The organism is Microbulbifer agarilyticus S89, assembly GCF_000220505.1.
Lineage (GTDB): Bacteria > Pseudomonadota > Gammaproteobacteria > Pseudomonadales > Cellvibrionaceae > Microbulbifer > Microbulbifer agarilyticus_B.
In genome coordinates this window covers 1-45,342 of the sequence record NZ_AFPJ01000045.1, presented here as the reverse complement: position 1 = coordinate 45,342, position 45,342 = coordinate 1, and the positions used below count along the sequence as shown (strand labels likewise).

The following is a 45,342-nucleotide window of genomic DNA, read 5'->3' as shown; positions in this document are numbered from 1 at the left end:
AACGCCCAGCGCAGGCGCAGCCAGCGCGGAGCACCTTTTGTGTTAATGTTTGAGCGACAGCGAGTAACACAAAAGGTGCGTAGCGTTGGCTGTCGCTCTGCCGCTGATTGTTAAGCTATGCCCAGGTACAACGATCTTCCTGAACCGTGGAATGTGTAGACCAGCCTAAAATTTTCCACTTCCCGCCTAGCTTTGCTAAGGAAAAAATATTGCACGCAGCTTTCTGATACTTATGGTTGGATTTTGATCTCTTGAAGATGACCGCTGCGGTTGCAGAGCCATCCTTCGACACTTTGGCGAATTCAATTTCCACGCCAGTATATGGGAATTCTTTTATAGCCATGCTATCCCGAAGTAATTCAACCATTCTAGGTGCAAAGTCTTGACTCTTTGAGACTGCCGGCTGCTCGCCAAGAAAAAACACTGGAGAGTCTGCAAAAAAGGCCGCAATACTTTTTGGATCAGACGTACGATTGAATTCCATATAAAAGGATTCTATGAAATTGAAAACTTCACCCTTTTCATCTGCTTGAGCGAACACCGAAAAAAAGCATAAAATTGCTGAAAAGAATACTCTCATGGTCAATGCTCTCCTTAGCTTAACGCCGCCGGCAGGGGCAGCTTACCTTGTGCGCATTTTGCGCAAAAATGGGAGCACAGCGACCTGCGCAAAAGGTGCACAAGGTAAGCTGTCCCGCGGAGGGCCGAAGGCCCGGAGCCTAGTTGCCCGGCTTTGTTATAAGTTTTCAGCGGTACCGGCAGAACACATAAACCACGCGACCACCTTCGTAAATATCTAATGCATCACTACGATAGACTTGCTTGGCCTTATCAACTAGGCATGGTCCACCACCAAAGGAACCTAAATATACTACCTGCTTACTAGCTAACTGCCTATTTAATAGGCTTATCGCCTGATCAAATCTTTCCTGGGTTAGAAATCTTGCATACTTGCTATATCGCTCTGCATCGTACGACAAATGCAGCGTGGAGACATCTACCCCACCTCCTTCTACATACTTGAGTACATAAGTATTCTCGGCAGTTTGAAAGAGAGATTTCAGACTTACCTCCCTACTATCGCCACCTGCCAGTACTAACGAAGGAACTAAAAGTAGAGATACGATAATCCTGGTTTTCATGACTTATAACAGTTTATTCATAAGCCTAAGGCTTTATATATTTTTGGCAGCTATTTCTAGAGCCAGAGATTCGCTCCCTATGAAAATTCATTTCAAATCAATGGGAAAGCTGCCGATGGCACGAAATTCATCTGAAATATAAAGACTCTGGCTTCGGTCGGCTAATTCATCCGTAGGCTATTGAGCATATTTCAACAGCCTTAAAAGTCAATGACTTACAGGTTTGATTCTGGAAATAGGAGACTTCGCTTCATATTTCGGCTATTGACTACGGGACTCACCATAACTACTGTATATAAAAACAGTTATGTAGGGGTTGGCCATGGATGACATCCGACACACTATTGAGAAATCCTCCTCAAGGTTTGTAACCTCTTTAAGGCGGCATATTCGTGAGGCTGGGCTCGCCTATCGTACGGAGCAGACGTACGTGCATTGGATAAAGCGATTTATCCACTTTCACAAACTTCGCCACCCAAAAGAGCTTGGTGTCGTTGAAGTAGAGGAATTTCTCAGTAATTTATCAGTGGATAAATTTTGCTCGGTAAATACACAAAAGATTGCGCTAAATGCGCTCGTCTATTTGTACAAACGCTATTTTGGCGTAAGCCTTGAGGGCTTGAACTTCAAACCCGCAAGGCAGTATCGCCGCCTGCCAATTGTGTATAGCCGCACTGAAATACAGGCTATTTTGTCACAGCTAGAGCGCACGCCGCGGCTTATGGTCGAATTAATGTACGGTACGGGTCTACGAAGCGCAGAGCTCCTTGCACTTCGGGTGAAAGACATCGATTTTGGTAGTAATAACATTTTGGTGCGCAGCGGCAAAGGCAACAAAGATCGTACAACTATGTTGCCGCAAGCACTTATTCCATTATTGGAGCGCCAAATCGAGCGTGTGAAGCTGCTCCACGCAGAGGATATCGCTGCGGGTTATGGGGACGTCTATTTGCCTGACGCTCTCGCCCGGAAATACCCCAACGCAGCCAGAGATACAGGTTGGCAGTTCTTGTTCCCATCATCCCGTATTGGTCCCTGCCCTCGAAGTGGCGAACTGCGTCGTCATCATTTGCATGCTACAGCGCTTTCTAAACATATCCGCAAGGCTGTTAGGGCGGCGGGTGTTAACAAACCGGCACGGGCTCACGCATTCCGACATAGTTTTGCAACGCACCTTTTGGAAGCGGGTTACGATTTACGCACGATTCAAGAGTTACTCGGCCATTCGGATATCGCTACAACAGAGATTTATACACATGTTGTCAATAGAGGGGGGAAAGGCGTATTGAGCCCTGTCGATCGACTATCACCCAATCGAGGTATCGAAGAGAATCGCTCCGTATACTCTATTGCCAGCTGAAGAGTTTTTACCCATAAAAAAAGCCCCGCAAATGCGGGGCTTTTTTCGATAGACCGGTAAGGCTGGCTTACATCATGCCGCCCATGCCGCCCATACCGCCCATGCCACCCATGTCAGGTGCACCGGCAGCCGGCTTGTCTTCCGGCAGTTCAGCAACCATAGCTTCGGTGGTGATCATCAGGCCAGCGATGGAGGCAGCCGCCTGCAGTGCGGAGCGGGTTACCTTGGCTGGGTCCAGGATACCCATTTCCAGCATGTCGCCGTACTCGCCGGTACCTGCGTTGTAGCCGAAGTTACCTTCGCCCTGCTTCACCTTGTCGACAACAACAGAGGCTTCGTCGCCAGCGTTGCTCACGATCTGACGCAGAGGCATTTCCATGGCGCGCAGGGCTGCTGCGATACCGTGGTTCTGGTCTTCGTTGTCGCCAACTACAGAGATTACCTGAGTTGCGCGAACCAGTGCGGTACCACCGCCAGGTACTACGCCCTCTTCTACCGCAGCGCGGGTAGCGTGCAGCGCGTCTTCAACGCGGGCTTTCTTCTCTTTCATTTCAACTTCGGTGGCTGCGCCAACCTTGATCACCGCAACACCGCCAGCCAGCTTGGCTACGCGCTCTTGCAGTTTCTCTTTGTCGTAGTCAGAAGAAGACTCTTCGATCTGGGCACGGATTTGCTTAACACGCGCTTCGATGTCGGCTACGTCGCCAGCACCGTCAACAATTACGGTGTTTTCCTTGGACAGGGTTACGCGCTTGGCGGTACCCAGGTGCTCCAGGGTGGTCGCTTCCAGTTCCAGGCCAACTTCTTCAGAGATCACGGTACCACCGGTCAGGATCGCGATGTCCTGCAGCATGGCTTTACGACGGTCGCCGAAGCCAGGTGCTTTAACCGCAGCCACCTTCACGATACCGCGCATGCTGTTTACAACCAGGGTCGCCAGCGCTTCGCCTTCTACGTCTTCGGCGATGATCAGCAGCGGCTTGGACGCCTTGGCTACTTGCTCCAGCAGCGGCAGCAGATCGCGGATGTTGGAGATTTTTTTGTCGACCAGCAGGATGAACGGGCTTTCCAGCTCAGCGGTCATGTTTTCCTGGTTGGTGATGAAGTAAGGAGACAGGTAGCCGCGGTCAAATTGCATACCTTCAACCACGTCCAGCTCGTTTTCGAGGCCGGAACCTTCTTCAACGGTGATAACGCCTTCTTTACCAACCTTTTCCATCGCTTCAGCGATTATGGTACCAACGCTCTCGTCGCTGTTGGCAGAGATGGTGCCAACCTGGGCGATGGACTTGCTGTCTTCACACGGAGTGGACAGGCTTGCCAGGTGATCAACGGCTGCAGCAACGGCTTTGTCGATACCGCGCTTCAGATCCATCGGGTTGAAACCAGCAGCTACGGACTTCAGGCCTTCAACAACGATCGCCTGCGCCAGAACGGTCGCGGTGGTGGTGCCGTCGCCGGCAGCGTCATTGGCTTTAGAAGCAACTTCTTTCACCATCTGCGCGCCCATGTTTTCGAACTTGTCTTTCAGCTCGATTTCTTTGGCGACAGATACACCGTCTTTGGTTACGGTCGGCGCGCCGAAGGCTTTGTCCAGAACCACGTTACGGCCTTTGGGGCCCAGAGTGGTTTTTACTGCGTCGGCCAGGATGTTTACGCCGTTCAGCATTTTTTGGCGAGCGTCGTCACCAAATTTTACGTCTTTTGCTGCCATGATCTTAATTCCTCAATTCTGTTCGTGGTTGCCTAACACTGGAGCTAGTGAGAACTAGTCAGAGTTAGCTGAAGCTAAACTCGGGGCTTAGCCTTCCAGTACGCCGTAGATGTCGCCTTCGCTCATGATGATCAGCTCTTCGCCGTCCACCTTGAGGGTGTTGCTGTCGGCGTAGCGGCCGAATACAACGGTGTCACCCACTTTTACGGACAGTGCACGAACGTCACCGTTGTCCAGCTGCTTGCCTTCGCCCACGGCAACCACTTCGCCCTGGTTTGGTTTTTCTTTCGCTGCGCCAGGCAGAACGATGCCACCGGCAGTTTTCTGTTCTTCTTCCTTACGGCGTACGACTACACGGTCGTGTAAAGGACGAATTTTCATGGATTGCTCTCCAATGAGTCGTTTTAGGGTTGCATTTACATTTGGGCCTGCCCCATAGGTGAGGCGGGCTCCGTTCCTGCGCGCGAGCTTCGGGCGCAGGGAAAATCTAGGTGGAAGGTATATGTGGGAGGGAAAGTGGGATTTCAACGGCGGCGGCGAAAAAAACCCGTAGAAATTTTCAGGATTGCAGCAGCGTGGGCCCGACGGCAACAAAACTGCTCAAAAAACCAGCATTAACGAGGGGTTTTGTCGTCGTCTTCGCGCTTGAAATCACCCTCGATAACATCGTGGGGGCGGTTTTTCCCCGGCTGGGCTTGGGAGCCGGGTGCATGGTCGCCGCCCGGCGGGTGACCGGGGCCACGCACCACCACGACATGGCTGAGCAGCTTACCCAGAAACAAGTGGCGAATCCCCGGGATCAGGCAGGCAAAGCCAATGGCGTCGGTAATAAACCCGGGGGTAAGCAGCAATGCGCCACCGACGGCGAGGAATATGCCCTCGGCCATTTCCTGCGCGGGCAGCTCACCCACGGCCATCTTTTGCTGGGCCCGCAAGATGGTGGACAGCCCCTGCCGTTTCAGCAGCGCCAACCCGACCACGGCGGTCAGCAGCACCAGGCCAATGGTCGGTAGTGCACCGATTTCCTCACCCACACGGATCAGTACCCACATCTCCAGGATGGGCATGATGATAAACAGCAGCAGGAATGGGCGCATGGCGAGAGTCTCTGAAGAAGCGCTTGCTAACAATATTGCGAACTGCGATTACAAGCGCCTGGGAATGGTTACAGGAGGTAATTAGATGCGGGCGCCGCCATCAATTTCAATTACCCGGCCAGAGAGATAGTCGTTCTCGATGATAAACGCCACGGTGCTGGCCACTTCGTCCGGTTCGCCGATACGGCGCAGGGGGACCTGCTTGATCAGGCCGTCGAGGATTTCCGGGCGCATCTGCGCCACCATCTCGGTACCAATAAACCCGGGAGCGATGGCCGCAACACGCACCCCGTAGCGCCCCAGCTCGCGGGCCCAGGTCACGCTCATGGTCGCAACCCCCGCTTTGGACGCAGAGTAGTTGGTCTGCCCCATGTTGCCGGCACGGGAGACGCTGGAGATATTGATGATGACACCGCCGTTGCCCCGCTCGGCCATGATGCCGGCGGCGGCGCGGCCACACAGGAACACCCCGGTGAGATTGACGTCGATGACCGATTGCCACTGTGACAGCGACATACGATCGGTCACCTTGCCGTCTTTCACCTTTAGCAGCATACCGTCGCGCATGATACCGGCGTTGTTCACCAGCACATCGAGGGCACCAAAGTCCGCGGTGATTGCCGCAAAACACTGGTCGACTGCCTCTTCACTGGTGACATCCACCTGGTAGCTGCGGGCCTCTGCGCCCAGGGCCTCGCAGGCAGCGACGCTCTGGTCCAGCGCTTCCTGATTCACGTCCAGCAAGGCAAGGCGTGCACCCTGTTTGGCAAGGTGTTCGGCCATGGCACGCCCCAAACCCTGACCACCACCGGTAATCACCACAACGCTATTTTCAATCTTCATAAACTCTCAGCACTCATGTCGATGGCTCGGTATATCGAGCCTGTTATTCTTATGCGAACGGTTTTACCAGGAATCGGTTTACCAGGAATAGCCCACTCCAACCGTCACTTTTGTATCCTGCTTTTCGCTGTCGATGGAAGGCGTATTGTCATACTGCCAGGCATATTTGACCTCCATCAAAATGCCCTTCACCAGCGGCGTGCGCACGCCAATTTCCGCAGTGCTCTGGTAGTCGTCACTGCTTTCAAACGACTGCAGAACCTCCTGGTTGTAATACACCTCGGGGCCCAAATCGAACTTGTAGCGGAAATCCCACGCGGATCGGCCCGCAGCGTAACGCTTGCCCGAGTCTTCACTGAGGCTCGGGTCAATGTACTCATCCTGCAGGCTACTCACACCACCCTGGATGGAGAGCGCGGCTTTGTCCGTGTCGAAAAACAGGTAACCCAGGCCGAGACCCAGTGTGGTGCTGAGGTCCAGGTTGCGCGCTTCCTCATGTAGCAACGCGCTGTTGCCGGCGGCGAACCATTTCTCGGCAAAGATCCAGCGCAGGTCGTAGCTCAGCCGGTACTTTTCCAGATCATCAATTTCGGGGTTTTTCTGGTTCTGGTACTGGGTGCCAATCAGGTGATGAAAATCACCGTGGCGCACATCAAAGTTCACGTTGACGTCCCAGTCCTGCCGGTCGCGGTTGCCGTCCTCGAACACCCCTGCCGCGGATACATTGCCGTGGAAGACGATTGGGTTACCGACAAAATTCACGTAGGGCTCGGCGCGATCGATGGCGGGGAAATCCATCACCCAACCAGCGCCTTCATCGCAGTACAGTTCCCACTGCTGGCGACGGTGACCAGCAAGCGCGCAGGGTTCATCGCGCCCAGCAATCTTCAGGTCCTTATCGGTTTCCAGCGACAGAATCTTGGCTTTCTCCACCGTAATATCGCCAAAGGTTTCCGAACGCCAGATCACATGGTCCTTCTCCACGATCACCAGCTCGCCATAAATGCGGTCGCCATTGGCCAGGCTCAGCACACCTGCGTGTGCGGCGGGCACGACAAGGAAACCAGCGACGAGGAAAGCGGCAACAAGGAACTCAGGCGCAACTTTCAGCCAACTTATTGCAAAAAAAGAGAAAAAATTCGCGGAAAAAACGGGAAAACGGGGCACAACAGACAGCACGAAACGACCTTCCAATAGCTTGACATTATTAATTGCGAGAAACTAATAATTCAGGGGTTCGGCGAAAAGAAAAACAGTTTCCAAACATTCAGTACAACCGGATGCAGAAACCAATGTCAGCAAACAATGATGCCACAACTCGCATCTGCCTTACACTCGCCCAGGTCCCAGAGGGCCGCGTGGTGACTTACGGGGGATTGGCGGAGATGGCCGGCTTGCCGAGGGCGGCCAGACTGGTGGGACAGACGCTGCGTAAGCTGCCGCGCGACACCACCCTGCCCTGGCACCGGGTTCTCAACGCGCAGGGAAAGATTTCTCTCCCGGAACCGGGATATCAGCGGCAGAAGAGCAGGCTGGAGGCCGAGGGCATCTCGCTGGTACGCGGCAAAGTCGACCTGGAACAATTTCTCTGGCGGCCATGACGGACGCAGCATTGCTAACTGGTTGTCGGGTCACCCTCTGCCGCCTTGTGGTTGTCCCGCCACCAGACATAAATCGCCAACAGGATCGCTGGTATCCCGAGAATCGCGGCATAAGTGAAAAACAGGGAGTACCCCTGGGTGTCCACCACAATTCCGGAGAAACCGCTGATGAATTTGCCCGGCAGGGTCATTAGCGAGCTGAACAGGGCGTATTGGGTAGCCGTGTATTCCTGATTCACCAGGCTGGACAGGTAGGCAATAAACACCGTATTGGAAATACCCGCGCTGACATTGTCCGCACTGATCAGGATCGCCAGCCAATTCTTGTCCGGGCCAATCTGGGCCATGTGGGCAAACAGCAGATTGGTCGCGGCCACCATCACCGCCCCCAGGATCAATGGGCGCATAATGCCGTAGTGCACGACCAGCAAGCCGCCGAGGTAGGCACCAAGAATGGAAAAGAAGAAACCAAAGACCTTCACGATCTGGAAAATGTCTGATTTCGAAAAGCCCAGATCCAGATAAAACGGGTTAGCCATAACGCCCATGGCGAGGTCGCTAACGCGATAAACACCGATCAACAGCAAAAGGATCAGGGCAAAGCGCCCGTTGCGCTTGAAGAAATCAATAACCGGGCAGATAACCGCTTTTACAAACCACTCTTTCAGGCCACTGTGCTCGCCTGAACCCCAGATGCGCTCAATCCACGCGCGCTCAAACGGCTTCGCCAATTCCGCCGCCTTGGTATGATCCGGTTCGGCAACTAGGAGTGTGGTGATGATGCCCACCCCCATCAGCGCCGCCATGCTGAGATAGGAAGTTGACCAGTCGGCTATATCGGCAATGTACAATGCACCCCCGCCGGCGACCAGTAACGCCACTCGATAGCCGAACACATAATTGGCCGCCATGGCGCCCTGCAGTTCTTCACTGGCGGATTCAATACGAAATGCGTCAATTACGACGTCCTGAGATGCGGCACAAAAGGCAACAGCCACGGCGATCAGTGCAATTTTCGTCAGGGCAAGCTGCGGATTGAGATTGGCGAGAAAAAACAGACACAGGGCAATTCCTAGTTGCGATAACAGCAACCAGCTGCGGCGTTTTCCCAACATGCCGTTAAAGAAAGGGATACGCAGATGATCGATCACCGGCGCCCACGCAAACTTGACGGAATAAGTAAGGCCGACTAGGCCAAAGAAACCGATGGTGGTTCGGCTCACTCCATAATCTGTGAGCCACGCCGCCAAGGTAGAAAACACCAGCAGGAATGGCAGCCCGGCAGAAAAGCCGAGGAAAAACATGGCCAGCACTTTGGGTTTGAGATAAACCCGCATTGCCTGTCCCCAGGTTATTTTTGTGTCTTGCATGGGCAGGCTCTTCTTCCTTTTATCCGCTTGCCTGGAGGTTGTGCACTAATAGAGGTCGCGATAAAACGCCACCCTCAGCGTCCAATTTTTACTTCTAATTGTGCTTCGGCCAACGAGTTGGCCTCAATCTGGGCGACCACTTCGGCAGCGGGGGCTTCAGTACCCAGCGCCAGTTGCTCGACCTTGAGCGCGTACACGCGAAATTGATATCGATGCGCGCCCTGCCCCTGCGGCGGACAAGCGCCCGCATAACCGGGATCACCGAAGCTCGCGCGACTTTGCACCGCCTCCGGTATCAGGCCGGCTTTCGGGTCGCCACTGCCCGTCGGCAACTCTGTCGCCTCGGCGGGAATGTTGAATATCACCCAGTGCCAGGCATCGATTGCCGCAGGCGCGTCAACATCCCGCATCACCACGGCAAAACTGCGTGTGCCCGCGGGCGCACCGGACCACGCCAGGTGCGGCGAGGTATTCTCACCGTTGCAGCCCATCCCGTAGTAAAGCTGGGCGGCGCGCAAGGTATCGCCCTCGGTGTAGTCCGTGGACGTCAATACAAAGGCCTCAGCGTGCACCACGAGAGCCAGGGCTATACCCGCCAGGGCGGTCATTGCGCGCAAAAGCATTGTTACAGGCGCCATGGAATTTCGCCCTCCCAGTGTAGCAGCCCACCGTTGTTAATCCGCGCACGCCTGCACGTCCTGAACGCCCAGCCATTGCCACGAAGCATCGCGCGCGCAAAACTTTTCAGCGATTGCTGATACGCAGGAATCATGGTGATTCCGATAACAGGGTAGCAATGGCTGCCAAGTCCATATTGCCCCCCGTAAGTACTACCACAACTTTTTTACCGCGGAAGCGCGCACGGTGCTCCAGCAATGCGGCCATGCCCGTCGCGGCGGATGGCTCTACCAGTTGCTTGGTGCGGGTCCACAATAAATCCAGCGCCTGCCGGATCCCCGGCTCGGTAACGGTCACGATGTCGTTGACGGTTTCCCGAATCACCGCGAAGTTACGCACCCCGAGGGTGGTACGCAGCCCATCGGCAATGGTGTCGGCCACCTGCTCGGTAATCCGCACGCCACCGCGCAGCGAGCGCTGAGCATCATCCGCCCCCTGAGGCTCCGCCCCCAATACTTTTATCTGGGGTGCCAGCGCCGATACCGCCAACCCAATACCGGCCAGCAAACCACCGCCACCGACCGGCGCGACTAGCAGATCGGGCTCAAAACCGAGCGCACGACACTGGCCCAGTACTTCCTGCGCCACAGTGCCCTGGCCGGCAATAATGCGCGCATCGTCAAACGGTGGCACCACGTGCGCACCGGTTTCGGCGACCACTTGCGCCAGGGTAGCCTCCCGTGCAGCCAGGGTCGGGGCGCACTGCACGATATTTGCCCCGTAGGCAGCAACCGCCGTTCTTTTGGCCGCAGGGGCATTTTCCGGCATCACCACGGTACACTGGATACCGCGCTGCGACGCCGCCCAGGCAAGTGCCGCACCGTGATTACCAGAGGAGTGGGTTGCCACCATGGCAGTATCCGCAGGCAATTCAAACAGGGCATTTGCCGCACCGCGCGCCTTGAAGGCACCAACCTTCTGCAAGTGCTCACACTTGAAGTGCACCTCAGCGCCCAGCATGTCATTCAGTGCTGAGGACCTGATCAGGGGTGTCCGGTGCACCAGGCCACAGAGGCGCTCGGCAGCGGTAAAGATATCCGCGGCCTCAGGCAAATCGATGGATTCCACAGAGAGATCAGACACAAGGTTACCCATCAAAAAACCGCCCTAAGAAGGGCGGTACAGAAATAAGAATTTGACTAACGCGACACTGGGTAGCGCATTCGCATCATCCCCAGAGCACATACAATGCCATCAGGGTTATCCACATCAGCAGGGCGCGGGATAGCAAACTCTGCATCGCCTCGACTTCGGCGCCGCACAGGCGCTGCCCTTCATTCACCGCCACACCGGCACTGCACTCGCTGCTGTCAATACCGCCAAGGGCCCCTTCCATGTAGCGCTCAAGTACATCCGCCGTGGTGGTTTCCTTACAGGTCAGGCGCTCGCGCCAGGCCCGGTAGCACCCGGCAAAGTTACCCACAATCGCCAATGAGAAGCCGAGGGCGCGCACCGGCAACCACTCGATAAGCCACAACCAGCGTGCCGCCAGCGCTACTTCTTCAACCTGTGGGTTTTCCACAGGGGCATCAGCGCCAGCCTCTTCCGCAGCAACGTCGTTGTCGTTTTGCGCGGCGTCGCGGGCAAAAGCCGACAGGGCCATCTGGCTCATGCGATACAGCAAAGCACCGGGCACACCCAGCAACAAAAACCAGAAGAGCACCGCGAACAGCCGCTCGAACGCGCGGTAAACCGCGGAGTGAAACACCAGCCGGTGCAGGGACTGCGCGTCGGAGACTTGCGCCACCTCCCGCTCGGCATCCGCACCCAGTAGCGGCGATGCGGCGGCCTTGGCGGCCTCCAGGTCACCCTGATACCAGGCACGCAAGTAGCTGGCGAGCGCATCGTTGAAGTTGCCGCGCCCGAAACAGTAGAGCAGTGCCGGCACGCTCACCAGCAATACCCCCAGCCAACCCAGCATGGAATCGGCAAGCGCCAACAGCAAGGCGACCGCCATCACGGGCGCCAGCACCAGAATGCCAAACCCGAGGCTGTAGCGCTGTTTGAGCGCCGGCCGCTGCAACACAAAATCTTTCCAGCGGCCGAACCAGGCATCTCGATGCAGTGGGCCACCAGAACCCCAAATCTGAACCAGCGCCAGTGCCAGCAGCACAATCAAAAGTGCCATAACTCCCCCGTTATCCTCTGTGGCGCCGCCCGGCACTAAGCTTGGGGCAGATCACCTTTGTTATTTCCAGAAAGCGCATCCAGCTCGTCGAAATATTGACGCCAATGAAACCCCGGCCCCGGATCCAGCTTCCTGCCCGGTGCAATATCCGAGTGCCCGGTTATCCTCGAGCGATCTATACCCGGGTACTCCTGCATAATCGCCGCAGTCACTTCTGCCAGAGCGACGTATTGCTCTGCAGTAAAGGTATCGGTATCCAGCCCCTCGAGCTCGATCCCAATGGAAAAGTCGTTGCAGTTATCCCGCCCACAAAAAGTGGACTGCCCCGCATGCCAGGCGCGTGCGGTAAAGGGCACGTACTGGGTGACCCGCCCATTGCGGTCGATCAGCAAGTGCGCAGACACACGCAAGGTCGCGATTTCGGCAAAATAAGGGTGGGCATCTATATCCAGATGGCCGAGGAAGAACTCGTCGATAAACGCGCCACCGTACTGACCCGGCGGGAGGCTGATACTGTGAATGACGAGCAGATCCACATCCGTATCCTCAGGACGCGCATTGCAGTGCGGACTCGCAACCCGGCGCACGCCGGAAAGCCATCCTGACTGGATCTGATATTTCAAAACACCACTCCGCAAAAACTGGGCACCCAGTTATTCTATGGAAGCGAAGAAGAGTCTGCCAATAGCCGTCGCTGCGAGTTATCGGAGGAATAGCAACTTTTTACGAAAATAGAGTATTTTCTGCACAAAAAAGCCGCTTTTAGAGGGCAGAGCGCGCGCAGACCCACAGGTCGAATGGGCCACGCGCGCCCGCCGAATTCGGAATGAGGGTCAAACGCTGATTGCGATTTTACTTTCACCACAATTGCCGACGACATACTCCAGTGCCCGCTCGAACAGCGGCCCCTGCTCCAGCGGCAACAACTCCTCATCGCGCAATGCGTGGGCAAGCTCCAGACGGGAATAGACACCCACCTTGGCGCCCTGGCGGTTTACAAACATAAACTGGTCCAGGTCGCTGATGATGGCAGCCAGACGGCACCGCACTGGCAGTTTTTCCGCCCGGCGCAACAAGAACCAGCTGTCTTTAAGGTGGTAAGTCTGCTGCCAGTGATTGTCATCTTTCGGCAGTGGCTTGAGGTCTTCCGCATTCGCTGACGCCGCTTTGGTGACGACTTGCTGAATCTCCTCCACCGCGGGCAGTGCCTTCTGCTCTGCCGGCAGCTCGCGGGACTCATTCAGCACCTGCGTTTCCGGCACCGGCTCCTCAACCACCGCAGTAGCGGTCAACTCCGATGCGGGTATGGACACCACACTGTCGGCCTCGCGGCGCAGTTCTTGCACCAGGCGCTCACGTGTACGTCGCTCACGCTCTGACTCTACCCGCTCACCCAACTTCTGGCGCTCACGGTAGAGTATGTCCAGGCCACCCATCAGGCGCTGGCGATCGCCCGCACTCAAGGAAAGCGATTGCGCACCGGCTTCCAGGCGCTTCTTCAGCACCGGCAGCAAGCGACGCATCTTCACACTGCTTTCCGGCATGGGCGCGACCACACTCCAGATCAGGTCGCGCGCAGTGAGCACGTGCTGACGCCAGGCGGTGCTGTCCGTGCCTTCTTTCAGGCAGGCGCGGAAGAGCACACTGCTCCAAACCCGATTCAGCCACTCGTGCACGATCTTCGGCAGCTTGCGCTCGGCAGTGAGCGCGTCGAATACCGCAGCAACGCGCGCCTTGGAGGCCTCCACCCGCGCGGTGCCCTGGGCCTCGTCGACTGTACGGCGCTCCATCACTTCCGCGCGCTTGCGTTCACGCGCAGAGAACTGCCGGAAAGACTCCAGCAGGCGCACAAAAATTTTCTCGTCCCGATCGTACTCCGCCAGCACCGCCTCAACGATGGTGCAGACCTCACGGTACAGCGGGTCGTTCAGGTAATTCTCACCCGGCTGCCAGCCAATGGCGGCATCGGCGAGTTCGTTCAGCAGGCGGCGCGCTGGGTGGCCACCCTTGCTGAAAAAAGCTTTGTCGGCAACGGCCAGCTTCAGCATTGGCAGCTGCATGCGAATCAGCTGTACCTTGATTGGCTCCGCCAGGTTGCGGTCCTCAAGCATGAACGAGAACAGCATATCCACCAGGCGGATGACTTCACTATCCAGTTCGTGCAGCGACGCACTCTGCTTGGATTGCACCAGGCTTTGCTGCAATAACTCGGTAACGTTTACCAGCTGACCGGTAGCACCGGTGTGCGCGGGCATGGACATCTGGAACTGCCCGAGCTGCTGCAGCAGTGTCGGTGTCGCCATCGCCGGGACACCTGCGCCAGCTGGCGCCAGGCCCGGACCGCCCGAGTAACTTCCGGCAGAACCGGCACCAGAGTTAGGGTAACCGGCCATGCCGGGCTGCGCCGCGGTATATCCTGCTGACGCCCCACCACCAAAACCCGATGGCGCACCGCCCGCATTCCCCGGGGCAGCTCCGCTAGAGAATCCTGGTGCCTGACCAGCAAACCCTGGCGACTGGCCAGCAAATCCTGGTGCCTGGCCGGGAGCAAAACCTTGCGACATGTCCTCGGCAAATCCAGCGGCGGCCATATCGGCAGCGCCCGGACCGGGCACGCCTGGCTCGCCGCCGGGAACCGGCGCCTGCGGCTGCGCACTGGCGCTTGGCGCCTTGCCTTCAGCCTGGCGCTTCAATTCACGCAGCGGATCTTGAATATGCGGCAAAACCCCCTGTTCAATCAGCAGGCGGTTACAGTCCTCGTACAGCTCGACCAGTCGGTTGGCCAGGTGCAGCTCGAATTTTTTCAGCACCGTCATCCGCGCACGTAGAGAAATCTCCACATCATCCAGCGCATCGGCAAAGGCAGCGCAAATCGCGGCGGGGCCGAGCGGCAGGTTCTCGTCGTAGATTTTTTCCGGGAGCAAGGTATCCAGGCGCAGGGAGAGAGCCGCGATGGGCTCTGCGTGATCCCGACGAATATTAGCGACCATGGAACGAATGGCGACCTGTTGTTCCAGGTCGTCATTATTGACCAGCGACAGCCCCATGGAGGCAGATCGCAAATCGAGCTCGGCGTCCTCTCCGGGAGAGTCGTTGCGGGGATGGTGAAAACGCTCTTCAACGCCATCACAGAAGCCATCAATCAGGTTGCTTTGCTCTACCCGGATCGCACGGATGGCCTGGAACAGCTGATCTTGCTCGTCCTGCTGATGCGCTTTTTCCGCCATCATAAACAGGGAATCGTCGACCTGGGCGAAGACTTCTTCAGCCCGGGACTGAATCCACTGAATGGCTTTTTGATTGACTAGGCTCACGATTTTACTTAGTTGCCGGGTAGCGGACTTATTCCCGGAGGGACCACCTCGCCCCGCCTTCGCGCCGCCACTGATTACAAAAAGCTCGTTAGTACTTCTTTCCATATCATCCATGCTCACCCCAGTATGCCCTCCTGGCATCGGTTTGATACGCACCTGTGTCGGGTACCTCTCTCAAAAACCAACGATCCGAACAGAATGCAACTGGCTATTAGCGCGAGTATTCGCACCCCAAATAATTGATTGGCGCGCCAAAACCGCTGAAATCTATGACTTATCTTTAAAAACCGTGTGACATCAACACGCAAAAGGCGACCGATGTCTCAAAACACGCCCACAATATCCTGCAAAGCACATTGACACGCAAGTGCCAAAAAGGACCAATCTTCGTGAAATGCTTTGAAAATTGTACGGCTGTACCGGAATGGCACGATATTCAGGAGAATTGACAGCCAAACTGTGGGTTTCGCTGCCAAAAATGCTAGGGGGGAAATCGTTACACGTGCCGCACGGGATAGCAACCCCGAGCTACCTCGCCACGCTGCGGGCAACCCGGGAGGGAGGGAGAGGCGGCGGTCAGTGCATCTCGCCGCGGGACTTCCGCACCGTACCAATCACCGATTGCAGGGCGCGCTCGAACAGCATGCCATCATCCATCGACATCAGCTCACCCTTGCGCAGCGCAACTGCCAACTCTGCGCGAGTGAATTCTGCCACCTTGGCACCGTTACGGTTAACAAAAATAAACTGGTCGATATCTTTGATCACCGCGGCCAGGCGGCAGCGGAACTGCTCCTCCTCACCACGCTTCAGCTCAAACCAGCTACCCTGGGCCAGACGGAAGGTCTGCTGCCAGTGGGTGTCCGTTTCTGGAATTTCTTCGCCATCGAGAGCGTCGGACTGCAGCTCGACCTCCGCCACCGCCTGTTCCAGCGCCTCCATTTCCGGGAGCTCCGCCACAGTTTCCTGCACAGCCTCACTGGTGGCAACTTCCGCTGCATCCTGCATAGCGGCGTCCGTAGCCGCCACCAACTCCTGCTCGGTGGCTTCAGCCTGGCTGGCCGCTTCTGCCATAGCGCGCGCTTCCTGCTCAACCTGCCGGCTGCGCTCCTGTATCAGGCGCTGGGCCAGGGCAAAGCGCTCGCGGTAGATTTCCTTGAGCCCGGCAAACAGACGACGCGCTTCAAATTTATTCAGGGAAACCGCTTCGACGCCCGCTTTCAGGCGATCCTGCAACGCGGGCAACAGGCCGAGTAACTGCTTGCGGCTTTCCGGCATGGGCGCATGCACACTCCACACCAGGTCGCGGGCAGTGCGCACATCGCGACTCCAGGTTTCGCTGTCGGTCCCCTCTTTGATACAGGTCAGGAACAGCATGTTGCTCCACACCTTCTGCAACCAATCGGCCACCACCGGCGGCAGGTCGCGCTCGGCCATCAATGCATCCATTACCGCCGCAACACGGGCACGCGCTGCCTGAGTCTTGGCCTTGCCATCAGCCTCATCCACGATGCGCCGCTCAAGGCGCTCGGCGCGCTTGCGCTCACGCAGGATAAACGCGCGGAAGGACTCCAGCAGGGTCGAGAAAATATTAATATCCTGGTCGAACTCGGCGAGCACGCGCGCGACCACTTCGCTGATCTGTTTGTACAGCGGGTCTTTTTCGTAATTGTCTTTTGCCTGCCAGCCGGTACACGCATCCGCCAACTCATTCAGCAGCTTGCGGGCCGGGTGCCCCCCTTTGCTGAAGAACGATTTATCGGCAATGGCCACCTTCAACAGCGGCAACTGCAAACGTCCCAATTGCGACTTGATCGGCTCGGCCAGGTTGCGGTCTTCGAGAATAAAAGAGAACAGCATTTCCACCAGCTTGATGATGTCGCTATCCATCTTCGCCAGTGCACCAGACTCGCGGGCCTCAACCAGGCGGTTCTGCAGGAGATTATTGACGTTCAGCAGCTCAACCTGGCCATCGCCATAACTCTGCGGCAGATGAGATTGCAGCGCACCGAGGTGGGAGAGCAGGTCTTGCGGCGCCATGGGTGCCACACCGCTACCCAGCGGCACCAGGCCATGCCCCGCGACACCGCCAACCGCGGAAGCACCAGATTGCACCGCACCCTGCCCTGACGCACCCGCCCCTTCACCCGGGGTTCCCTGGGTGCTTTGCGGGCGACGCTGCGGGCGCGCGCTGCGCTGCTTCAGGGTCGGCAACACTCCCTGCTCAACGAACAGGTTATTGCACTCATCATAAATTTTGCCGAGATTTGCCATCACCACCTGCTCAAATTTCTTCAGCAGGGTCAGGCGCGCACGAATGTGCAGATCCAGGGTGCGCGCAGCTTCAACAAAAGCATCGCAAATCGCATCCGGACCGAGAGGGTTGTTCTTGTCGTAAATCTTGACGGACAGCAGGGTATCGAGGCGCACAGAAATCGCCGACAGGGACTCGGCAAAATCACGCTTGGCATTCGCCACCATGGTGTCGACGGCAACCAGCTGCTCGAGATCGTCGTTATGCACCAGGGAAAGATTGTCTGCCGCGTAGGGGTCTTCGTCGTCAACCGCGGCTTCCTGCACATGGAATGCCTGCCCGCACTTGTCGACGAACAGCTCCACAACACGGCGGCGCTCAACCCGCAGCAAACGCAGCGCCTGGAACAATCCGTCCTGCTCATCCTGCCCATGGGCCTTCTCGGCCATGGCAAACAGCGAGTCATCGACCTTGGCAAACACCTGCTTGGCAAGCTCCAGCAGCTGCTGCCGCGACTTGTCGCACACGACCTCAACCGCGGCAGGCAGGCTCGCGCCCGAATGAGATTCACGCTTTCCTCGCGTACCCCCCTGCAGGGACACCACGTTAGAAGATGAGCGTTCGCTGTCTTTCATGTCATCTAGCCTCGTCCGGCCTCCCTCGAGAAGATGCCGGTGATGCACCACAGCAGCCCTGGGAAGCCACTGAGCTCTAATTATTGGATTTCTTGTGCTCTCGCTTGTCGGCTTACGAAACTGCCCGAAACACATTGGGCAAGCAAAGAGCAAGGCAACCTATTTTTGTCGACCGTTGATTCTAAAGACAGATTGTGTCAACAGACAACCGCAGACAGACTCGCTAGACCGTTTTTGCGACTTCATTCACAACAGCCCCTCTCGCCGGGCCCACTCCGTGCACCGCCGAACCCTGATACGCGTTCTTCTTGCGAACAGATTTGCTAGAATTGGCGCCCCACATTGCCCCTGCGTTTGGAATTCGTCTTTAGTTAGGCGAGCACTATCGAGGTTCGAGTATGACGCCCGCCACTGCCAGCATCCCCAATCTTGTTTCGGATATACAGCGCTCAGTACGCGACGCGCTGGCAGAGGACGTGGGCGATGGCGATATCACCGCGCAGCTCATTCCTGCCGAACGCAACGCCCGCGCCCGGGTAATTACCCGTGAGGAGTGTGTGTTTTGTGGCCGCGCTTGGGTGGACGAAGTGTTTCGGCAGCTCGATCCCGCATTAAAGGTCACCTGGCATGTTGAAGACGGCCAGCGCGTTGCCGCAAACAGCACATTATTTGAGCTGGACGGCAATGCCCGTTCCATTCTGACCGGCGAACGCTGCGCGCTGAACTTTGTACAGACGCTTTCCGGCACGGCCACTACCGCAGCGAGCTATGCAGCGCTGACCACCGGCACGCAAATAAAGATTCTGGATACCCGCAAAACCATTCCCGGCCTGCGCACCGCGCAAAAGTACGCGGTATTGTGCGGAGGTTGCGGCAATCACCGCATCGGCCTGTACGATGCATTTTTGATCAAGGAAAACCATATTGCGGCTGCCGGTGGCATCCACAATGCGGTGCAGCAGGCCCATCAGATCAAGCCCGGCGCACTGGTGGAGGTGGAAGTGGAGAGCCTGGAAGAACTCCAGCAGGCGCTCGACGCCGGTGCCGACGTCATCATGCTGGATGAATTTACCGATGCGATGACGGCGCAGGCTCTGCAACTGGCCAAGGGCCGCGCCAAGATCGAAATTTCTGGCAGTGTGAATGAGGCCCGCCTGCAACAACTGGCCACGCTGGAGGTCGATTACATCTCGTCCGGAAGCCTGACCAAGCACCTGCGAGCCATTGATCTGTCCCTGCGCCTGCTCGCAGAGTAAGCAACGCACACAGGGGTTATTTGGCAGGCCGATATATCCAATACTGGTGCAGCAAGTAGTTACTCACCAGCGTCACCAGGGTAGCCCCCACCTGAGCCAATAAATAAGGCAGGAACAGTAACAGCAGGGCAAAGCTCAGCGTGTTCACCCCCAGGCCAATCGCCACCACGACAATAAACCGGGGCAGCGCCTGACGGTGCCCGGCGCGGCCATGAAAAGTCACATGGAAATTCAACAGGTAGCTGACCAGCGCACCGCCAGCGTAGGCGGCCATCGATGCGGTAATCGCAAACACACCGAACAGCTCCACCAGCGTGATCAATAGCAGGTACTGAGCTGCCGTAGCGATACCGCCGACCAGAATAAAACTCACCAGCCTGCGCGCGAGGACAAGCAGTGGTCGCCACAGCCAAGATCTGCGCTGCGGGCCAGGCGATGCACACTCGGGAGCGGTAGGATCAGGCTGTGTCATGGTGCTTCGGCTTGGACTCATGGGGCTCTGGGGCTTGCGCAACGGGCGGCGATTCGACCGCAATAGCGCTTTTCTGTTTCGACGTTTCCGTCACCTCCGCGAGCTCAACCACCTCGGGCGACGCCGTTTCGCCAGCGTCATCGGCACGACGCCGTCGCATGGCCCCCGCAAGCACCGCCGCCTGTACCAGCAACAATCCCTCGATCGGCTTGCGATAGCGCCCCTCATTCACAGAGATCGGCAACAATCCCTGCACTAACACCCAGGTAAGCACGAGTACACTCAATAACCGCGTACCGCCGAGACGGCGCCAGTACAACAGGGCAGCCAGCATTAACAGCAGGGTAATCGGCGCCCACACCCAGCGCGTATGATGGTTGACGGCCTCCAGCCAGCGGGCCTGGTTATTATCCGGCCAGGAAAAGCCAAAAAATAAATTCACCAGATTAGCGCTGGTCAGCTGCAGGTAGCGCTCCAGCGTCAGCGGATATTCGGCCATCACCGCATCCCAATCTGCGGCGCCATTGGTGATATCGATCTCCGCCTTCACCACGCCTTGGCGGCTTGCGCTCCAGTCGCTCAGTGGGGCCAGGGGTTTCGCATCCATCGCCGGCGAGGCAAACCAGTACACCCAGCGTGCACCATTGCGCTCGTAGCTGATGTGAATGTCGCGCTTGCCCGAGCGCGCGTACAGCTCATTCAACTTGCCAATACCATGGGGCGCGACCAGATGCATGGCGGAATAGCTGCGGTACACCAGCGGCCCCATGATCAGGCCAAGCACCAGCAGGCTATAACCTGCCTTGGCAAGCTTGCGCGGCTGGACCAGCCACAACCAGGTGGTAACCACAGCGGCAAACGGAATCGCGATACCGCGCGTCAAACCCGCGGCTGCCCAGAGCACCACCATCAACAGGAAGCTTGCGAGTGTTTGCTTACGCCGACAGCGCCAACTGCCGTAGAGCGCAGCCCCCAACAGCGGCAATAGCAGGGTCTCCTGCATAAAGTAGCCGTAGATCGCGATCCACGACGGCAGCAACGAAATGCCGGCCCACACCGCGGTAGCCAGCAGGCGCGACGGCAACAATTCGCGGGCAAACCGATACCAGATCCACGGGGTAATACAGGCGAGCAACACCGTGTAAAACCCAATCAGCAACGGCTCACCCAGTGTCAGCTTGGCAAGCACCCCGATATATAGCTGATACATCACCGGATCAGTGAGCGTCATCGGGTCGGTGCGCAGGGTTTCCGTGCCCTGCTCCCAGTGCCGCTGCGGGTCACTCCAGATGAAGTTGATCGGGTTGTAGGTAAAGATATGCTCGATGCGCAGCCAGATACCCAGCGCAATCAACAGATACAGCCCGGCATACAGCAGCCAGCGACGGTCAATATGCAGTGTTCCCTGCGGCAGCACGATCACGGCCAGATCCGCACCGTGGTTCAGCCGCGCGCCCTGGTCTCGCTTGAAAAAATCGAATTTCATCGCAGTGGCTGGCTCCGGGGCTATACGGGCTTGGCAGCTGGCTTGGCCGACGTTGCAGCACCGGACACCAGCGGCTCCACCGGCGGAGCGTCGTTGCCACGGAAAAAGAGCCGACCATGCCCAAAGCGCAGCAGCGGGAACCAGCGGCCGAGAAATGCGAAGGTCCCGCGTTCGCTAATGTAGTGGGCGTAGGCCACATAAGTCGGATCCCAGGACAGGTGCCGCTCTTCGGTGCGTGCGCGCATGAAGTAGATAAAGTTCACCAACAGCAACAGCAGAGACTGGCGCAGGGCCTCAGTGCCACTCGCGCTGACCATAAACGGCATGGAGATCATCCACCAGGAAAGGTTCTTGCTGATGTATGCCGGGTGCTTGGTAAACCGGTAGGGTCCGTTGGTGAGAATGCCGCGATGGGTCAGGTTGGAAAAGCGGATACCAAACGGAATGCTGGCCCACACGTAAATGGCAATAAGCAGCAGAATGATTGAGCCCCACAGGCTGTATGCCCAGGGCGTATCCCAGAACCAGTATCCCCACGCCGGCGCATCGTCGTATTTCAAATAGGTGCCGGAAAACAGACTCCAAAATGGCTGGTAACCGATCAGTGCCACCCCCCAACCGAGGAAGCTTGGCTCTACGGTGCGGATGTGCGAATCGAACAGGCGCAGGGTGCACACATACCCGACGGTGACAAACAGCAAATCGATGTAGAAAAGGAAATTGAAGGTGAAATCAAACACCGATTTGAAATTCACCAGCAGATTGGAGAAATCGAAATTCAGCAGGTTGGTCAGGTTATTGCCGAGGTACACAAACATCAGCGGCAGGAAGAACAGCTTCACCAGCCAGCCGAGGTACAACTGGCCCACGGCTTTCCCCGATACCTCTTTGGTATTCCCCATTACCCAGCTTCCCAGCTGCCAGTAACCATCTTTGGGGGACTGCATGGCACCGTCCACCAGGTAAAAGTACGGCACCGCCAGCGCCATCCACCAGGGGAATACCGCTTTTACCACCGCGTAATAGTTGTCGTAAAAGGAACCGTGGTACTCGGGGAACAGCCAGTACACAAACGCCACTGAGCCGATGGTGAGGTAGAAGCCCACGAGCTTCAGGGCGGTGCGCCCCCAATTGAAATTCACCCGGCGGAAGTCGAGACCGGCAGACGGGTTGCGCCAGGGTTTCAGAAAAACCCATTCCAGCAGAATAATCGGCAGGGCCAGTGCCACAGCAACCACCACCAGGGAATGGGTTTTGACATGCAGGTCCTGACCGTACTCGCGCAACCAGAAGACCGCCGCGAGCGACACGCAGAGGGCAAACAGGTTGATCCACATATTGGTGGGAGCGCCCGGACAGGAGGGGACCGCAGCCACCCCAGCCTTTGGGGACGGCGAGGTGTGTTGCGCTGAGGGCTTCTTGGAGGCCGTTTTTTTACTTTTTATTTTCTTCATGCTCGGTCCAACGAGTGCAGCCGAACCAAGCTATCGCATTGCAACCAATACCAGATGGGGCGGCCAGACCAACGGTCATATTTGCACCAGTTTACCCCCATCCCCGGAGCACTGCCAGAAACCGCCTGAGGCCACTCAACTCAAACTGAATTAATAGTCAGTCTTGTCGTGCTACTACTCATCCGACGCAGGTTCATGATGGTGGTGGTGATGTTGGTGATGCTGATCGTGGCTCTCGTGGCTGCTGGCAGCACCGGGGGCATTGTGAGTACCGTGAGTACTGTGAGTACTGTGAGTACCATGAGTACTGTGAGCATCATGGCCATTGTGAGCACCGTGAGCACCATGCCCCACGGTGCCCCACAAGGTCCACACGCCAAATACCAGCACCATAGACGCCATGGACAAACGCACGCCCGGCTTTTGCACAATCTTGCGCAACCGCGTGGCCGCCATGCCGGTGGCCAGTACGGCAGGTGCGGTGCCAAGACCAAACGCCAACATGGCCAGGGCCGCCTGCTCGCCACTGCCCTGGGCAAGTGCGAAGGTCAGCGCGCTGTATACCAGCCCGCAGGGAAGCCAGCCCCACACCGCGCCAAGTGCCACCGCTTGCGAAGTCGAGGTTACCGGTAGCAAGCGTCGCGACAGGGGCTGCACCGCTCGCCACAGTACCGCGCCACCGCGCTCCAGCCATACCAGCCCGCGCCACCAGTCCGCCAGGTACAGCGCCATGGCGATCAGCATCACTCCGGCAACAATGCGCAGGGGTGCCAAACCAGCGGCAAGATCTGCAGCCAGGAAGGCACCGAGACTGCCCACGAGTAACCCCATCAACGCGTAACTGGCGATGCGCCCAGCCGAATATCCAAGCAGCTTGGGCCACTGGGGTTTCTCCCCCGGCACGGCCAAGCCCAGCGCACCGGAAATCCCGCCGCACATACCGATGCAGTGACTACTACCCAGAAAACCGATTGCCAGCGCGGCGGCAAGAAAACCCCAATCCGTCATCAGTCTGGCTTCCGCTCGTCGCTCGCACCCGGCGCGGGGCCTCGACCGCCTTCCCGCGACGCCTCCGCGCGCTCTATCTCGGCGGACTCCGTAGCAGTCTGTTTTAAAGGCTTGTGATCGTCTTCAAACAAGATCCGGCGGCTTTCCGTTTCCAGATCGTCGTACTGGCCGTTGTTCACCGCCCAGAAGAAAAACTTCACCGCACAGGCAATGAACACGATCACAATGGGCACGAGAAGAAAAATACTGTCCACTTAAACCTCGAAATAGGATTTCGGCATCGCCGGGCCTTTGTCTTGTGCCTTATGCCGCGTGTTGCCAACGCGATAAGCGCAGGGCATTCACCACCACCAGCAGCGAGCTCAACGACATGCCGATGGCGGCAGCCCAGGGTGGCACCAGGCCGAGGAAGGCCAGGGGCAGCGCCAGTAAATTGTACAAAATGGCCCAGCTCAGGTTTTGCCGGATGATCTTGCGACAGCTCGCCGCCAAGGCAAACGCGCGCGGCAAGGCACACAGGTCGCCCTTCAGCAGAATCGCGTCCGCTCTGGACTGCGCCAGGTCCGCCGCGGACATCATCGCCACGGACACGTCGGCACCGGAGAGCACCGGTACATCATTGATTCCATCGCCAATCATCAATACGCGCTCACCTTCCCCCTGCAGTCGCCGTAAGCGCTGCAGTTTCTGCTCGGGAGAGGCGCCCGCCTGATAGTCACCAATACCCGCGAGCCCCGCAAGCCGCGGGACTTCTGCAGACTGGTCACCACTCAGCAGTTCAACCGCGACCCCCTGCTCGCCGAGCATGCGCACCGCACCTGTGGCACTGGGGCGCATGTCGTCGCCCAGCCCCAGCCACGCAACCGGTCCCGCGGCATCACCCAGCAACAGCCACTGTCCGGGTTCGGCAGGTGCAGACAGAGCGATCCCGGCCGCACTCGTGTTGCCACTAAGGATTTCACTGACAAAACCGGGCGCGCCGAGACGATATTCAACACCCTCGCACACGCCCGCCACGCCCTGCCCGGTGACGGAGCGCAGGTTGCTGGCCGAGCGATTGGCGAACCAGGGCCGAAACGCCCGCGCCAGCGGGTGGTTGTTTTGCGCCTCCAGTGCGGCGGCGATATCCCGGGCAGCGTCGCGGGAGAAACCGTCCCTGAGCGGCACCACCGCACGCAGCTGCGGCGCCCCTTCGGTCAGCGTCCCGGTCTTGTCGAAGATCACACGATCTACCGTGGGCAAGGTTTCCAGCACATGCCCCTTGGCAACCAGAAGCCCCAGCTGCTGCAGGCGCAGCGTCGCCGCGGCGAGTGCCGCGGGCGTTGCCAGTGACAGCGCACAGGGACAGGTGACCACAAGTACCGAGAGCGCAACCCAGAACGCGCGCCCCGGGTCCTGCTGCCACCAGAATACAAAAGCGGCCACGGCAATACACAGCACTGCGGCAATAAACCGCCCGGCAATGCGGTCGGCAAGAGCCGCCTGCTCCGGCTTGTCCAACTGCGCCTGTTCCACCAGCTTTTCGATCGCGGAGAGGCGCGTGCCACTGCCGGCGGTAGAAATCCGCACAGTGAGCGACGAATCACCGTTTACACTGCCGGCAAATACCCGGCTGCCGCACGCTTTCTGCTGCAACTCGGATTCGCCGGTGAGAATAGATTCATCAACCCCGCTTGCGCCCTCAGTAACCACACCATCCACCGGCACGGTATCCCCTGGGCGCAACAGGATGTGCTCACCGACGGCAAGCGCCGCCACCGGCACCGACTCAAGCTCACCACCTTCGCCGCGGCGCAAGGCGGCCAGCGGCAATAACTGCGCCAGCCCGCCACTGGCGAGTCCGGCCCGGTGACGCGCACGCATCTCGACAAAACGTCCGAGCAGCAGGAAGAACGTGAACATTGAGACGGACTCGAAGTACACCTCGCCGGTTTCAAAAACCGTGGCGTAAACGCTGGCCCCATAGGCCAGCCCGATGGCCAGAGAAACCGGCACATCCATAATCAGGTGTCCGCTGCGCAGTGCGCGCCAGGCCGCGGCAAAAAACGGCTGCGCCGCATAACACACCACCGGTGTTGCCACGACCAACGATACCCAGCGGAAGAACTGCTCAAACTGGCTATCGATGCCTTTGTTGCCACCAAAATAGAGGGCAATCGCAAACATCATCACCTGCATGGTGCCGAGGCCAGCGACTCCCAGGCGGCGCATCGCGGAGCGGCGCTCCTGCTGGATCAGCAGTTCATTGTTGGCCGCGGTTGCGGGGGAAGGACGGTAGCCAATACGGGTGAGTGCAGCGAACAGCTCGCTCAACTTGACCTGTGCCAAGTCGAGCACGATCTGCGCGCGGTGGGTGCTGGCATTGACAGACACCCGGTGCACACCCGCGAGCGCCATCAGTTGCTTTTCAATCAACCAGACGCAGGCGGCACAGGTAATCCCGCCTACCAGCAGGCTGGCCACCTTCAGGGGCTGAGCAGTATCCACACCGGGGAGGGAGCCCGAAAAGTCACGCACAAATTCCGCCTGTACCTGCGGCAGGTCGTATGCCTGCCAGCGCTGGTCCTGGGAGGAAGACTCGGGGCGTTCGCTGCTGTTTTCCCGGAATCGGTAGAAGTTATCCAGGCCGCCGGCGACGATCGCCCCGGCCACGGCCTCACAGCCTGGGCAGCACATGGGGCGGTCGACCCCATCAATGATGACGGAATACTGGCTGCCATCGGCGACGGGCAGTCCACAGTGAAAACAGTCACTGCGCTCGCCAGTGGCATGGGCACCGCCGGCGGAGGCGGCATCGGGCGCGAGGGAGTCGCTCATAGAGTCACCCATGGAATCACTGCTCCGCAGGGTTCAGGGGCACTCCGTTGCCAATATTGAAATTGATTTCTCCTTTCAGCCGCCACTCTGCCTTGCCGAAGTTTTCCGGGTTCAGTTCCGGCATCAGCTGCAGGTACCAGCGGTGCTGCATGGGCGCGGAAACCTTTCCGCGGTAGCGGCCGATGGAAACCTGCTCGAGCACCACGTGCTCATCCAGGTCTGCTTCCACCGGGTGGCTGAGGATCAGTAACAGTTTTTCCGGGTACTCGAGGCTGCCGCGCAAATCGAGGGACACGGACTTTTCCTCCGGGGAGAACAGCAGCATGCCGGCCAGGCCAAGCGCTTTCGCCTGCTGGTCCTGTTCGGCACTGTAGTGATACAGGCGGCTGTCCTTGTAGTAGGTATCGCTCACCACATCATCGCCGTGGCGAACCGCAATCGACAGCATGGTAAAGGACACGATCACCACCACGACCAGCGGCGCCATCACTACCCAGAACCAGGGCTCGCGGTACCAGACTCCTGGCGGTTGGGAATTTTTTTTCTGAGGCACGAACGTATTAAACCCGAACTCTAAAGCTAACAATGACTGAAATAATTTACCGCCGCGGGGACCAGGCCCCGCCGGCTACTTGGGACCGATAAACACGGTCTTGTGACGATCCTTGAGCTCGGGCGCGTCTTTGGCCTGAATCTCAATAAAGATGTCGTGCTTGGTGTCCTTCAGCTGTTCCTTGGGCACACTAACCCGAATCGGCACAGAGTATATCTCGCCGGGGACCACATAGGGATTCCCCTGCATCCGCAAGGAGTAATCGTACCCCTCCTTGCCATCGATCCGCACGGTAAACTCGTGCGGACGCTGGTCCATGTTATTGATTTTGACCGTGTAGACATTCTGCACCATGCCCTGAGACACCCTGAACATGCGGGCACCCCGGTCCCGCTGCACTTCCGCCTGCACCGGCGAACGGGTGGCAACCTGGTAGGTAAAGGCACCGATGAGCAGCAGCAGTACTAACCCGTAACCTAACAGGCGTGGGCGCAGATACTGGGTTTTGCCGGTTTGCAGTTCATCTTCGGAGGTGAAGCGGATAAGCCCGCGCGGGTACTCCATTTTGTCCATCACGCTGTTGCATGCATCCACACACAAGCCACAGTTAATGCACTCGTACTGCATGCCGTCGCGGATATCGATGTCGACCGGACACACCTGCACACACCAGTAGCAGTCAATGCAGTCACCCATTCCCTCGGACTTGTAATCCACATTCTTCTTGCGCGGACCTCGCGCCTCACCACGGCGGGCATCGTAGTACACCGCCAGCGTATCCTGGTCGTACATGACCGACTGAAAACGCGCATAGGGGCACATGTACTTGCACACCTGCTCGCGCATAAAGCCGGCATTCAAATAGGTGGCAAAGGTAAAAAACGCTACCCAGAACACGCCCTGGGGATGGGCGCTGAAGGTCGCCAGATCCACCACCAGGTCGCGAATGCCGTAAAAATAGCCGACAAATGCCAGTGCGGTCGCCAGGGAAATGAACAACCAGATCGCATGCGTGCCGCCTTTGCGCAGCACTTTTTCCGTCCCCCAGGGCGCGGCGTCCAGTTTCATGCGCTTGGCGCGATCGCCCTCACACACGCGCTCCGCCCAGATAAACATCAGGGTCCACACTGTCTGCGGGCAGGTAAAGCCACACCACACGCGACCGAGCCAGGTGGTAATCGCAAACAGGGCGAAAGCAGAAATGATCAACAGACCCGCCAGCAGAATGCCATCTTGCGGACCAAAGGTGGCCCAGAAGATATGGAACTGGCGCGCGGGCAAATCAAACAGAACCGCCTGCTGACCATCGATGTTCAGCCAGGGGATAAAGAAAAATGCGAGTAGTAAAGGTAGGCCGGTGTATTTACGGATACGGGTGTAAACACCACGGATATGACGAATATAAATTTTATCGTCGGATTCATAGAGCATGCGATAGCGGACTTCACCATCGCCTTCCTGCTCTTCACGGGTCGGAATTCTATCGCTCACAATACCTCACTCCCCCGAAACAGTGTCATTCGGGCATTCCTGCAGTGGATGCAATGAGGCTTGTTCTTCTTCCCTGCGGTGCCCTTCCCTTGGGCTGAGGCGGCGATTATTCGCCACCCGCCCAATTCAATAAGCTCAGCTAAACGAGCTTACTGCTGTACGTCTTCCTGACGTGACAGGCTGTAAACATAGGCTGCAACCAGACGGATCTTGTCTTCACGCAGCTTGTCGCTCTGCGACGGCATGTTGTTGCTCCGGCCACCGCGCACAGAGTGCTGGATCTCTTCGCGGGTACCGCCGTACAGCCAGATGTCGTCGGTCAGGTTCGGGGCTCCCAGCGCCTGGTTGCCTTTGCCGTCTGCACCGTGACACGCCATACACACAGTGCCAAATACCTGCGAGCCCTGCTCTGCGAGCGCCGCATCGTGCTCCTGACCACTCAGGGACAGCACGTATTCAGCAACCTGCTTCACGCCGTCACCACCGATTATCGGCTCCTGCGGCGGCATCATACCCTGGCGACCCTTGTGCAAGGTCTCGAGGATTTTCTCCGGGGAGCCACCGTACAGCCAGTCGTTGTCAGTGAGGTCCGGGAAACCGTAGTTACCGCCACCGTCCGCGCCATGACACACCGCACAGTTGTTGGCAAAAATACGCGCGCCCATTTTCAGCGCATCGCGATTTTCCGCGATCTGCTCAATCGGCATTTCTGCGTATTTGCCGTAGGTTTCCTTGAACTCCGCCTGCGCCTTGGCCTGGTCAGCCTTCAGTGCGCCAACCGATGTCCAGCCACCGATACCCTTGAAGTTACCCATACCCGGGTAAATCACCAGGTAGGCAACGGAGAAGATCAGAGTGGCGACAAACAGCAAGAACCACCACTTGGGCAGCGGGTTGTCGTACTCCTCAATGCCGTCGTAAACGTGGCCTGTGGTTTTGTTTTCCGGGTCGTCTTGGTCATTCACCGCCACTTTGCGGTTTGCAAAAAGAACCCAAGTTACCAATGCAAGATTGGCGAGGGTGAGCACAATTACCCAAACACTCCAAAATGTACTCATTTGTCCTGCCCCTGTTCCTGTTTCTCACCGGCCTTCTTTTCGGCCGTGCTATCGCTCTCGCGAGCGCCCTTGTCTAGAGTTTCCTGCTCGTCGGCAAACGGCAGCTTGGCATCTTCCTCAAAGCGCTTTTTACGCTTGGGCGAAAACGCCCACCAGCAAACCCCGAGGAATGCCAGCGAGCCGAGAACCACTCCAATCTGCCGCAGAATATCGATATCCACCGAGCACCTCGCTTAACGCTTTTGCTGTACCAGAGTACCCAGCTGCTGCAGGTAGGCCACCAGCGCGTCGATTTCCGTTACGCGGCCACCAACAAAAGGCTTGCTGGCATTGGCAATATCTTCATCGGTATACGGAACACCGACGACGCGCATCGCGCGCATTTTGTCGGCGGTGTGCTCACCGGTCACGATATTGTCGAACAGCCACGGGTAAGCCGGCATGATGGATTCCGGTACCACATTGCGCGGGTCGTACATGTGGGCGCGGTGCCACTCATCGGAATAGCGACCACCAACACGTGCCAGGTCCGGACCAGTCCGCTTGGAACCCCACAGGAATGGGTGCTCGTACACGGACTCCTGCGCCATGGAGTAGTGACCATAGCGCTCCACTTCCGCACGCAAAGGACGAATCATCTGCGTGTGACATACGTGGCAACCTTCGCGAATGTAAATATCGCGACCTTCAAGCTCGATGGGGCCCAATGGTTTCAGGCCCGCAAGCGGCTCGTTGTTTTCCTTGATAAAAAACTGAGGAACGATTTCAACCAGTGCGCCAAAGCTAATCGCAATGACGGTAAACAAAATCATCCAGCCGATGTTTTTTTCTACTAAGTCATGATTCTTCACGATTCAATCCCCCTTAAACACTCTTTGCCACAGGCAGACTTTCATCGCGACCAACCTCGCCTTCTTTCGGCTCATCGGTAACGGTGCGGAAGACGTTGTACGCCATCAGCAACATGCCAGAGGTGAAAATCGCACCGCCCAACCAGCGCACGATGTAGCCCGGCTTACTGGCGATCACACTTTCCACGAAGCTGTAAGTCAGGGTGCCGTCGGCGTTAAATGCACGCCACATCAGGCCCTGGGTAATACCGTTCACCCACATAGCGGCGATGTACAGCACGGTGCCAATGGTGGCGAGCCAGAAGTGCGCATTGATCAGCTTCACGCTGTACATTTCCTTGCGGTTCCACAGCACCGGAACCAGGTGATACAGGGCGCCGATAGAAATCATCGCGACCCAACCCAACGCGCCGGAGTGCACGTGGCCAACGGTCCAGTCGGTGTTGTGCGACAGCGCGTTCACGGTCTTGATGGACATCATCGGGCCTTCGAAGGTAGACATACCGTAGAAGGAAAGAGAAACAACCAGGAAACGCAGGGTGGGGTCGGTGCGCAGCTTATGCCAAGCGCCAGACAGGGTCATAATGCCGTTGATCATGCCACCCCAGGACGGGGCCAGCAGGATGATGGACATGATCATCGCCAGGCTCTGGGTCCAGTCAGGCAGTGCCGAGTAGTGCAGGTGGTGGCCACCGGCCCATACGTAAATGGAGATCAGCGCCCAGAAATGCACGATGGACAGCTGGTAGGAATACACCGGGCGGCCGGCCTGCTTGGGCACGAAGTAGTACATGATTCCCAGGAACGCAGCCGTCAGGAAGAAGCCCACCGCGTTGTGGCCGTACCACCACTGGATCATGGCGTCGGTAGTGCCCGCGTAAGCGGAGTAGGACTTCCAGGTGCTTACCGGAATGGCAATGCTATTGACGATGTGCAGAACGGCAACGGTGATAATAAAGGCGCCGAAGAACCAGTTCGCCACATAGATGTGCGAGGTGTTGCGCTTTACGATGGTGCCAAAGAACACCAGGCCGTAGGCAACCCAGATCAGCGCGATCAGGATATCGATCGGCCATTCCAGCTCGGCATATTCCTTGGCGGAAGTGATGCCCAGCGGCAGGGTAATCGCGGCGGCGACAATGACAGCCTGCCATCCCCAGAAGGTGAACGGAATCAACCAGCCACCCCACAGGCGGGTTTGACAGGTGCGCTGCACTACATAATAAGAAGTCGCAAACAACACGCTACCACCGAACGCGAAGATCACCGCGTTGGTATGCAGCGGGCGCAGTCGGCCAAAGTGAGTGAATGGCTGCCAAAGGTCATTCAGCGCAGGCCAAGCCAGCTGAGCGGCGATCAATACGCCGACACCCATTCCAACAATGCCCCAGACCACCGACATGATGGTGAACTGGCGCACAATGTTGTAGTCATAGTCCGGCAACTTGCCGGCCTCTGCCACCGTTGTCGTCATTGTGTAACTTCCGTTGCTTTTTGAAATTCGCTTCCGTCAAACGAGCAGGGTTCGCCAATTAAAGTAGTGGCTGTTCCCTTCACGTTAGACCGAGTAGGCACAGGAAAGACGATTTATACGCTGTAATCGCCCTTCCCAACTGATTTAGATCAAGTCACGACCTTTACCCGCGGCAATTCGCAGGCGCAGGGCGTTCAATTTGATGAAGCCCTCGGCATCTTTCTGGTCGTAGGCGCCGGCATCATCTTCAAAGGTTGCGATACGCTCATCGAACAGGCTGTCTGCCGAGCGACGGCCAACCGCAGTGACACTGCCTTTATAAAGCTTCAGGCGCACTTCGCCGTTCACCACCGACTGGGACTCATCAATTGCCGCCTGGAGCATGCGACGCTCCGGGGACCACCAGTAGCCGTTATAAATAAGCTTGGCGTAGCGCGGCATCAGCTCATCTTTCAGGTGCGCCACTTCGCGATCCAGGGTGATGGACTCGATGGCGCGGTGAGCTTTCAGCAAAATAGTGCCGCCAGGGGTTTCGTAACAGCCGCGGGACTTCATGCCCACGTAGCGGTTTTCCACGATATCCAGGCGACCGACGCCGTTGGCGCCACCCAGCTTGTTCAGGGTTTCCAACAGGGTCGCGGGGCTCATGCGCTCGCCATCGATGGCAACCGGGTCGCCGTTCTCGAACTGCAGGGTAATATAAGTAGCCTTGTCCGGAGCTGCTTCCGGGCTGACACTCCAGCGCCACATGTCCTCTTCCGCTTCGGCCCACGGCTCTTCCAGTACACCGCCTTCGTAGGAAATGTGCAGCAGGTTGGCATCCATGGAGTACGGGGATTTTTTCTTCTTGTTGGAAAAATCCACCGGGATCTTGTGCTGCTCGCAGTACTGCATCAGCTTTTCGCGGGAGTTCAGGTCCCACTCGCGCCACGGGGCGATCACCTGAATGCCGGGCTTCAGTGCGTAGGCGCCCAGCTCGAAGCGCACCTGGTCATTGCCCTTACCGGTCGCACCGTGGGAAATCGCATCTGCGCCAGTTTCAGTGGCAATCTCGATCAGGCGCTTGGCAATCAGCGGGCGCGCGATGGAGGTACCCAGCAGGTACTCACCTTCATAAATGGTGTTGGCGCGGAACATCGGGAATACATAATCGCGCACAAACTCTTCGCGCAGATCATCGATGTAGATTTCCTTCACCCCCAGGGCTTCCGCCTTGGCGCGTGCGGGCTCTACTTCCTCACCCTGACCGATGTCGGCGGTAAAGGTGACAACCTCACATCCATAGGTATCTTGCAACCAGCGCACGATCACCGAAGTGTCGAGACCACCGGAATACGCCAGTACCACCTTATCGATCTTGCTCATTACTATCCTCTGTACAGTAAGCCCTCAGTCCCGGGCATTGATCCGGTCACAGCTGTTGGTTAGCCAAAGATGTGACGCGCCCCAGGAGAATGCGATCACCTGCGGGAAATCTCGTTCTGGGAGGGATTATTTTTGGATGTGTGCCCAGTCGTCGCGGAGAGGCCGCGTTTTTTCGGGGCGGGATTGTAGCGCCTAGAAGGCCATACGACCAGCACCATACGGGGCCTCCGCAAATAGTGATTATTGGCAGGCGGAATACGCTGGTCACTTTACACCCAAACTGTGCAGCGAAGAGGCATTTGCCACACTTTTCGCAATTTTTTGGCGCTTCGGGTAGCATCGGCGCCGCGTTCAATCCGGGAGGAGATATTCGGTGGATTCCAAACAGCAAATTACCCTGCGAGCACCTGACGACTGGCACATCCATCTGCGCGATGGTGAGGCGCTGACCCGCACCGTCGGTGACGCCGCAGACCAGTTCCGCCGAGCGATCATCATGCCTAACCTGGTGCCCCCGGTCGTGAACGCAGAGGATGCCGTGGCCTACAAGACGCGCATTGAAGCGGCCGTGCCCGCGGGCAACCCGTTCATCCCGCTGATGGTGATTTACCTGACCGATAACACCACCCCGGAAGTGGTCAGGCAGGCGCACGCCGCGGGCGTGGTCGCCGCCAAGCTCTACCCGGCTGGCGCCACCACCAACTCCGACTCCGGCGTCACCGATATTGCCAACATCTATCCGGCACTCGAAGCCATGCAGGAATGTGGCATGAAGCTGCTGCTGCACGGAGAGGTCACCAGCGCAGATATCGATATCTTCGACCGCGAGCGCGTGTTTATCGAAAATATCCTGGGACCGGTTGTGGACGACTTCCCAACGCTGAAGATCGTGCTCGAACACATCACCACCTCGCACGCCGTCGACTTCGTCAGCCAGGCACGCGAGGGCATCGCCGCGACCATTACTGCCCACCACTTGCTGTACAATCGCAATCACATGCTGGTAGGCGGTATTCGCCCTCATTATTACTGCCTGCCCATTCTCAAGCGCAATTCGCATCAGATAGCGCTGATTGAGGCGGCCACCAGTGGCAGCCCCAAGTTTTTCCTGGGCACGGATTCCGCTCCGCATATCCAGGGGAAAAAGGAAAGCTCCTGCGGCTGCGCCGGTTGCTACACCGCGTTCAGCGCCATCGAGCTCTACGCCGAAGCCTTCGAGCGCGCAGGCAAGCTCGATAAGCTGGAAGGCTTTGCCAGCGAATTCGGCCCGGACTTCTACGGCCTGCCGCGCAATTCCGATACCATTACCCTGGTGCGCGAGCCGTGGACCCTGCCTTCCGGCCTGCAAATGGGTGACGACGCACTGATCCCGCTGGCGGCTGGCGAAACGTTGAATTGGCGCCGGGTGTGATCCCGGTTGCCCACCGCCATTTTGTGATTGATTGAGACTTCAGGATTCCCGTGACACCAGCAGAAACGCCCACCGGCCCCAAGAGCCTCCTGGCACAACGATTCCGGGGATTCCTTCCGATTGTCCTGGACCTGGAAACGGCGGGCTTTAACGCCCGTACCGATGCCCTGCTGGAGGTTTCCGCGGTCATCCTCAACATGGATGAATCCGGCACCCTGTTTGCGGAACAGACCCACAGCTTCCATATCGAGCCCTTCGAAGGCGCCAATATCGAGCAGTCGGCGCTGGATTTTATCGGCGTCGACCTGGATTCCCCGGATCGCGATGCCTGGCCCGAGGAAATCGCCCTGCCCGAGCTGTTCCGGCATATCCGCCGCGCCATCAAGGCACACAGCTGTACCCGCGCGATCATGGTTGCGCACAACGCCCACTTCGATCTCGGGTTTATCAATGCCGCGGTGGCGCGCTGCGGCCTGAAGCGCAACCCATTCCATCCATTCTCCTGCCTGGATACCGCCACCCTGGCCGGGCTTGCCTATGGCCAGACCGTTTTGGCCAAAGCCTGCCAGACCGCGGGCATCCCTTTCGATAACAGCAGCGCCCATTCCGCCGAATACGATGCGGAAAAAACCGCAGAACTCTTCTGCGGCATCGTCAATCGCTGGCGCGACCTAGGCGGCTGGCCGCTGGCAGACGCACCGGACGACGCACCGGACGACGCACCGGACGACGCACCGGACGACGCACCGAGCGACACACCGAAAGAAGCGCTCGACGGCGAAGCCGATGGCGGCAGCGAGGACGACGCTGCCAGCACCTGAGCAGCTTTTGCCCCCGGCTCACCCCTCATACCTTAGTCGTATGTCGTCGTGAAAATCCCGCCGCTAGGCTGGAGCGCTACGAATGCAATAATGGTGAGCACAATGAACATTTCCTCCCTCGGCAAGTATCTGGCAGGGCCACTGGGGCTGTACCTACTGCTTAACGCAGGCGCTACCGCCGCCGGCACCTGGCAGAAGGACGTGGCGATGGGCGGATTCGACAAAGTACACGTCTACACCCCCGAAACTACCTCCCCCATCGGTGATGGCCGCGCCCTGCTGGTGCTGTTGCACGGCTGTGTACAACCCATCGACAACTACTTGGGTGCTAACCTGGAGCGCGCCGCCGATGAGTTTGGCATGGTGATCGCCCTACCTGACGCGGCAAATAAAGCTGGTTTTAATTGCTGGTCCTACTGGCAGGGCGACCGCTCCCGCACCGCTGGGGACTACAAGAATCTGATCGACCTCGCCGCCACACTCAGCAGTGACGATAAGCAAGGTATTGATCCCAACCAGGTGTATATCGCGGGTGTCTCTTCCGGTGCCGTGTTTGCCAACACCACCGCCTGCCTGGCACCCGATGTGTTCGCCGGAATGGGCATCAGCGCCGGGCCCAGTATTGGCACCAGCCCCAAAGGCGCTATCGGTTTTTGTGAAACTGCCGATGTGGCAAATCGCTGTGCAACCTATGCGGGAGAATTCAAACCGCACTTCGCCACCCAAATTGCTTCGGTCGCACACGGCACGGAAGACGGCACCGTGGACCACTGCTACAACGCCCAGAACGCAGAGGGAATGGCAGATCTCTACGGCGTCGAAAAGACACCCGGCAGCAATACCTATACCGAGGGTGAGCGCACCGCGAGTGAAACCCTATGGGAGGACGGACGTGTGTCCATGGTCTGGCTGAACGAGGTCGGACATGCCTGGGCTGGCGGCGAGGGCGCAGAAGGTCGCTTCATCAGCGCCGATGGCGTGAGCTATGCACGCTATCTGGGCAAGTATTTCTCGGAAAACAATCAGCGGGTTGCGCCAAAATAACGTCGCAGTGTCAGGGGCGCGATCAGCGCCCCTGTTATTTTCTGACGCCCGCCTGTTTATACGCCTTTTCTTTTCCTCCTCTTACCTCGCCTTTTTCTCCCTCGCCCAGTCTAGGCACCCTTGCCGTCTCACAGAGGCAAAACCAGCTGCCAATCCATACCTAAGTCGCATATGCACTGCTATAGGGCCCGGCTAGTCTGCTTTAGCCTCCAATAAAAATATAAAGGTACAAGCGATGACAATAACGAATAAGAGAAAACTCCTGGGCGCGAGTCTGGGCCTGTCCATGCTGTTAAGCGCTGGCGCGGTCGACGCTGGCAGCTGGCAACAGAATGTCGCCATCGGCGGCTTCAATCGAGTGCACATCTATACCCCGGATTCTGTATCCCCGATCGGCAACGGCAAATCCCTGCTGGTGGTGCTGCACGGCTGCACACAGTCCATTGACGCTTACCTGACCGCTAACCTGGAAGACGCGGCAGAAGAATACGGCATGGTGATTGCCGTTCCCGATGCGGTAAACAAGGCCGGCTTCAGTTGCTGGTCCTATTGGCAAGGAGCGCGCACACGCACCGCGGGTGACTATGCCAACCTGATCAACCTGGCCAACACCATGACCGGCGACGCCGCGCGCAATATTGACGCGGATCAGGTATATATCGCCGGGCTATCGTCTGGTGCTGCATTTGCCAACACGACCGCCTGTATCGCACCCGACATCTTCGCTGGTATGGGTATCAGTGCCGGCCCCAGTATCGGCACCAGCTCCAATGGCGCCATCGGTAGTTGTGAGACCGCCAACGTCACCAGCCGCTGTAATTCCTATGCCGGCAGTTACGCAAGCCACTTCGACACCCAAATTGCTTCCATTGCCCACGGCACCAATGACACCACCGTGGACGACTGCTACAACCGACAAAATGCCGAAGGCATGGCCGGCGTGTATGGCGTTAGCGAACTGTCTGGCACCAACACCTATACCGACAATGGGCGCACCGCCGCGGAAACCCTGTGGCAGGACGCAAGGGTATCCATGCTGTGGCTGAATGGTGTGGATCACGCCTGGTCCGGCGGCCAGGGCGCCAGCGGTAGCTATGTGAACGGCAACGGCATCAATTACGGCCGCTATCTCGGGCAGTACTTCGCCGAAAACAACCAGCGCGTTGACCGCAACCAGGGGCCGGAGCTCAGCAACATTACTGTGACGTCCAGCGGTAGCCAGATCACGGCGAGCGGTACTGCAATCGACGCGGAAGGCAGTGTGAGCAGTGTTGACGCCACTTTTGAGGGTCCCGCCAGTGACGCCGCGAGTGGTACTGTTGATGCCAGTGGTTACTTCTCCCTAAGCAGCGCAACGCTGGTGGATGGGCTTTACGAGGTATCCATCTCGGCAACGGACAACGAGGGTGCGGAAAGCGAAAGCTACGTATCCACGGTTCGCGTCGGCCCTGCGCCTCCTCCTACCGCCCCCGAACTCAGTGACTTGGCAGCAACGGTAGATGGCCAGTGTGTCACCGTAACCGGTACCGTGGTCGACCAGAACTTGGATCTGGATAGCGTGAGCATTGCCTTCAGCAATGGCAGCATCCCCGCCGTCGTAACCGGTACGACCTTCTCCGGTCAGCAGTGCAGTCTGCCCGGTGGTCCGGGCAGCGCCACGGTAACTGCATCCGACATGAGCGGTCTCAGCAGCAGTGCCAGCGTAAGCTTCGTCGCCGATGCCGGCGTTACCGCCACGCTGGATGAGCACATTGCCGCAACACGTCTGGACTACACCAACTACTCCAACTGTTATCTGGAGTACAGCACCGCTGCATTCCGCCTGGATGAGAAATCTGTGGGTGGTGGCATGTGCCAGTGGCAGGACAACGATGCCTCGTGCACAGGGCCTCAGCAAGCCTGCTCCACCGGTGGCAGTAGCTCAGGCGGCAGTAGCTCTGGTGGCAGCAGTTCTTCCAGTAGCAGCTCTTCCAGTAGTAGTTCCTCCAGCAGTTCTGGCGGCAGCGGTAGTTCCGGCGGCAGCAGCTCTTCGAGTAGCAGCTCCTCCAGCTCCTCCAGCAGCTCAAGCGGCGGCAGTGGGGGCGGCGGTGAGCATGTATGTACCGAATACACCGCCAGTAACTACAGCCATGTGACGGCAGGGCGCGCGACTACTAGTGGCGGCTACGTCTACGCGCTCGGCTCTGGTGACAACCTTGGCCTGTACAACATCTTTGTCACCACCACCCTGGCTGAAACCGGACCGGGCTATTACGAACAGGGCAGCTGCCCCTGAGCAATGGCTGAGTAGTCCCACCTAATGGAGAAAAAGGCCTGAGAAATCAGGCCTTTATCGTTTCTGGGCCAACAGCCGCTGGGGCAGACTTAGCCGCTTCGTATACGATTTGAGCAGCGGTTTGCACTGGCGGGTGATTTTTTGCACAAAATGCGGTAATATCTGCCGTTCATGCATAGAAAGTGGAAAGAATAGTGGCTAAAAAAGCATCTAGCGCTAGCAAACGCAGTAAGGAAACTGTTTCTACGGAGTCGCGCGAAGCCATCGAAGCCCAGGTACAGGCTTTCCTGGCCAATGGCGGTGAGATCGAGCAAGTACCCAAGGGTGTAAGCGGCCAGACCAACACCTCAGGCCCCAAGCACATCACTCTGGGCAAAAAGCCACGCAGCTAATCCCTAATCTTGCCCTTGCCTCACCAGCTTTCGGCTGGCATGTGAGAGACACCAGCGAAAGCCTGATCCGTCACTAACGGCGAGGTGAGCAGACACAAAAAAGGCGGGTTAACCCGCCTTTTTTGTGTCTGTCTGTTCCGTGTGACTACGGCATTTCATCCAGATCCGCACCCTCTTTCACCGGCGGCATCAGGTCTTCCTTGCTGATATTCATCGCCATCAAGGTATTTGCAGCAACGTATACCGAAGAGAAGGTACCGATGATCACACCGACAATCAGTGCCAGGGAGAAGTTGTGGATCAACTCACCACCGAAGAACTGCAGAGCCCAGAGCACCAGCAAAGTGGTGAAGGACGTCATAAAGGTACGGCTCAGCGTCTGGCTCATGGAGATATTAATCACCTCGGCAGGCTCCGCCTGACGCACCTTGCGGAAGTTCTCACGTATGCGGTCGTACACCACGATGGTGTCGTTAATCGAGTAACCAATCACCGCCAGCACCGCCGCCAGCACGGTTAAGTCAAAGTCGAGCTGCAGGATCGCGAAGAAGCCAAGCACAATAATCACGTCGTGGATCAAAGCGACCACCGCACCAATGGCGAACTTGTACTGGAAGCGCAGGGCCACGTAGGCCATCACCACTGCCAGCGCAAACAGCATGCCCAGGCCGCCATCGTCGCGCAGCTCCTCACCAATCTTCGGCCCCACCATTTCCACACGGCGCAGGTCGACACGGCCATCACTCCCCTGACGCAGCACGCCAACAACCTTGTCACCAATGGAGTTGGTTGCTTCCGCATCGCGAGCGTTCTGCTGGGTCTGCTGTTGGGCGACTTCCGGTGGCAGCTTGATCAGCAGCTCACTATCGGAGCCGAAGCGCACCACCTCGGCACCCTCATAGCCCGCCTCCTGCAGCTGGCTACGCACGTCGGCGATCTGTGGTGCATTCTGGTAACCCACTTCAATCTGGGTACCGCCGGTAAAGTCCAAGCCAAGCTTCAGGCCATTCATCGCCAGTGCAATCACTGACGCAATCACCAGGACAAAGGACATAGCAGCGGCAATTTTGCGCCAGCGCATGAAATCGTACACGCGCTTGCCCATGTACTCGGTGATCTTTCCGTTCTCTTCTTTGGTATTACTGCTCATCACCGTCCCCTTAAATCCACAGTTTCTGAACACGGCGACCGCCGTAGAACAGGTTGATCAACGCACGGGTACCCATGATGGCACTGAACATGGAGGTCAGAATACCGATGGACAGGGTAACCGCGAAGCCCTGAACTGGGCCGGAGCCAATGGCGTACAGGATGACCGCAACAATCAGGGTGGTGAGGTTGGCGTCGACAATGGCGCTGTAGGCGTTGTCAAAGCCCGCATTAATGGCCGATTGTGGCGGCAAGCCGTTGCGTAACTCCTCGCGTATCCTCGAGAAAATCAACACGTTGGCATCCACCGCCATACCGATGGTCAGTACCATACCCGCGATACCCGGCAGGGTCAGGGTAGCGCCCAGAATAGACATCACCGCCACCAGCAGGATCAGGTTGGTGGCCAGGGCGATATTCGCTGCCAGGCCAAATACGCGGTAGAAGATCAGCATACACAGCACCACCGCCGCCAGGCCAATCTGTACCGAGGTCACACCGACCTTGATGTTATCCGCCCCCAGGGACGGGCCAATTACGCGCTCTTCCACAAAGTACATGGGGGCTGCGAGTGCACCGGAGCGCAGCAGCAGGGCCAGCTCCTGTGCTTCCGCCGGGCTACCCAGGCCAGTGGTGCGGAACTGGCGGCCGAGGGGGCTCTGTACCGTGGCGAGGCTGATGATCTTCTTGTCATCGGTACGCACCTGTACGGTAACTTCATTACCCTTGTCGTCGACTTGGGTCTCCGGGGTAAAGCGGCTCTCTACGAACAGCGTACCCATCCTGCGGCCAACATTTTTCCAGGTGGCGCGGTGCATCAACTCGCCACCGCGGGAATCCAGGGTAATGTTTACCTGCGGGAAACCACTCTCATCGTAACCAACCCGTGCGTCGGTAACGCGCTCACCGGAAATAATGAGCTTACGCTCGAGCCAGGCGCCGCCGTAGGCCGCACGCTCCTGCTCGTTGCGGAATTCGAAATACTCTTTGTTGGTAACCAGGGCATCCTGGCGGGCTTCCATGCGGTATTCGAGATTGGCGGTCTTACCGATGATACGCTTGGCTTCTGCGGTGTCCTGAACACCTGGCAGCTCTACCACGATACGGTTGCGGCCCTGGCGTTGCACGATCGGCTCCGCCACACCCAGCTCGTTCACACGATTGCGCAGGGTGGTGAGGTTCTGGGTAACCGCATAGTCTTCGAGTTGCTTGATTTCCTGGTCGGCCAGGGTCGCGCGGATCTCGAGATTGCTGCCGCCGCCGGCTTCGGTCAGCTGCAGGGTGGGAAACTCACTGCGCAGGGTACGCATACCCAGGGTGCGCAACTCATCACTGCGGAAACGCGCCACGATTTCACGATCATTCTCCAGCTCGACACTGCGGTAACGTGCTTTCGCGGTACGCAGCTTGGACTTCACGTCGGAAACATAGCCTTCCATATTGGTCTTGACGATGGAATTGGTATCCACTTCCATCAAGAAATGCACACCACCAGCCAGGTCGAGACCCAGCTTCATCGGGCTCGCCCCCAGATTGCTCAACCACTCGGGGGTGGTGGGTGCCAGGTTCAAGGCAACCACGTAGTCGCTGTGGCCGAGAGCCTCCTGAATAGCACGCTTGGCTGGCAGCTGCTCCTCGATAGACTCCAAACGCAGCAGTACAGACTTGTCCTGTACCTCACCACCGAAGTACGCGATTCCCGCGTCGTCCAAGGCTTTCTGGGCTTCACTGAGTACATTCTGATCAATTTTCAGGGCGCTGGACTGACCGGAGATCTGCACCGCCGGGTCCGGGCGGTACAGATTCGGGGATGCGTACAGTAGCCCCAATCCGACGATGATCAGAATCAGGATATATTTCCAGAGGGGGAAGCGATTCATGCTGTTCTCATTGTTGGGATGGCCCGTTGTCGGGCACGTTTTTTTGGTAACTAACGATATGAGGCCCGTGCGCCCAAATGCAAGGCGCACGCGCTACCGTCCAGAATTGCGAGCTGATTATACGGGGATCATCAGGTGGCACAAATTGCCGCCGGGTAATTTAGTCCAGCGGTGGCACCGGGCGCCCCAGAGCGGCGTAGAAAGACGCTACATACTCTTCGAGGGTACCGGCCGCAATCGCATCCCGTAGTCGCTGCATCAGGCGCTGATAGTGCCGCAGGTTGTGGATCGTATTCAGCTGGGAACCGAGGATCTCACCGCACTTATCCAGATGGTGCAGGTAGCTGCGGGAGAAGTTCTCACAGGTATAACAGTCGCACCCCTCCTCCAATGGCCCAGTGTCATGGCGGTGCCTGGCATTGCGAATCTTGACCACACCCTCAAAGGTGAAAAGGTGCCCGTTGCGGGCATTGCGCGTGGGCATGACGCAATCAAACATATCCACACCCCGGCGCACGCCTTCCACCAGGTCTTCCGGCTTACCCACACCCATCAGGTAACGCGGCTTGTCCGCCGGCATCTTGTGCGCCAGATGATCGAGGACCTTGATCATCTCGTCTTTTGGCTCACCTACCGAGAGCCCACCAATGGCGTAACCATCAAAGCCAATGTCGGTAAGCCCGGCCAGGGACACATCCCGCAACTCGGGATACATGCCGCCTTGCACGATGCCAAACAGCGCCGACGGGTTATCCCCGTGGGCGTCTTTGGAGCGCTTGGCCCAGCGCAGGGAGAGCTCCATGGATTTGCGCGCTTCGTCCGGGGTTGCCGGATACGGGGTGCATTCATCGAAAATCATGACCACGTCGGAACCCAGGTCCTTCTGAACCTGCATCGACTCTTCCGGCCCCACAAACACCGGGCTGCCGTCGACCGGCGACTTGAAGGACACGCCTTCCTCGCTGATCTTGCGCATCTTGCCCAGGCTGAACACCTGAAAGCCGCCGGAATCGGTGAGAATCGGGCCTTGCCACTGCATGAAGTCATGCAGGCTACCGTGGGCCTTGATCACCTCGGTGCCCGGGCGCAGCATCAGATGGAAGGTATTGCCGAGGATGATATGTGCTCCAATCTCCTCCACGTCCCGTGGCAGCATCCCCTTTACGGTGCCGTAGGTTCCAACAGGCATGAATGCCGGGGTTTCCACCGTGCCACGAGGAAAATGCAGCCGCCCCCGACGGGCCTTGCCGTCGGTGGTATCCAGCTCAAACTTCATAAAACATTCGCGGCTCAAGGCATTCTCCTCATCCAAAACCACTCGATTCAAACTCACTGCAGAACTCAGTCGTTCGCTTGCCCGACACCCACTTCGGTGGGGTCTACTGCCGGATTCCGCTCAATCAGCATCGCGTCGCCATAACTAAAGAAGCGGTACTTCTCTGCCACTGCCTGACGATATGCGTGCATCGCATTGTGGTAACCGGCAAACGCACTCACCAGCATCAGCAGGGTCGACTCCGGCAAATGGAAATTAGTGATCAGGCGATCAACCACACGGAACTCGTAACCGGGGTAGATAAAGATCTCGGTCTCACCCTGGGTCGGCATAAGCTGGCCACCGGCCGCAGCGCTCTCGAGCGCACGCACACTGGTGGTACCCACGGCTACTACCTTGCCGCCCCGTGCCCGACAGGCTTTTACCGCGTCACACACCTCGTCAGACACATCCAGTATTTCACTGTGCATCTTGTGGGTGTTGATATCGTCCACCCGCACCGGCTGGAAGGTACCCGCGCCGACATGCAGGGTAACAAACGCCGTATCCACGCCCTTGTCTCGCAACGCCTGAATCATCTCGTCATCAAAATGCAGACCGGCGGTCGGCGCGGCCACCGCACCGGCGTTGCGACTGTAAACAGTTTGGTAGCGCTCCTTGTCCGTTTCCGTATCTTCACGGTCGATGTAAGGCGGTAGTGGCATATGCCCCAACCGTTCGAGTACCGCGAGCGCGCCTTCTTGTGGAAACTCCAACTCGAACAGTGCATCGTGACGGGCCACCATTTTCAGAACCGTGCCGTCTTCCAGCAGTATGTCGCTGCCCGGCTTCGGGGATTTGCTGGAACGGACATGTGCCAGCGCACGATGTTCGTCGAGCACCCGCTCGATCAGGATCTCAAGCTTTCCGCCACTCGCCTTCTGGCCAAAAAGACGCGCAGGGATTACCCGAGTATCGTTAAAAACCAGCAAATCCCCTGGCGCAATCAGGTCGGGTAAATCCGCAAATTGACGGTGATCGAGAGCCCCGCTTGTGCCATCCAGACACAAAAGGCGACTGCCGCGGCGCTCCGCTGTGGGCGCCTTCGCGATCAGCGACTCGGGTAAATCAAAATAAAAGTCCTGGCGTTGCATCACTTCAGTCTAGGCATTAATCAATCGGTCGCGAAGAGTAACGGAAACCACTTCCACAGCCAAATTTGGTTGACCATCCACAACTCATCGCTATAATCATCGTCCTTTCCAGACCGACCTTTAAGGCGGTTACAGGAACTGCCAGAGTGGTGAAATTGGTAGACACAGGGGATTCAAAATCCCCCGCCCTTAAAAGCGTGCCGGTTCGAGTCCGGCCTCTGGTACCAAACAAAAAAGCCTCGATTGCGCGAGCAGTCAGGGCTTTTTTGTTTGGTACTGGAAGCCGGCGAGCCCGGCACTCGGTTCGACCAACCGCGCCAGCGGTTGGGACGCCGCCAGGCGCCCGCAGGGGCATATCGGCTAAGCCGATGTGATCAGTCCGGCCTCGGGCAGGTGGCAGCGGGGCTATTTCGTCCCGCCATTCCACCCCCCCGTACATTCTCGAAATGTCCGTTCGCCTGCAAACAAGCTCCGTCATGTGAGAGTAGGTCATCGGCAGATAGTAGCGTTCGTTCAGGTGGAGCAGTGAACGTGAGCAAC

At 57.8% G+C, this 45,342-nt stretch carries 38 protein-coding genes and 1 tRNA gene; 9 read left to right on the top strand and 30 right to left on the bottom strand.

Annotated features, from left to right (window positions below; all coding sequences use genetic code 11):
• Positions 1-115 precede the first annotated feature (115 nt).
• Positions 116-580 carry a hypothetical protein gene (locus AS89_RS0114635; RefSeq protein WP_010133471.1) on the bottom strand — a complete coding sequence of 155 codons (465 nt, stop codon included), beginning with the start codon at positions 578-580 and terminating at the stop codon, positions 116-118.
• A gap of 884 nt (positions 581-1,464) precedes the next feature.
• On the opposite strand from AS89_RS0114635, the gene AS89_RS0114630 reads away from it, so the two are divergent.
• Entirely contained in the window at positions 1,465-2,502 is a 1,038-nt protein-coding gene (locus AS89_RS0114630; protein WP_010133470.1) for an integron integrase, read from the top strand.
• A 67-nt stretch (positions 2,503-2,569) separates the two neighbouring features.
• On the opposite strand, the gene groL is transcribed toward AS89_RS0114630, so the two are convergent.
• From groL to AS89_RS0114605, 5 genes are all read right to left on the bottom strand, one after another.
• Positions 2,570-4,216, bottom strand: coding sequence for a chaperonin GroEL (gene groL, locus AS89_RS0114625; protein WP_010133469.1), 1,647 nt, complete (start codon positions 4,214-4,216; stop codon positions 2,570-2,572).
• 87 nt (positions 4,217-4,303) lie between these two features.
• On the bottom strand, positions 4,304-4,597 hold the full coding sequence (locus AS89_RS0114620) for a co-chaperone GroES (protein ID WP_010133468.1): 294 nt from the start codon (positions 4,595-4,597) through the stop codon (positions 4,304-4,306).
• 233 nt (positions 4,598-4,830) lie between these two features.
• Positions 4,831-5,313: an FxsA family protein gene (locus tag AS89_RS0114615; RefSeq protein WP_010133467.1), complete on the bottom strand. Its 483-nt coding sequence runs from the start codon at positions 5,311-5,313 to the stop codon at positions 4,831-4,833.
• Positions 5,314-5,394: 81 nt separating this feature from the next.
• On the bottom strand, positions 5,395-6,156 hold the full coding sequence (locus tag AS89_RS0114610; RefSeq protein WP_010133466.1) for an SDR family oxidoreductase: 762 nt from the start codon (positions 6,154-6,156) through the stop codon (positions 5,395-5,397).
• 78 nt (positions 6,157-6,234) lie between these two features.
• On the bottom strand, positions 6,235-7,209 hold the full coding sequence (locus tag AS89_RS0114605) for a DUF481 domain-containing protein (protein ID WP_237709703.1): 975 nt from the start codon (positions 7,207-7,209) through the stop codon (positions 6,235-6,237).
• A 239-nt stretch (positions 7,210-7,448) separates the two neighbouring features.
• Here AS89_RS0114605 and AS89_RS0114600 point away from each other — a divergent pair, with 239 nt between their 5' ends.
• Positions 7,449-7,757: an MGMT family protein gene (locus AS89_RS0114600; RefSeq protein WP_010133464.1), complete on the top strand. Its 309-nt coding sequence runs from the start codon at positions 7,449-7,451 to the stop codon at positions 7,755-7,757.
• Positions 7,758-7,771: 14 nt separating this feature from the next.
• On the opposite strand, the gene AS89_RS0114595 is transcribed toward AS89_RS0114600, so the two are convergent.
• From AS89_RS0114595 to AS89_RS0114565, 7 genes are all read right to left on the bottom strand, one after another.
• A complete protein-coding gene (locus AS89_RS0114595) occupies positions 7,772-9,127 on the bottom strand; it encodes an AmpG family muropeptide MFS transporter (RefSeq protein WP_010133463.1) in 1,356 nt (451 codons plus the stop codon).
• A gap of 74 nt (positions 9,128-9,201) precedes the next feature.
• Entirely contained in the window at positions 9,202-9,765 is a 564-nt protein-coding gene (locus AS89_RS0114590) for a YbhB/YbcL family Raf kinase inhibitor-like protein (protein WP_202798408.1), read from the bottom strand.
• Between the two features lie 130 nt (positions 9,766-9,895).
• Positions 9,896-10,888, bottom strand: a complete 993-nt coding sequence (locus tag AS89_RS0114585) for a threonine ammonia-lyase (RefSeq protein ID WP_237709702.1) — start codon at positions 10,886-10,888, stop codon at positions 9,896-9,898.
• Positions 10,889-10,973: 85 nt separating this feature from the next.
• Positions 10,974-11,933, bottom strand: a complete 960-nt coding sequence (gene ampE / locus AS89_RS0114580; protein ID WP_010133460.1) for a regulatory signaling modulator protein AmpE — start codon at positions 11,931-11,933, stop codon at positions 10,974-10,976.
• A 35-nt stretch (positions 11,934-11,968) separates the two neighbouring features.
• Complete coding sequence (gene ampD / locus AS89_RS17770; RefSeq protein ID WP_033230586.1) at positions 11,969-12,556, bottom strand: 1,6-anhydro-N-acetylmuramyl-L-alanine amidase AmpD; 588 nt, start codon at positions 12,554-12,556, stop codon at positions 11,969-11,971.
• A gap of 210 nt (positions 12,557-12,766) precedes the next feature.
• Complete coding sequence (locus tag AS89_RS0114570) at positions 12,767-15,352, bottom strand: DUF1631 domain-containing protein (protein ID WP_258165065.1); 2,586 nt, start codon at positions 15,350-15,352, stop codon at positions 12,767-12,769.
• A gap of 471 nt (positions 15,353-15,823) precedes the next feature.
• A complete protein-coding gene (locus AS89_RS0114565) occupies positions 15,824-18,136 on the bottom strand; it encodes a DUF1631 domain-containing protein (RefSeq protein ID WP_010133457.1) in 2,313 nt (770 codons plus the stop codon).
• A 398-nt stretch (positions 18,137-18,534) separates the two neighbouring features.
• Between AS89_RS0114565 and nadC the strand changes: the two genes are divergently transcribed.
• A complete protein-coding gene (gene nadC, locus AS89_RS0114560) occupies positions 18,535-19,392 on the top strand; it encodes a carboxylating nicotinate-nucleotide diphosphorylase (protein WP_010133456.1) in 858 nt (285 codons plus the stop codon).
• Between the two features lie 16 nt (positions 19,393-19,408).
• Here the strand turns inward: nadC and AS89_RS0114555 are convergent, their stop codons facing one another.
• The 13 genes from AS89_RS0114555 to AS89_RS0114495 all read right to left on the bottom strand — a co-directional run bounded on the left by AS89_RS0114555 (position 19,409) and on the right by AS89_RS0114495 (position 33,421).
• A complete protein-coding gene (locus AS89_RS0114555; RefSeq protein WP_158217374.1) occupies positions 19,409-19,864 on the bottom strand; it encodes a GtrA family protein in 456 nt (151 codons plus the stop codon).
• Complete coding sequence (locus AS89_RS17765) at positions 19,851-21,350, bottom strand: hypothetical protein (RefSeq protein ID WP_010133454.1); 1,500 nt, start codon at positions 21,348-21,350, stop codon at positions 19,851-19,853. The genes AS89_RS0114555 and AS89_RS17765 overlap by 14 nt, the downstream gene beginning before the upstream one ends.
• Before the next feature lie 20 nt (positions 21,351-21,370).
• Positions 21,371-22,804, bottom strand: a complete 1,434-nt coding sequence (locus AS89_RS17760) for an isoprenylcysteine carboxylmethyltransferase family protein (protein ID WP_237709701.1) — start codon at positions 22,802-22,804, stop codon at positions 21,371-21,373.
• Positions 22,805-22,978: 174 nt separating this feature from the next.
• Positions 22,979-23,812, bottom strand: a complete 834-nt coding sequence (locus AS89_RS18985) for a sulfite exporter TauE/SafE family protein (RefSeq protein ID WP_010133452.1) — start codon at positions 23,810-23,812, stop codon at positions 22,979-22,981.
• Positions 23,812-24,066: a cbb3-type cytochrome oxidase assembly protein CcoS gene (gene ccoS / locus AS89_RS17755; protein WP_010133451.1), complete on the bottom strand. Its 255-nt coding sequence runs from the start codon at positions 24,064-24,066 to the stop codon at positions 23,812-23,814. Before ccoS ends, AS89_RS18985 begins: the two co-directional genes overlap by 1 nt.
• 49 nt (positions 24,067-24,115) lie before the next feature.
• Positions 24,116-26,629 carry a heavy metal translocating P-type ATPase gene (locus AS89_RS0114530; protein ID WP_100169401.1) on the bottom strand — a complete coding sequence of 838 codons (2,514 nt, stop codon included), beginning with the start codon at positions 26,627-26,629 and terminating at the stop codon, positions 24,116-24,118.
• A 16-nt stretch (positions 26,630-26,645) separates the two neighbouring features.
• Positions 26,646-27,182 carry a FixH family protein gene (locus AS89_RS17750; protein WP_237709700.1) on the bottom strand — a complete coding sequence of 179 codons (537 nt, stop codon included), beginning with the start codon at positions 27,180-27,182 and terminating at the stop codon, positions 26,646-26,648.
• A gap of 75 nt (positions 27,183-27,257) precedes the next feature.
• The gene (gene ccoG / locus AS89_RS0114520) at positions 27,258-28,673 is read right to left on the bottom strand and encodes a cytochrome c oxidase accessory protein CcoG (RefSeq protein WP_010133448.1); all 1,416 of its coding nucleotides are present in this window, start codon (positions 28,671-28,673) and stop codon (positions 27,258-27,260) included.
• A 149-nt stretch (positions 28,674-28,822) separates the two neighbouring features.
• Positions 28,823-29,731 carry a cytochrome-c oxidase, cbb3-type subunit III gene (ccoP, locus tag AS89_RS0114515; protein WP_010133447.1) on the bottom strand — a complete coding sequence of 303 codons (909 nt, stop codon included), beginning with the start codon at positions 29,729-29,731 and terminating at the stop codon, positions 28,823-28,825.
• Entirely contained in the window at positions 29,728-29,952 is a 225-nt protein-coding gene (locus tag AS89_RS17745; protein ID WP_010133446.1) for a CcoQ/FixQ family Cbb3-type cytochrome c oxidase assembly chaperone, read from the bottom strand. The genes ccoP and AS89_RS17745 overlap by 4 nt, the downstream gene beginning before the upstream one ends.
• Before the next feature lie 12 nt (positions 29,953-29,964).
• A complete protein-coding gene (ccoO, locus tag AS89_RS0114505; RefSeq protein ID WP_010133445.1) occupies positions 29,965-30,582 on the bottom strand; it encodes a cytochrome-c oxidase, cbb3-type subunit II in 618 nt (205 codons plus the stop codon).
• 13 nt (positions 30,583-30,595) lie between these two features.
• Positions 30,596-32,056, bottom strand: coding sequence for a cytochrome-c oxidase, cbb3-type subunit I (gene ccoN / locus AS89_RS0114500; RefSeq protein WP_010133443.1), 1,461 nt, complete (start codon positions 32,054-32,056; stop codon positions 30,596-30,598).
• Between the two features lie 144 nt (positions 32,057-32,200).
• Positions 32,201-33,421 (bottom strand): argininosuccinate synthase, encoded by a 1,221-nt coding sequence (locus tag AS89_RS0114495; RefSeq protein WP_010133441.1) that lies wholly within the window; start codon positions 33,419-33,421, stop codon positions 32,201-32,203.
• 373 nt (positions 33,422-33,794) lie between these two features.
• Between AS89_RS0114495 and pyrC the strand changes: the two genes are divergently transcribed.
• The 5 genes from pyrC (at position 33,795) to AS89_RS0114470 (ending at position 39,364) form a co-directional block, all read left to right on the top strand.
• On the top strand, positions 33,795-34,832 hold the full coding sequence (gene pyrC / locus AS89_RS0114490) for a dihydroorotase (RefSeq protein ID WP_010133439.1): 1,038 nt from the start codon (positions 33,795-33,797) through the stop codon (positions 34,830-34,832).
• A 50-nt stretch (positions 34,833-34,882) separates the two neighbouring features.
• Entirely contained in the window at positions 34,883-35,653 is a 771-nt protein-coding gene (gene rnt / locus AS89_RS0114485; protein WP_010133437.1) for a ribonuclease T, read from the top strand.
• 102 nt (positions 35,654-35,755) lie between these two features.
• The gene (locus AS89_RS0114480; protein ID WP_010133436.1) at positions 35,756-36,697 is read left to right on the top strand and encodes an extracellular catalytic domain type 1 short-chain-length polyhydroxyalkanoate depolymerase; all 942 of its coding nucleotides are present in this window, start codon (positions 35,756-35,758) and stop codon (positions 36,695-36,697) included.
• A gap of 235 nt (positions 36,698-36,932) precedes the next feature.
• The gene (locus AS89_RS0114475) at positions 36,933-38,972 is read left to right on the top strand and encodes an extracellular catalytic domain type 1 short-chain-length polyhydroxyalkanoate depolymerase (RefSeq protein ID WP_010133435.1); all 2,040 of its coding nucleotides are present in this window, start codon (positions 36,933-36,935) and stop codon (positions 38,970-38,972) included.
• A 194-nt stretch (positions 38,973-39,166) separates the two neighbouring features.
• On the top strand, positions 39,167-39,364 hold the full coding sequence (locus tag AS89_RS0114470; protein ID WP_010133434.1) for a hypothetical protein: 198 nt from the start codon (positions 39,167-39,169) through the stop codon (positions 39,362-39,364).
• Between the two features lie 145 nt (positions 39,365-39,509).
• Here AS89_RS0114470 and secF read toward each other — a convergent pair whose 3' ends face one another.
• The 4 genes from secF to queA all read right to left on the bottom strand — a co-directional run bounded on the left by secF (position 39,510) and on the right by queA (position 44,802).
• On the bottom strand, positions 39,510-40,514 hold the full coding sequence (secF, locus tag AS89_RS0114465; RefSeq protein WP_010133433.1) for a protein translocase subunit SecF: 1,005 nt from the start codon (positions 40,512-40,514) through the stop codon (positions 39,510-39,512).
• Positions 40,515-40,524: 10 nt separating this feature from the next.
• Positions 40,525-42,393 carry a protein translocase subunit SecD gene (gene secD, locus AS89_RS0114460; RefSeq protein ID WP_010133432.1) on the bottom strand — a complete coding sequence of 623 codons (1,869 nt, stop codon included), beginning with the start codon at positions 42,391-42,393 and terminating at the stop codon, positions 40,525-40,527.
• A gap of 160 nt (positions 42,394-42,553) precedes the next feature.
• Complete coding sequence (tgt, locus tag AS89_RS0114455) at positions 42,554-43,669, bottom strand: tRNA guanosine(34) transglycosylase Tgt (protein WP_010133431.1); 1,116 nt, start codon at positions 43,667-43,669, stop codon at positions 42,554-42,556.
• Positions 43,670-43,734: 65 nt separating this feature from the next.
• The gene (gene queA / locus AS89_RS0114450) at positions 43,735-44,802 is read right to left on the bottom strand and encodes a tRNA preQ1(34) S-adenosylmethionine ribosyltransferase-isomerase QueA (protein ID WP_010133430.1); all 1,068 of its coding nucleotides are present in this window, start codon (positions 44,800-44,802) and stop codon (positions 43,735-43,737) included.
• A gap of 140 nt (positions 44,803-44,942) precedes the next feature.
• On the opposite strand from queA, the gene AS89_RS0114445 reads away from it, so the two are divergent.
• A tRNA-Leu gene (locus tag AS89_RS0114445) sits at positions 44,943-45,029 on the top strand.
• Positions 45,030-45,342 lie beyond the last annotated feature (313 nt).

Coding starts and splice junctions, on each gene's coding strand:
- AS89_RS0114635 (WP_010133471.1), bottom strand. CDS start 580: ATGAGAGTATTCTTTTCAGCAATTTTATGCTTTTTTTCGGTGTTCGCT.
- AS89_RS0114630 (WP_010133470.1), top strand. CDS start 1,465: ATGGATGACATCCGACACACTATTGAGAAATCCTCCTCAAGGTTTGTA.
- groL (WP_010133469.1), bottom strand. CDS start 4,216: ATGGCAGCAAAAGACGTAAAATTTGGTGACGACGCTCGCCAAAAAATG.
- AS89_RS0114620 (WP_010133468.1), bottom strand. CDS start 4,597: ATGAAAATTCGTCCTTTACACGACCGTGTAGTCGTACGCCGTAAGGAA.
- AS89_RS0114615 (WP_010133467.1), bottom strand. CDS start 5,313: ATGCGCCCATTCCTGCTGCTGTTTATCATCATGCCCATCCTGGAGATG.
- AS89_RS0114610 (WP_010133466.1), bottom strand. CDS start 6,156: ATGAAGATTGAAAATAGCGTTGTGGTGATTACCGGTGGTGGTCAGGGT.
- AS89_RS0114600 (WP_010133464.1), top strand. CDS start 7,449: ATGTCAGCAAACAATGATGCCACAACTCGCATCTGCCTTACACTCGCC.
- AS89_RS0114595 (WP_010133463.1), bottom strand. CDS start 9,127: ATGCAAGACACAAAAATAACCTGGGGACAGGCAATGCGGGTTTATCTC.
- AS89_RS0114590 (WP_202798408.1), bottom strand. CDS start 9,765: ATGGCGCCTGTAACAATGCTTTTGCGCGCAATGACCGCCCTGGCGGGT.
- ampE (WP_010133460.1), bottom strand. CDS start 11,933: ATGGCACTTTTGATTGTGCTGCTGGCACTGGCGCTGGTTCAGATTTGG.
- AS89_RS0114570 (WP_258165065.1), bottom strand. CDS start 15,352: ATGGAAAGAAGTACTAACGAGCTTTTTGTAATCAGTGGCGGCGCGAAG.
- AS89_RS0114565 (WP_010133457.1), bottom strand. CDS start 18,136: ATGAAAGACAGCGAACGCTCATCTTCTAACGTGGTGTCCCTGCAGGGG.
- nadC (WP_010133456.1), top strand. CDS start 18,535: ATGACGCCCGCCACTGCCAGCATCCCCAATCTTGTTTCGGATATACAG.
- AS89_RS0114555 (WP_158217374.1), bottom strand. CDS start 19,864: ATGACACAGCCTGATCCTACCGCTCCCGAGTGTGCATCGCCTGGCCCG.
- AS89_RS17765 (WP_010133454.1), bottom strand. CDS start 21,350: ATGAAATTCGATTTTTTCAAGCGAGACCAGGGCGCGCGGCTGAACCAC.
- AS89_RS17760 (WP_237709701.1), bottom strand. CDS start 22,804: ATGAAGAAAATAAAAAGTAAAAAAACGGCCTCCAAGAAGCCCTCAGCG.
- AS89_RS18985 (WP_010133452.1), bottom strand. CDS start 23,812: ATGACGGATTGGGGTTTTCTTGCCGCCGCGCTGGCAATCGGTTTTCTG.
- AS89_RS0114530 (WP_100169401.1), bottom strand. CDS start 26,629: ATGAGCGACTCCCTCGCGCCCGATGCCGCCTCCGCCGGCGGTGCCCAT.
- ccoP (WP_010133447.1), bottom strand. CDS start 29,731: ATGAGTACATTTTGGAGTGTTTGGGTAATTGTGCTCACCCTCGCCAAT.
- ccoN (WP_010133443.1), bottom strand. CDS start 32,056: ATGACGACAACGGTGGCAGAGGCCGGCAAGTTGCCGGACTATGACTAC.
- AS89_RS0114495 (WP_010133441.1), bottom strand. CDS start 33,421: ATGAGCAAGATCGATAAGGTGGTACTGGCGTATTCCGGTGGTCTCGAC.
- AS89_RS0114480 (WP_010133436.1), top strand. CDS start 35,756: ATGAACATTTCCTCCCTCGGCAAGTATCTGGCAGGGCCACTGGGGCTG.
- AS89_RS0114475 (WP_010133435.1), top strand. CDS start 36,933: ATGACAATAACGAATAAGAGAAAACTCCTGGGCGCGAGTCTGGGCCTG.
- secF (WP_010133433.1), bottom strand. CDS start 40,514: ATGAGCAGTAATACCAAAGAAGAGAACGGAAAGATCACCGAGTACATG.
- secD (WP_010133432.1), bottom strand. CDS start 42,393: ATGAATCGCTTCCCCCTCTGGAAATATATCCTGATTCTGATCATCGTC.
- tgt (WP_010133431.1), bottom strand. CDS start 43,669: ATGAAGTTTGAGCTGGATACCACCGACGGCAAGGCCCGTCGGGGGCGG.
- queA (WP_010133430.1), bottom strand. CDS start 44,802: ATGCAACGCCAGGACTTTTATTTTGATTTACCCGAGTCGCTGATCGCG.